Source organism: Pelagibacterium xiamenense (assembly GCF_021166475.1).
In the GTDB taxonomy this organism is placed as follows: Bacteria; Pseudomonadota; Alphaproteobacteria; order Rhizobiales; family Devosiaceae; genus Pelagibacterium; species Pelagibacterium xiamenense.
Window position 1 is genome coordinate 166687 of sequence record NZ_JAJOYS010000004.1, and the last position, 57456, is coordinate 224142.

54 protein-coding genes and 1 tRNA gene (2 of these 55 cut by a window edge) are annotated in these 57456 nt (G+C 62.8%); 33 read left to right on the forward strand and 22 right to left on the reverse strand.

What is annotated here, in order from left to right; all coding sequences use genetic code 11:
* From katG to LSG43_RS16020, 8 genes are all read right to left on the reverse strand, one after another.
* Positions 1-590, reverse strand: partial view of a catalase/peroxidase HPI gene (gene katG, locus LSG43_RS15985; protein ID WP_231806054.1) — the start only. It extends 1609 nt beyond the left edge of the window; 590 of the gene's 2199 nt are visible here — the first part of the coding sequence; the start codon lies at positions 588-590; its stop codon lies beyond the left edge, outside the window.
* A gap of 180 nt (positions 591-770) precedes the next feature.
* Positions 771-1067 (reverse strand): hypothetical protein, encoded by a 297-nt coding sequence (locus tag LSG43_RS15990; protein WP_231806055.1) that lies wholly within the window; start codon positions 1065-1067, stop codon positions 771-773.
* 90 nt (positions 1068-1157) lie between these two features.
* Positions 1158-1682 (reverse strand): hypothetical protein, encoded by a 525-nt coding sequence (locus tag LSG43_RS15995; protein ID WP_231806057.1) that lies wholly within the window; start codon positions 1680-1682, stop codon positions 1158-1160.
* A 2-nt stretch (positions 1683-1684) separates the two neighbouring features.
* On the reverse strand, positions 1685-2074 hold the full coding sequence (locus tag LSG43_RS16000) for a hypothetical protein (RefSeq protein WP_231806059.1): 390 nt from the start codon (positions 2072-2074) through the stop codon (positions 1685-1687).
* A 122-nt stretch (positions 2075-2196) separates the two neighbouring features.
* A complete protein-coding gene (locus LSG43_RS16005) occupies positions 2197-3318 on the reverse strand; it encodes an AGE family epimerase/isomerase (RefSeq protein WP_231806061.1) in 1122 nt (373 codons plus the stop codon).
* Positions 3315-4166, reverse strand: coding sequence for an alpha-2,3-sialyltransferase (locus tag LSG43_RS16010; protein ID WP_231806063.1), 852 nt, complete (start codon positions 4164-4166; stop codon positions 3315-3317). Before LSG43_RS16010 ends, LSG43_RS16005 begins: the two co-directional genes overlap by 4 nt.
* Complete coding sequence (locus LSG43_RS16015) at positions 4150-5394, reverse strand: acylneuraminate cytidylyltransferase (protein WP_231806065.1); 1245 nt, start codon at positions 5392-5394, stop codon at positions 4150-4152. Before LSG43_RS16015 ends, LSG43_RS16010 begins: the two co-directional genes overlap by 17 nt.
* Before the next feature lie 48 nt (positions 5395-5442).
* Complete coding sequence (locus tag LSG43_RS16020; protein ID WP_231806067.1) at positions 5443-6378, reverse strand: N-acetylneuraminate synthase family protein; 936 nt, start codon at positions 6376-6378, stop codon at positions 5443-5445.
* Positions 6379-6575: 197 nt separating this feature from the next.
* Between LSG43_RS16020 and LSG43_RS16025 the strand changes: the two genes are divergently transcribed.
* A complete protein-coding gene (locus tag LSG43_RS16025) occupies positions 6576-8054 on the forward strand; it encodes a hypothetical protein (protein ID WP_231806069.1) in 1479 nt (492 codons plus the stop codon).
* 163 nt (positions 8055-8217) lie between these two features.
* On the opposite strand, the gene LSG43_RS16030 is transcribed toward LSG43_RS16025, so the two are convergent.
* Together LSG43_RS16030 and LSG43_RS16035 are read right to left on the reverse strand one after the other, a co-directional pair.
* The gene (locus LSG43_RS16030) at positions 8218-9399 is read right to left on the reverse strand and encodes a glycosyltransferase (RefSeq protein WP_231806071.1); all 1182 of its coding nucleotides are present in this window, start codon (positions 9397-9399) and stop codon (positions 8218-8220) included.
* A complete protein-coding gene (locus tag LSG43_RS16035; RefSeq protein ID WP_231806073.1) occupies positions 9389-10096 on the reverse strand; it encodes a hypothetical protein in 708 nt (235 codons plus the stop codon). Before LSG43_RS16035 ends, LSG43_RS16030 begins: the two co-directional genes overlap by 11 nt.
* Before the next feature lie 118 nt (positions 10097-10214).
* On the opposite strand from LSG43_RS16035, the gene LSG43_RS16040 reads away from it, so the two are divergent.
* Complete coding sequence (locus LSG43_RS16040; protein ID WP_231806075.1) at positions 10215-11204, forward strand: methyltransferase domain-containing protein; 990 nt, start codon at positions 10215-10217, stop codon at positions 11202-11204.
* Here the strand turns inward: LSG43_RS16040 and LSG43_RS16045 are convergent, their stop codons facing one another.
* From LSG43_RS16045 to LSG43_RS16055, 3 genes are read right to left on the reverse strand one after another with little or no spacing between them, the layout of a single operon-like run.
* Positions 11205-12443, reverse strand: coding sequence for a DUF6716 putative glycosyltransferase (locus tag LSG43_RS16045; protein WP_231806077.1), 1239 nt, complete (start codon positions 12441-12443; stop codon positions 11205-11207).
* 26 nt (positions 12444-12469) lie between these two features.
* On the reverse strand, positions 12470-13222 hold the full coding sequence (locus LSG43_RS16050) for an ABC transporter ATP-binding protein (protein WP_231806079.1): 753 nt from the start codon (positions 13220-13222) through the stop codon (positions 12470-12472).
* On the reverse strand, positions 13219-14001 hold the full coding sequence (locus LSG43_RS16055; RefSeq protein WP_231806081.1) for an ABC transporter permease: 783 nt from the start codon (positions 13999-14001) through the stop codon (positions 13219-13221). Before LSG43_RS16055 ends, LSG43_RS16050 begins: the two co-directional genes overlap by 4 nt.
* Positions 14002-14106: 105 nt before the next feature.
* Between LSG43_RS16055 and LSG43_RS16060 the strand changes: the two genes are divergently transcribed.
* From LSG43_RS16060 to LSG43_RS16070, 3 genes are all read left to right on the forward strand, one after another.
* Positions 14107-15354 carry a glycosyltransferase family 4 protein gene (locus LSG43_RS16060; RefSeq protein WP_231806083.1) on the forward strand — a complete coding sequence of 416 codons (1248 nt, stop codon included), beginning with the start codon at positions 14107-14109 and terminating at the stop codon, positions 15352-15354.
* Between the two features lie 96 nt (positions 15355-15450).
* Positions 15451-16833, forward strand: coding sequence for a sugar transferase (locus LSG43_RS16065; protein WP_231806085.1), 1383 nt, complete (start codon positions 15451-15453; stop codon positions 16831-16833).
* Positions 16834-16918: 85 nt separating this feature from the next.
* Positions 16919-17815 carry an NAD-dependent epimerase/dehydratase family protein gene (locus LSG43_RS16070; RefSeq protein WP_231806087.1) on the forward strand — a complete coding sequence of 299 codons (897 nt, stop codon included), beginning with the start codon at positions 16919-16921 and terminating at the stop codon, positions 17813-17815.
* A gap of 32 nt (positions 17816-17847) precedes the next feature.
* Here the strand turns inward: LSG43_RS16070 and LSG43_RS16075 are convergent, their stop codons facing one another.
* Positions 17848-20307 carry a beta-glucosidase gene (locus LSG43_RS16075; protein WP_231806089.1) on the reverse strand — a complete coding sequence of 820 codons (2460 nt, stop codon included), beginning with the start codon at positions 20305-20307 and terminating at the stop codon, positions 17848-17850.
* 64 nt (positions 20308-20371) lie between these two features.
* Positions 20372-20983, reverse strand: coding sequence for a TetR/AcrR family transcriptional regulator (locus LSG43_RS16080; RefSeq protein WP_231806091.1), 612 nt, complete (start codon positions 20981-20983; stop codon positions 20372-20374).
* A 109-nt stretch (positions 20984-21092) separates the two neighbouring features.
* Here LSG43_RS16080 and LSG43_RS16085 point away from each other — a divergent pair, with 109 nt between their 5' ends.
* A complete protein-coding gene (locus tag LSG43_RS16085; RefSeq protein ID WP_231806093.1) occupies positions 21093-22157 on the forward strand; it encodes an FAD-dependent oxidoreductase in 1065 nt (354 codons plus the stop codon).
* Between the two features lie 48 nt (positions 22158-22205).
* On the opposite strand, the gene LSG43_RS16090 is transcribed toward LSG43_RS16085, so the two are convergent.
* Positions 22206-23102 (reverse strand): LysR family transcriptional regulator, encoded by an 897-nt coding sequence (locus LSG43_RS16090; RefSeq protein WP_231806095.1) that lies wholly within the window; start codon positions 23100-23102, stop codon positions 22206-22208.
* A 125-nt stretch (positions 23103-23227) separates the two neighbouring features.
* Here LSG43_RS16090 and LSG43_RS16095 point away from each other — a divergent pair, with 125 nt between their 5' ends.
* The gene (locus LSG43_RS16095) at positions 23228-24262 is read left to right on the forward strand and encodes an aldo/keto reductase (RefSeq protein WP_231806097.1); all 1035 of its coding nucleotides are present in this window, start codon (positions 23228-23230) and stop codon (positions 24260-24262) included.
* A 34-nt stretch (positions 24263-24296) separates the two neighbouring features.
* Here the strand turns inward: LSG43_RS16095 and LSG43_RS16100 are convergent, their stop codons facing one another.
* Genes LSG43_RS16100 through LSG43_RS16110 form a run of 3 tightly spaced genes read right to left on the reverse strand, consistent with a single transcriptional unit; the run spans position 24297 to position 28607 of the window.
* Positions 24297-24803 (reverse strand): GAF domain-containing protein, encoded by a 507-nt coding sequence (locus LSG43_RS16100; protein WP_231806099.1) that lies wholly within the window; start codon positions 24801-24803, stop codon positions 24297-24299.
* A 59-nt stretch (positions 24804-24862) separates the two neighbouring features.
* Positions 24863-26572 (reverse strand): hydantoinase B/oxoprolinase family protein, encoded by a 1710-nt coding sequence (locus LSG43_RS16105; RefSeq protein WP_231806101.1) that lies wholly within the window; start codon positions 26570-26572, stop codon positions 24863-24865.
* Positions 26573-26576: 4 nt separating this feature from the next.
* Positions 26577-28607 carry a hydantoinase/oxoprolinase family protein gene (locus tag LSG43_RS16110; protein ID WP_231806103.1) on the reverse strand — a complete coding sequence of 677 codons (2031 nt, stop codon included), beginning with the start codon at positions 28605-28607 and terminating at the stop codon, positions 26577-26579.
* Positions 28608-28912: 305 nt separating this feature from the next.
* On the opposite strand from LSG43_RS16110, the gene LSG43_RS16115 reads away from it, so the two are divergent.
* A complete protein-coding gene (locus tag LSG43_RS16115; RefSeq protein ID WP_439652052.1) occupies positions 28913-29605 on the forward strand; it encodes a GntR family transcriptional regulator in 693 nt (230 codons plus the stop codon).
* A 14-nt stretch (positions 29606-29619) separates the two neighbouring features.
* Complete coding sequence (locus LSG43_RS16120; RefSeq protein WP_231806107.1) at positions 29620-30720, forward strand: M24 family metallopeptidase; 1101 nt, start codon at positions 29620-29622, stop codon at positions 30718-30720.
* A gap of 98 nt (positions 30721-30818) precedes the next feature.
* On the opposite strand, the gene LSG43_RS16125 is transcribed toward LSG43_RS16120, so the two are convergent.
* Both LSG43_RS16125 and LSG43_RS16130 read right to left on the reverse strand, forming a co-directional pair.
* A complete protein-coding gene (locus LSG43_RS16125) occupies positions 30819-31751 on the reverse strand; it encodes a dihydrodipicolinate synthase family protein (RefSeq protein ID WP_231806109.1) in 933 nt (310 codons plus the stop codon).
* A gap of 183 nt (positions 31752-31934) precedes the next feature.
* Positions 31935-32651 (reverse strand): GntR family transcriptional regulator, encoded by a 717-nt coding sequence (locus LSG43_RS16130; RefSeq protein WP_231806111.1) that lies wholly within the window; start codon positions 32649-32651, stop codon positions 31935-31937.
* Between the two features lie 319 nt (positions 32652-32970).
* On the opposite strand from LSG43_RS16130, the gene LSG43_RS16135 reads away from it, so the two are divergent.
* From LSG43_RS16135 to LSG43_RS16175, 9 genes are all read left to right on the forward strand, one after another.
* Positions 32971-34215, forward strand: coding sequence for a metal-dependent hydrolase family protein (locus tag LSG43_RS16135; RefSeq protein WP_231806113.1), 1245 nt, complete (start codon positions 32971-32973; stop codon positions 34213-34215).
* Positions 34212-34796, forward strand: a complete 585-nt coding sequence (locus tag LSG43_RS16140) for a hypothetical protein (protein ID WP_231806115.1) — start codon at positions 34212-34214, stop codon at positions 34794-34796. Before LSG43_RS16135 ends, LSG43_RS16140 begins: the two co-directional genes overlap by 4 nt.
* 29 nt (positions 34797-34825) lie before the next feature.
* Positions 34826-35818 (forward strand): sugar ABC transporter substrate-binding protein, encoded by a 993-nt coding sequence (locus LSG43_RS16145; protein ID WP_231806117.1) that lies wholly within the window; start codon positions 34826-34828, stop codon positions 35816-35818.
* Between the two features lie 67 nt (positions 35819-35885).
* Positions 35886-37421 (forward strand): sugar ABC transporter ATP-binding protein, encoded by a 1536-nt coding sequence (locus LSG43_RS16150; RefSeq protein WP_231806119.1) that lies wholly within the window; start codon positions 35886-35888, stop codon positions 37419-37421.
* The gene (locus tag LSG43_RS16155; RefSeq protein WP_231806121.1) at positions 37418-38392 is read left to right on the forward strand and encodes an ABC transporter permease; all 975 of its coding nucleotides are present in this window, start codon (positions 37418-37420) and stop codon (positions 38390-38392) included. Before LSG43_RS16150 ends, LSG43_RS16155 begins: the two co-directional genes overlap by 4 nt.
* A gap of 101 nt (positions 38393-38493) precedes the next feature.
* On the forward strand, positions 38494-40563 hold the full coding sequence (locus LSG43_RS16160; RefSeq protein ID WP_231806123.1) for a hydantoinase/oxoprolinase family protein: 2070 nt from the start codon (positions 38494-38496) through the stop codon (positions 40561-40563).
* A gap of 3 nt (positions 40564-40566) precedes the next feature.
* Positions 40567-42234 (forward strand): hydantoinase B/oxoprolinase family protein, encoded by a 1668-nt coding sequence (locus tag LSG43_RS16165; RefSeq protein WP_231806125.1) that lies wholly within the window; start codon positions 40567-40569, stop codon positions 42232-42234.
* 75 nt (positions 42235-42309) lie between these two features.
* Entirely contained in the window at positions 42310-43596 is a 1287-nt protein-coding gene (locus LSG43_RS16170; RefSeq protein ID WP_231806127.1) for an ArgE/DapE family deacylase, read from the forward strand.
* Positions 43597-43878: 282 nt separating this feature from the next.
* A complete protein-coding gene (locus LSG43_RS16175) occupies positions 43879-44607 on the forward strand; it encodes a class I SAM-dependent methyltransferase (protein WP_231806129.1) in 729 nt (242 codons plus the stop codon).
* Positions 44608-44774: 167 nt separating this feature from the next.
* Here LSG43_RS16175 and LSG43_RS16180 read toward each other — a convergent pair.
* Positions 44775-44864 (reverse strand) — tRNA-Ser (locus LSG43_RS16180).
* A gap of 129 nt (positions 44865-44993) precedes the next feature.
* On the opposite strand from LSG43_RS16180, the gene LSG43_RS16185 reads away from it, so the two are divergent.
* The 15 genes from LSG43_RS16185 to LSG43_RS16255 all read left to right on the forward strand — a co-directional run.
* The gene (locus LSG43_RS16185; protein ID WP_231806131.1) at positions 44994-45428 is read left to right on the forward strand and encodes a gamma-glutamylcyclotransferase family protein; all 435 of its coding nucleotides are present in this window, start codon (positions 44994-44996) and stop codon (positions 45426-45428) included.
* A complete protein-coding gene (locus tag LSG43_RS16190; RefSeq protein ID WP_231806133.1) occupies positions 45421-46122 on the forward strand; it encodes an MBL fold metallo-hydrolase in 702 nt (233 codons plus the stop codon). Before LSG43_RS16185 ends, LSG43_RS16190 begins: the two co-directional genes overlap by 8 nt.
* 238 nt (positions 46123-46360) lie before the next feature.
* Positions 46361-47008 (forward strand): 50S ribosomal protein L21, encoded by a 648-nt coding sequence (locus tag LSG43_RS16195; protein WP_231806135.1) that lies wholly within the window; start codon positions 46361-46363, stop codon positions 47006-47008.
* Between the two features lie 31 nt (positions 47009-47039).
* Complete coding sequence (rpmA, locus tag LSG43_RS16200) at positions 47040-47306, forward strand: 50S ribosomal protein L27 (RefSeq protein WP_231806137.1); 267 nt, start codon at positions 47040-47042, stop codon at positions 47304-47306.
* Positions 47307-47479: 173 nt separating this feature from the next.
* Positions 47480-48001, forward strand: coding sequence for a GNAT family N-acetyltransferase (locus tag LSG43_RS16205; RefSeq protein ID WP_231806139.1), 522 nt, complete (start codon positions 47480-47482; stop codon positions 47999-48001).
* A gap of 8 nt (positions 48002-48009) precedes the next feature.
* Complete coding sequence (locus tag LSG43_RS16210) at positions 48010-48603, forward strand: GNAT family N-acetyltransferase (RefSeq protein WP_231806141.1); 594 nt, start codon at positions 48010-48012, stop codon at positions 48601-48603.
* A gap of 16 nt (positions 48604-48619) precedes the next feature.
* Positions 48620-49663 carry a GTPase ObgE gene (gene obgE / locus LSG43_RS16215; RefSeq protein ID WP_231806143.1) on the forward strand — a complete coding sequence of 348 codons (1044 nt, stop codon included), beginning with the start codon at positions 48620-48622 and terminating at the stop codon, positions 49661-49663.
* The gene (gene proB / locus LSG43_RS16220) at positions 49663-50802 is read left to right on the forward strand and encodes a glutamate 5-kinase (RefSeq protein ID WP_231806145.1); all 1140 of its coding nucleotides are present in this window, start codon (positions 49663-49665) and stop codon (positions 50800-50802) included. Before obgE ends, proB begins: the two co-directional genes overlap by 1 nt.
* Positions 50803-50827: 25 nt before the next feature.
* Positions 50828-52108 (forward strand): glutamate-5-semialdehyde dehydrogenase, encoded by a 1281-nt coding sequence (locus tag LSG43_RS16225; RefSeq protein WP_231806147.1) that lies wholly within the window; start codon positions 50828-50830, stop codon positions 52106-52108.
* Positions 52105-52749, forward strand: coding sequence for a nicotinate-nucleotide adenylyltransferase (locus LSG43_RS16230; protein ID WP_255714697.1), 645 nt, complete (start codon positions 52105-52107; stop codon positions 52747-52749). Before LSG43_RS16225 ends, LSG43_RS16230 begins: the two co-directional genes overlap by 4 nt.
* Before the next feature lie 164 nt (positions 52750-52913).
* Positions 52914-53309 (forward strand): ribosome silencing factor, encoded by a 396-nt coding sequence (gene rsfS, locus LSG43_RS16235; protein ID WP_231806149.1) that lies wholly within the window; start codon positions 52914-52916, stop codon positions 53307-53309.
* An 18-nt stretch (positions 53310-53327) separates the two neighbouring features.
* Positions 53328-53813: a 23S rRNA (pseudouridine(1915)-N(3))-methyltransferase RlmH gene (gene rlmH, locus LSG43_RS16240; RefSeq protein WP_231806151.1), complete on the forward strand. Its 486-nt coding sequence runs from the start codon at positions 53328-53330 to the stop codon at positions 53811-53813.
* 153 nt (positions 53814-53966) lie between these two features.
* Entirely contained in the window at positions 53967-55301 is a 1335-nt protein-coding gene (locus LSG43_RS16245) for a murein hydrolase activator EnvC family protein (RefSeq protein ID WP_231806153.1), read from the forward strand.
* The gene (locus tag LSG43_RS16250) at positions 55301-56665 is read left to right on the forward strand and encodes a S41 family peptidase (protein WP_231806155.1); all 1365 of its coding nucleotides are present in this window, start codon (positions 55301-55303) and stop codon (positions 56663-56665) included. The genes LSG43_RS16245 and LSG43_RS16250 overlap by 1 nt, the downstream gene beginning before the upstream one ends.
* A gap of 81 nt (positions 56666-56746) precedes the next feature.
* Positions 56747-57456: the 5' portion of a divergent polysaccharide deacetylase family protein gene (locus LSG43_RS16255; RefSeq protein ID WP_231806158.1), read on the forward strand. Its footprint extends 457 nt past the window's final position; only the first 710 of its 1167 coding nucleotides appear in the window; its start codon is at positions 56747-56749; the stop codon falls past the right edge of the window.

The following is a 57456-nucleotide window of genomic DNA, read 5'->3' on the forward strand; positions in this document are numbered from 1 at the left end:
CGCGAATCGCCCAGCCAGGTGCCTTCCGGTCCCCAGTACAGTTCCTCGGGTTCCCACACATCGGCGCGGCCGCCGGCGAACCCGAACGTCTTGAAGCCCATCGATTCGAGCGCGACGTTGCCCGCGAGAACCATGAGATCGGCCCAGGAAATCTTCTGCCCGTATTTCTGCTTGATCGGCCACAGCAGCCGGCGGGCCTTGTCGAGGTTGGCGTTATCCGGCCAGGAATTGAGCGGCGCGAACCGCTGCTGGCCCATGCCGGCGCCGCCGCGGCCATCGGTGATACGGTACGTGCCGGCGCTGTGCCAGGCCATGCGGATCATCAACCCGCCATAGTGACCGAAATCGGCCGGCCACCAGTCCTTCGAATCCGTCATCAGCGCTTCGAGATCCGCGATCACCGCGTCGATATCGAGGGATTTGAATGCCTCGGCATAATCGAAATCCCGCCCCAACGGGTCGGACTTGGCCGTATGCCGGTGCAGCACAGAGACATCGAGTTGCTCGGGCCACCAATCGCGATTGCGCGGCCCGCGGTGCCCGCCGCTGACCGGACAGGCCGACTGCTTGTCTTGGGTCATCTCATTCATCTTGATCTCCGATCTTGCGCTGTGAGGAAACGTTTACCGTGCCTCATAGGCAATCCAGTACGATAATGTCTAATCGTATTGAGTGACCACGACGATAAGTTTTTCTTTTCGTCGCTGACACGCGGCCCGGTCACTGTTCGCCGGCAGACCAGCACGAGCCGATGGAAGGCCGGTCTCTTTTCATCCGCCGAAATAAAAGCGCGCCCATGCCAATGCCGTGAGCGCGGCCAAAACAATGGCCAGAAGGCGGCCGCCCCGATCACCGGCCGTGAACGCCAGCCGAGCCTGGCAAGCCAACGCGACGCCAAGCACCGCAAAGGCGAGGCCGACCTTGAAGCTCTCGCGCGGATCCCCCGGCAGCACGGCGCCGGGATCCTCCTCCAACACCCAAGAAAACTCATTGCGGGTGAGGAGCAACAACGACAGGAGGCAGATGAGCCAGACACAATAGGTCGCGATCTTCAGCGTCATCTGCATCGGGCCAAGTGTCTCATGATGTGATGGGTTCGCCATAGCCCAGGTTCGTATGCAACCTCGCAAGCACCGCGTCCCGATGTCATTTCGCGCCTATCTGTTCGGCAGCCCCTGGGCTTCGCGGGTATCCCGAATATATTGCCGGTTGGCGTCAACCTCCACGATCAAGCCTTCAAGCCCGGATCGAACCGCGGCGAGTTCGGACGCATGGTCGATTTTCGACGTGAACGGATTGTCATGGGCGGCGTCCCATTCGAGTGCCCACTCCATGGCAGCGATCCATTCGTCGGGATCGCCCGCGATATACTCGTTGACAGGCCGGCCCACCGACTCGCTCAGCGCCGAAAAGAGCGCATGATCACCGGTACCCTTCTCCTCGCCAAGGGCGGCAATCATGAAACGATACCGCAACTGGCCGGCATACATCCAGTTTGCCGCCTCCAATCCGTTCCCTTCCCCGAGGAGCCGTGCGGACAGCATGTAAAGCGTCGCGGGATGAGCAGATGGAGCGGTTTCGATCAGTTGATCTGTCGATACCGCGTCGAAATCCTCGGCAGGTTGGGCCGCGGCGGCGGCGGCCAGAAACACCGCGATCGCGAACGCGAGCACCCATTTCATGATTAATCCTCCGCAGGCGGAACGATGACCTTGATGGACGCACCGGCCTCGAGCTGCGCAAGCAAATCCTCCGGAGTGCTGATCCTCTTGTCCTCGCCGCCGACAAACAATGCCAGATTGCCCGAGGTTATCGCTTCACTGAGCCGCGCCGAAAACACGAGCTGATCGCCAACGTAGAATTCGGCCGTTTCACCTATGTGCTCCCCGGAAAACACGGCGAATGCCTGGGTGCTGCTGGGATCGAGCTTGACGTAAACGACGTCGGAGCGGGACCCGTCCGTTCCCTCTGGCAAGCTGGCCTCGGCAACGGTCAAAAACACCTCCATCGCCATCAGCGGTGCGTTAAAGCAGCAAATGGAAATCGACAGAAGCACACGGAAACAAAAACCCATCCCGACGATCTCCAATGATCAACCGCAAAGCACCAAGCCCCCTTCTGACTGAGGCTACTTTGCTCCTCGAAAAGAAATCAAGGCATGGGGAGGAACGGACGCCCGTATACCGCAGGAGGTGGTCACCCCCTCTCCGCATACGTCGTTAGCGCCGAATAGACATGATAGAAGCTCGAGGACGGCATATAGGTCGAGATCAGCCGGCCTTCGGCATTGAACTGATCGTACCACCCGCCCCGGATCGGCGTATCGAGATAGTTGGCATAAAACCGTCCATAGACCGCGTCCGGCGTGAACGCCGCAGGCAGCGTCTCACCCATCCGCGCGAGAATCCGCGTCGCCTTCAGAAGCTCGGTCTGCGGCCACATCCGGCGCGCGGGCGAAATTGCCGCACCGTCGAGCGCGAACCGGTCAAGCAAGAACTCCCCCCGGGCATCCAGCCCAAAACCGATCGCGCGATCGAAAAGCGCGCGCAGATCCACCCCGCATGGTTTGCCTACGACGCGCTCGTATTCGGAAAGGAGGAACACCCATTCGACCATATGCCCGGGCTCGATCACCTGCTCGCCCCGTGCGACCGGCTGCCAGTCAGCATCGAAATACTCAAAGACGAGGCCAGTCGCCTTATCCAGGAAAACGGTGCGGAAGAGATCGAGGCATGTCTCGGCCATGTCTAGAAACGCCGGCTCCCCGCCCAACTCATAAAAGCCCAGCGTCGCTTCGAACATATGCATATGGGGGTTCTGCCGCCGCGGCAGGCGTCCCTCAGGAGTCTCGAGCCAACCGCGGTGTGCGGCCTGGAGCGTCAGCGCCTTTTTCCAGCGCGGCAACCATTCGGCGACGATCGCCTCTTCCCCTGCAGCCTTAAGCTGCGCCATCGCCAGCAGCACGAATGCCAGGTCGTAAAGATCCTGCGTCCGGTCGGTCACCAACCCGTCGCGGTCGAGCAGCGCGTGGAAGGAGCCCGTAGCCGGATCGTAGGCGTACTGCGTCAAAAACGCGAAGGCAGCGCGCGCTTCGTGCCGGAAATCGCCATGTCCTGCCGCGCTCGCCGAGGCAAAGACCAACGCCTGCCGCGCCTGGACGCGCATGCGTTTGATCATGTCGGGCAACGGCCGCCCATCATGGCCGAGTCCTTCCCACACGCCGCGCCCCGGCGCATCGAACCCGTTCCGCGACCAGAACGGCAAGGCATGGCCGGTGAGCCACTCGATCGGGTCGGGATAGGACGACGTTCGGGTCATGGGGCACCTTTCTTGAACAGGCTCTTTCTCACCGCCCGCTGAAACTCGTTGGTCCGCCGCGCCAGCCGCATTGCGCCGATTGGCCAAAGACCGGCCCAGCCGACCCAATCGTTCAAAGCGTCTCGCTTGGGCTCAGCTTTAAGCCCTGAAGCGGAGACAGGCGCTAGCGGTAGAAAATCGAGCGCCACCGCCTCCGGTGCCGAGCGATAAAGTTCAACGTCGGCGCGATCCGCCAGGTAGCGCAGAATCGCAAGATCGAGCTCCGGATCGTGGAACTTGAGATTATATCCCGCCGTGCCGATCTGCTGCACGAGCGCGGCCGAATGCCCTTCGAGCCTGTGGGCGTAGCGGTCGGGCGCGGCATAAAGATCGATTCCCGCCAGAGTGATTGTTTCAGCGCCCAACGCGTGGGCGTTGATGATAGCCAGGATTCCCGTCGTCGGCGTTTTGTCATGGGCCTCGATCAGGCCCGTAATCGCCTTCTCCGCCGCCGCGTCGCGGTAACCGAGCGGCATAAACGGTAGATCGAGTGCGCGCTGGCCGCGTGCAATGACATGGCGCTGGTGGCAGCTCCAGGCTCCAACCGAATATGTCCCTTCGGCCACGAGCTTTTTGAGCGTTGCCGCATAAAAAGGGAAAATCCAACGATCGCCACCGACCTGCACGAGATCGGCGCGACGGCCCAAGTGATAGGTCTCTTCAAAAAAGAAGTTGTTGACCCGGACGATGGTCGATTCCGCATCGATCCGGGCCGGATCGAGCGCCAATAGCGACGGCCCGCTGCCCGCGACGACGAACCGTTTGCTCGGTGGCGTCCAGGGCGCCGTACGCTCAGGCCTGCTTTGCATCGTCCGCAAGAAGCCGGTCGGCCACTGCCCGTACCGCGCCGCGCCCGCCGTCATGGGGGATGATCCAGTCGACGAAAGGAACAACCGAGGCATGCGCGTCGCGCGGGCAAGCGGAAAAACCGGCCTTCCGGATCGCCGGCAGATCGTTGCGGTCGTTGCCGACGAACAAAACGTCGTCCCAGACAAGCCCCTCTCCATCAAGCCATTCGGAAAGGGCGGCGACTTTATCGTCCCGCGCCTGCAGGCACGCGATCTGAAGCTTTTCCGCCCGCCGCATGACGACGTGGTTCTTTTCCTTCGAAAGGATCAGAAGCGCGAACCGCCCGGATTTGCGCAGCATTTCAATGCCCATTCCGTCCCGCCGTGAGACCCTGACGCTTTCGACTCCGTCCTGATCGACAATCGCCGTATCGTCGGTGTGGACGCCGTCGAAATCCATGACCAGCACTTTGATCTTCGCGATATCCGCAGCGCTCAGCCCGCCGGCATCCCCGCGTTCGGCGGCAATCGCGTTGCACAGCGCCAGATCGGCCAGCGAATCGATCTCGACCGGCGGATGATCCACCGGATAAAGCGCAACTGGGCCGCAGAAGCGCCGCCCGACACGTTCGAAATCGTCAACCCGCACGCAATAGACCGCACCGTTCTCCTTGAACGCCGGGGCCAGGTCCTGGCGCCGCTGCCGCTGCCGGGTTTCATCGTGATTGACGCCCACCCCCAGCCCGTCGCTGGAAAGCCCCCAAAGGAACGAGTGATCTTCGACCACCGTGAGCGCACACGCGGCGTTCTTGTCGTTCATCGCCGTAAGGCAACCGTCGATATCGGCGCCGGTCGTAAAGGGCGACGTGCACTGCAAGAAGACGAGCCGCGCCACGTCCGGATGCTGCTCCCGGATCACTGCGAGCGCGTGCAGCCAGCCGCTTTCCGAACTCGCCGTATCGCCGGAAAGCTCGGCCGGACGGTCGATCACCCGGCCGCCGAAGCGTCTGGTTTCATTGGCAATTTCGGCATCGTCGGTGGATACATAAACCGCGCCGACCTGCGCCGCGGCGCGTGCCGCAAGCACCGAACGGGCCACGAGCGAGCGCCCGCCGATCTTGCGCAAGTTCTTGCCCGGCACCCCCTTGGACCCGCCCCGTGCGAGCAGAACGGCGATCGTTTTTTCAGCCATATCGTGCCGGCGTTCGATGAAGACGATGACGGTTCGTTGACCCGAAAATGGCGACAATGAAACAATCGTCGACCATTTCGGCGTCTATCGGTTGCGCAGCCGGACCTATTCGGCCGCCGAGAGGTTACCGTGGCGTTCGGCAACCCATTTGAGCTTGTCGCGCTGGACCTGCTCGACCGGCAGAATCTCGTCTTTCTTATAGGCGAGGGCCTTGTCGACATTGGCGATATCGCGGCACAGCCGGCGCATCCCGTCGGGTTCGAGGCTGGCGGCGTGGTCGGTGCCCTTCCAGGTGCGGTCGAGCGTGAAGTGCCGCTCGATATGGGTAAACCGCCCCTTGCCCTGGCTCTCATACATGCGCCCGACGGCAAGTGCGGCCACGTCGGCGGATATCCCCAGATGGTGGCCCGAAAACCCGATGCCCTTCACCTCCTCGCCGAACTCTTCCATCAGCCGGCCGATTTCGAATAGGCAGATATCCTCGAACGCGACCGGATAGCCCGAAGTGCACGAATAGATGACCAGATCCTTGGCGCGCCCGCGCTCCTTGTAGAAATCGACGGTCTTCTTGATTTCCTCGCGCGTGGTCATGCCGGTCGAAACGTGCAGTTCGCCCGCATAATGTTCGCACAGATAATTCTGCAGATCGTAATGCTGGTTGGTCGCCGAGGGAATCTTGAGCATCGGCGGGTTAAGCGCAGCCATCTCTTTCGCCGCGGTCAGGTCCCACACCGAGGTGGAATACATGATCCCGTTGGCCTCGCACTCGCGGATCAGCTCCTGGTGCTGATCGACGTCGAATTCGAGAAACTCGCGATGTTCGCCATAGCTATCGCCATAGGAATTTTCGGGCACCGGATGGGGCCGGTTATATTCTTCAGGGGTCAGAAGCTCCTTGTTGGTCCGCTTCTGAAACTTGGCGACGTCGGCCTTGCAGACCTTCGCGGCAACCTGGATCAGTTCCTTGGCGATATCGACATCGCCCTTGTGGTTGCAGCCGATCTCGGCGATGACTTTGACGGGTTGGGGGGTGGGGGACATGGCAGTTCCTCTTAACGGCACCTACTTTCTCATAGGCAGCATTTGTCGGCGATTAGCAGGCTCGTGGGAACTGCTACTTGATTGCGCGCACAACCGCAAGCTCGTGCTTGTGCCTCAATAGCAACAAATGCTAGCGAACCCGCACACGACATATTTGCGTTCAAGGCATTTCCGACATTCTTATAGGAGGCCACCCCATGGCCCAGATCGACGCGGAGGTTCAAGACTGGCGGGACCGCATGATCCTTCGTGGATCAACTGCGACGCGCCTTCTAAATGACCTCTTTCGGTCGCTGCCGCGTCACGGGAACGGGCGCAAAGCTCTTGTGGTGCTTGGCAGAGACAAAGGAGGATTTAATGTATACACATACTTCGCAGCCTGCTTAGCAAGGCACCTAGGCTATGACGTGACCTTTCTTCAATGCGGTGGCGGCACAGATGTATGCGGAGTGCGTTCCAACTCTGATGTCTGGCATCCGCCCGCGTTTTGTGAGTCATGCATGGCATATCGCCGCTCCTTCGATTTTGAAGGTTTCGAAGTTCTGCAGCGAAACATCGATGAGGTGCCAGTTTCCTACGACGCCTATTCCGAAGAAGAAATATCTTTAGACGTAGACCCCTTCGTCCAAAGAGTTACTTTCGGGCGCCCTCCTTCTTTCGTTGATACCCGTATTCGCGACATGTATCGCGATGCAGCCAGACGATATTATTCGACGTTTTCCAGCGTTTTTCGGGAGGGCGATTTCGACCTCTGCCTTATAATGAACGGACTTGGTTTTCCAGAAGCGACCCTTGCCAGAGTGTGTGAACACCAAAATACCAAGACACTTTACTTCGATCCAGGAGCGCTTCGAAACACCGTATTCCTAAGCAGCCAGCCAACCCCACATTTCAGGCTCGATTCATTATTTTCCTCCTACATTGAGACCATTGAAATTGATGCAGCCGTAGAACGCGGCCGCGAAATACTCTTAGACCGACTAAGCAGACAATTCAGCCCTGAGGGAAAGCAGAAGTTGCTGACGATTGCAGGACACGCCCCGCCGCATCGGCATGCAATCATGTTCCTGCCGCTATTCCATGACTTAGTGTCGATGGGAAAAGGCCCAATTAACGTATTTGAATCTGTGAAGGAAGTCGCCGAAATCGCGGAGAAAAGGACGTTCCACCTTTATTTAAGATCGCATCCTGACGAGGTCTTATTTCCCAAATCGGCTTTCACAGCGGACAATCTGGTGGATGCCCTTGGACTTGAAAGTTCTCCATTTCTCCATGTAATACCGCCCCAAGACCGGTCCAATGCATATTTTCTTGCCAGTCGAAGCGAACTGAATATCGTTTATAATGGAACACTAGGCATCGAGCTCGCGGCTCTAGGCTACCCGACAATGAATATCGCAAAATCTCACTATACAGATAAAGGCTTCTCAAGCTATCCGGAGGCGCAAGAATCCATAGAACCGATCCTACTCCAGAAATGGGGCGTACTGCCCTCTGAGGAGGAAGTTTGCTCCGCACTTACCTATCTTCATTTTTACTACGATGTTGCAAATTTGAAGCATGATATGTTCCTGAGCGACCTGTCTACCGTCTACGTTAGGAGTCGTGATGCCGCGCTCGAACAGATTAGCCGGATATCGGCGCGTGCTGCCCACCTTCTGGAAGGTGCAACATGATCACTGATCGATTTGCTCGACAATCCTTGGACACCAGACTTATCCAGAAGATAGTTGAACTGGAGCGAGAGATGGCCCTTTTGCGCAGCGAAATCAGCGCCATCCAAAACGCAGTGGAGGCAGGTGAGGCTTCAACAAAAGCCACCAATGTTGCCGAGCGCACTCAGCTTTGCAGCGATGGCAACAATTCCGAGGCAGAGTGATCATTGATGGCCTTGGAAAAAGCGCCATAAAAACAGTTCGGGCCGATCAAACCCTGGACCTGGTCTCGTACAGAGCCATCCTCGCCAACTTGCGCTATGCGCTCTGCCTCCAGCGCCGCAAGTGCGTCTGCGGCTATTTCACGAATGTCCTTTCTGGGGAAGTCAAGGCATTTGACTTTGGGCCCGAGCCCAAGGGACGACGTTCCGACCTCGGGCGAAACCAGACAAAGCTTATCAAATAGCAGCGCTTCCCATACGCTCAATGGCAAGGGGTCCGACAGCGATGGCAGGAGAAAGGCATCGAAGGCGGGGAGCAGGTGCATTATGTGCCTGTAATCGAGCCTACCCCACCATATGACGTTGGCCGGTAGAGCCTCGGGAACACTGCCCATGCGGGCGCTGCTTTTTGGCCCAATCCAGTGAAACGTAACCGCTCCAGGGCTAACTGTTTCTAACGTTTCTGCCAAACGGATCAGACGATCAACCCCTTTGCGCGGCTGAAATGACCCCACAGTAACAATATTATAGCCCACCGGACGTGCTCGGACGGGCACAGAGGTCACAGGAAGGCGACCGAGTGAATTATACACAGGCGCCGTACACACCCAATTCCAGGACCGTTCATACTCGTCACGCAACTCTACTGTAAGCGGTACAATCGTCATTTTGCGGAGCAAATCAATAGAGGGCTGCCCCCCTTCTGATATAATTCGATCGAAGACATACTTACCCTCATGAAGATACACAAATATATGTCCTCGCCTGAAAGCGGTCGCCACCTCTATGGCCTTTTTTATTCGATACGAGAGCAGGGGCGACACTGAATTTACAATCACGACTTTGGCGTTCGCGATTTCGGCATAGAGCCGACGCCAATACTTTACATCATCAACGTATATAACAGACAGTAACCTATCATCCCGCCCCAGCTTTACTGCCCCGCGCAGTACGTCTAAAATTATTCGAATCGGTATAGTATGGCCTGCGGAATAGTTAAATCGCTCCGTTATGACGACAATATCCGAGTCCGCCAGCGGCGTTCCGGGCATTAAATATTCTATAATACCGGCTACTTGATGAAAAACCCTTCTCGCACCAGGCACCCGCTTAACAACCGATGCCACCCACTTTTTAAGTCGCATCTTCACCCTCGACGATATCAATGTGAACGCTCGTAATACCAAATCTCGCTAGCATGTCGCCAAACTGGCGCCAGGCCGGTGGAGCGCATAGCACCTTCACAGAAAACTCGTAGGCCCTCGATAAATGAAGAAGGTAATTTAGATCGTCTTGCAGACTATGAGCGCCGATTTCGTAGCCGGTCAGGTTGGAATGCCCTAGATCCAACTCCTCCATAGCTGCCTGATCTGCATATCGAATGTCTCCCGTGTAAAAGTCGATGCCGGTCACGACGAATTCACGCTCTCCAGCAACCAGCCTATGGTGGAGAGCCTGCAGTCCCGTTGTTGGCAGCTTCACGGTCGATCCGCGCATATAAATCGACGCAAAAAACTCGTCGATTACAAGGTCTTTCCAAAAATTACGGATATTAATATTGTTAAGAAACGTAATTGCCCCAAGATTGTGCGGCGCAATTGGCGTGTTTATATTCTTTACGGTAAATTTTTTCCCATCAATACAATGATAAATATTCGCAATCAACGACTCATCTGTAACGGAAAAAAATAGATCGTCGACCTCAGTGCCAAACGCATCCGTTATATAAAAATGGTTCATCCTAGATATCGATCCAATTGGACCAAATCTATCCTCGATTTTATTCAGGCTCCATCTTTTTGAGGACGGGCCATTTCCAACAATAAGTGCCGCGGGGCTCATGCAGTCGAGACTTCCTTGTGGTGCATTATCATCGTAGCTTTTGCCGGTAGCGCTGTCGCTTGACCCGCAGCCCTTTCTATGGAACTTCACCTCATGATGGAACCACCGATTTGTCTCAATGAATGACTCCACTAAAGGGGAGGGAACTCACTTGATAGCGAAATTGCGTCGTTGGGCCCGCGACGTTCGTGCAAATGCCAAGACTGCCGCACTTCAAGCACAGAAGTGTTCCGAAAGCCTACGCGCCCTCGAAGCTCGCCTTGTAGAGACAAACGTGATCGTGTCCAGGCAGTCCTCCAAACTCGAGTATGCGACCGACCGTGTCGACTATATCGCTAATCGGATCGACAATCGACGGAGCAATTCATCGTCGCCAATAGCGACACACGATGAGATGTCTAGCGCCATTACATCAGTGTGGAACGACTATGATGACGAAGAATATCGAAAGGATCAGTCTCACTATAGAGGCGTGGGACGCTGGGCGGACGACAAGGCATGGCAAGAGATTGGCCAAGCGTCCCGCCGAAGAATTGAAATTATACGTAGAATTTTAGATCGAAGCGAACTCCATGATATTAATGTTCTCGAATGGGGGCCTGGGGGTGGCGCTAATCTTTTTGCATTTCGGGACATAGCTAGTCGCTACTATGGAATCGACATCTCTCAAAAGAACCTAGACGAATCCACCCGAATGATCAAAGAGGCGGGAAGGAGCGAAATCTTCAATCCTGTGCTGTTGGAAGGCCATCCGGAATCGATAAGGGATGCGGTACCGCATAAGATCGATGTATTTTTGACAACTTCTGTGTTTCAGCATTTTCCTAGCCAACAGTACGGGCTTGATGTGCTCAAAACCATTCGAGCGGTAGCATCTGACGACGCCTTCGGATTCATTCATATCCGGTTCGACGATGGACGCGAGAAATTTAAGGGCATTGAGCATATTCGGGATTACAAGAAACGACATATTACGGCGAACTCCTATCCGTTGGAGGAGTTCTGGGGCCATTTAAGTAATGCCGGATTTACCCCTCTAGCGGTGTGCGACATTAGAGCTGCAAATAACTCGGCTGTGTTTTACGCTCGCTGCGCACCCGTGAGCTAATCACACAAACCGTAATATCTGCGCAATTTTACGGGCAGTTGGTCGCAGGAAGCTTGGTGTAAAGCGATTTCCTGCGCGCAATAAAGCCCGGACGGTTGGCCCAGTGCCTTGGGCCAGCAAGTCGGCGTAGTTTTCGGGAGGTCTCAACCGTAAGATAGTTTCGGCAAACACCAGTGCCGAAGCAAAATATGCGGTCCTTCTCACCGCGGCACCGGGGTGCGCGCCGCTGGCGACGAGTTGGCTGGCCCGCTCCACAATCCGCGCATTCGGCGCTTGCGCGTACCCCAGAAAATACGCCGCGACCCAATCGGGATCGGGCGCGCCGATCTCGTCCGCCTCCAACTGGTCGAACGTGCGCAACAACCCACTGTCGACAAAGACCTGGTTGCCGTAGCGTTCGTGTACACCCATGTCGAGGACGAGCGCCGTCCTGACGCCTGCGGCGACCGATTCGAGGCAGGCGGTCGATGAGACGGTAATGAGCAGGTCGGTATCCGCGAGCGCCTGGGCAATCGGGGTGTAGCCGATCTCGAAATTTTCCGGAAATGCCATACCCCGAAGCACGTCTTCGGGGTGGTGCTTCATGCGGTGAATTGTATCCTCGCCCTTCTTGTGCCGGGGCTTGAGAATGACTTTGCGATCCGGGTGGCGCCGTGCGTACGCGATCAGCCGGTCATAAAGATAGCGACGTTCAGCGCGGTCGGCAGGGATCGTGGGTTGGTCAGCAAAGAGAACCGTTTTTACTGGACCCTGCTTCGGCGTTGCAGCATGCGCAGGCAGGAATGGCAAGCCGTTGAGCATGAGGTTACCTGTCGGCAGGCCTAGCCGTGCCGCCACCGCACAGAACCTGTCGTAGTCCTCGCGCGAATTGACCGAGACGATGTCGGCGCCGCAACGGTCGAGATAACCCGCGATCTGCTTTTCGATAACGATGCCGACCCAGCAACCGACAGTCACCGGACCACCCTCCGGGGCCGCCCGGTGGAGCTGGTAGATGATTTGCCTGGTAAAAGGACCGGCGAGCGCGGAGACCGCGACGTCGCTGGCAAGGCACCGTTCGATCATGCGCTCCCAGGTTGTGTATTCGACCGCCTCCACGCCCACCGCCGCGATCTGTTCTTTCGAAAGCGCATTGCGCACGTCGGGCACGAGAACCGCGCAGTCGAACCCCGCCTTCCGGAATTCCGGCATCAGGCTGGCGCACCACTTGAGCTGGGAATCGAACGCCGCGACGAACACCGCCTTTTTTGTGCGGACCGGATCGCTCATTTCCGCGTCTCCATCCACTTCTTGTATTCGGCGTAAATCTCGCTCACCGGCCCCATCGCTTTCACCTCGCCTCGATCGAGCCAGAGCAGCGTTTCGGTCCAATCCTCGAGGATACGTTGGGAGTGGCTGGCCATGACGAGGATGGAAGAGGAGGCGATAAGTTCGGACTGGAGCTTCGATACCGTCTTGTTGACCGAGGCATCGGCCGCGCTGATCCATTCGTCCATCACGAGGATGTCGCCGCGCACCAGCCGCATCAGGCTCATCACCAGCCGCGAGCGCATGCCGGCGGAATAGGATCGGACGGGAAGTTCGAAATACCCCCCGAGCCCCGAGAGCTCCTTGACCTCTTCGACATGCCCGGCGATTTTCGACTGCGGTGTGCCCATGTAGAGACATTTGAGTTCGGCGTTGCGGCGGCCCGAAAGGTCGGGCTTGATGCCTGAGCCGAGCGCGAATTGCGGGCTGATCCGCCCCTCGATGGTGATCGAACCGCTCTGGACAGCGAGGGCGCCTGCGCACACTTTCAAAAGCGTCGATTTGCCCGAGCCGTTAATGCCGATAAGCCCGACGCGGTCACCCGTCTTGAGCGAGAGCGAGATGTTCCTCAAGGCCGTAATTTCGAGGTACCGCTTGCCGACCAGAATTTGCGCGCCGACAGCGCCCTGCTCGGACGCCTTTTCCGAATTTCCCGTCTTGCGCATGAAATAGCTGACCGAGGCGTTCTCGATCTCGATCCGGGCGGTCATTTGATGTTCCTCACAAAGCTGTGCGAACGCGCATAGGTGACAGAACCGACCGTGCACAGCGCCAGCGAAATCAATATGCTCCCGACCCAGGCGGACGCCTCAAGGGGCATGATGCCGAAGACCTGCCTGCACATACCCATGTAATAGGATACGGGATTGTAATCCGAAAGGAAGGCGCGCACGCCCCCACGCTCGGAAGCGACCCAGAAGATCGGCGAGGCGAAGAAGACGAACCGGGTCGCTGTGCGGATCAGGCTCGCAAGATCGGGAAAAAAGATCGTGAGGATGTTCACCAGATAACCGATCGCGAGCGAGGTGGGAATGATGATTGCAAGGAAAGGGATGAAGAGCGCGAGTTCAAGGCCGAATTTCACAGGGCTCAGAACCAGCATGGCGGCGAGCAGGAGCGCAAGGTTGATGCTGTATTCGAACAGCCTGTCGATCAAAAGCTTGCCGAAGAGGCCCGCGAGGGTGAGGTTGTTGTGGATGGCGAATTCGAGCTTTTTCTGGATGACGTCGGTGCTTCCGTTGACCGAATCCTGAATGAAGCCCCAAAGCGTGAACCCCGAGAGCACATAGAGGAAGAAGTCGGTCAGCGACATGGTGTCCGAGTGCCGAAAGACCAACGCCAGCATCGCAGTGAAGATCAGCGTCGAGGCCGGAATCCACAGCAAACCCAGCCGCGCGCCCTGATATTGGGACTTGGCTTCGAGATAGCTGATGTGCATAAACCGCACGAATGTCGAAAGAAATGGCCGTATGCGGCGCCACAGAATCATTGATGTCCAACTGCCGATAGTCTGTTCGCGGCGTGGTTTAGCCTATCGCGCGGCAAACGCAAACTCTCGCGCGCCAATGCCAGTGCCAGAGATTGACGCTGCGACATGATCGTCTGGCTGATCCGCGATCTCGAACCCATCCCCTCCGAGCCCGGAAACCGGCGCCTGATGCGCATGGGTATGCTTGCGCAGGCGCTTGCCGGTGCGGGGCATACGACCCGCTGGATTACCTCGAGTTTCGATCATTACCAGAAGCGGCAGCGCGCTCCGCGCGCGCAGGAGATCGTGCCGCAGCCTGGTCTGACGATCACCGTGCTGCCCGGCCCGGGCTACCGCAAGAACCTCAGCCTCGGCCGTATCCGGCACAATCGTGTCTTTGCCAAGGCGTTCGCGCGATTTGCCAAAACCACCTCCGAACGCCCCGATATCATCGTGACCGATATCCCGACGACCGAAGCCGCCGCCAGTGCTGTTGCCTTTGGCAAGACGAACGGCATCCCCACGGTCCTTTCGATCCGCGATCTATGGCCGGATTTCTTTACCGATCATCTGCCCGCCCTCCTGCGTCCCCTCGCGCGGCTGGCCCTCGTTCCGCTTGAGAGGCAGGCGCGGTTTGCCTGCGCCAACGCGACGTCGCTCGTCGGCATTTCGCCGGCCTATCTCGAATGGGGCCGGAAAAAGGGCGCGCGCGCGCCAGCGCCGACCGACCGGATTTTTCCGCTCGGTTATGCGCCCCGCCCCGCCCCCCAGAACGCGGTCGCCCGCTCCATCCTCGATCGGATTGGTGTCCGGCCCGACGCCAGGGTTGTCGCGTTTATCGGATCGTGGGGCCACACCTACGACCTGCCGCTCGTGCTCGAAACCGCGCGAACCCTCTCGGACCGCAGCGATATCCAGTTCGTCATCGCCGGCGACGGCCCGCAGGCCAGCGCCCTTGTGCCGCATTTCGCCGAACTCCCGAACGTCCGCCTGCCCGGCTGGCTCGACGCCGACGACATCGCCATCGTCCTGCGCCGCGCCGATATCGGGCTCTTGCCCTACCGTGCCGATGCACCCCAGGGGCTGCCCAACAAGGCGTTCGAATATCTTGCCTACGGCGCCTACCAGATCGCGACGATCGCCGGAGAGCTCGAGCCGTTCTACAGGGAAACCGCAGCCGGACGCGCCTTGGCGCAGCCGGACGCCGAAGCGCTTGCTGCGGCCATCGTCTCCGCTCTGTCGGACCCGGAAATCACCTCGTCACGAGCGACGAGGGTCGCCTATTTCGGCAACCACTTCGACGCCGGACGCGTTTATAGCCAAATGGTGGACCACATCGTGGCAATGGCGGCATCCGGGCCGTCAAACCGCTAGGATCGGCAGAAAACCGGCAAATCTGCTTGCGCTTGTGGTTTTCCCGGCCTATCGAACGGATGCGGCAAAACTGACCCTGGCGAAGGAAGCCGATCGTTGAGCACACCGGAGCGCAAGTCCACCGAGGCCTCCCCTGCCCGGCCGCTGCCCAACCGGCACAGGCCCGCGCGCAATGGCGCCAGCCGCCGCAGGGGACCCGAGGTCTACCGGCTCGATCTTCTCAACGTTGTCGAGCGCGGCGCCAGTGTCCGCCGTCACAGGTTTCTCACAGATCTCCGCCGCCTTCTCGTACCGGCAGCCGTTTCAGGCGCCGTTCAGTGCGCGATCTATGCGAGTTTCATTCTGCGGGCCAACCGCAGCGACTGGCATAACCTCGCCATTGTCTGCGCCGTACTTTTTGTCATGCCCTTCGTGGTCGCGGGTGTCCTTGCGATGCTGCGGCGCAAGGATTTCCCTTTCACCGCATCGGCATTCATCACACTGATCGTTTATAATTTCGGCGTCGTCGCACTGTCCGCGCTGCGTGTGCCGGTGAGTTACACCGGCCTGCTCTGGGCCGCACCGTTTGCAATCGTCGGCATGGTGCTCGCGGCGGCCCGGCTGCGGCGCGCGCATCACGAGCGTATTGCGATCCTCGATTTCCCAGGCGTCAAAGACGCCTGCGCCCTGCTCGGCGGCAAGATCACCGTCATCAAGGACAAAGCCACCGATATCGCGGATTTCGACCGCATCCTGATCGACGGTGCGACCCATCACAGCGCCGAATGGACCGCCTTTCTGACCCGCGCCTACATGCGGGGCGCCGAGGTCAGCCCGTGGATCAGCGTGCTCGAACAAAAGCAGGGCCGGGTCAACATCGACCATTTCGATCTCACCCACCTCGCCTATTCCCCAAGCCAGATCTATTACGCCAAGGCCAAGCGCCTGCTCGATCTGCTGCTGATCGTGGTGACACTGCCCATCGTTGCGCCTGTAGGCGCGCTGGTCTGGCTCTATATCCGCCTCGTTGACGGCGGCCCCAGCCTGTTCATCCAGACCCGGCGCGGCTATGGCGGGCGGAATTTCCGCATGCTCAAGTTCCGCACGATGCGCAAGGGCACCCATGGCGGCGCCACCGGCAGCGAGGACAAGCGCATCCTCCCCGGCTGCCGCTTCCTGCGCCGCTTCCGCATCGACGAACTTCCCCAGCTCATCAACATCTGGCGCGGTGAAATGAGCTGGATCGGCCCCCGCCCCGTTTCGCTCGAAATCGCCCGCGAATGCGAACGCCTCACCGCAGTCTATACCAATCGCTACCTCGTATTGCCCGGCATTACCGGCTGGGCGCAGGTCACCTATGGCTATGCGGGTTCAAGCCAGGAAGAGCTCGAAAAACTCGGCTACGACCTCTACTATCTCAAAAACATCTCGCTCGATCTCGATCTCGAGATCACCTTGCGGACGATTCAGACGCTGCTGACCCGAAAAGGCGCGCGCTGACCGCCCCGGATCTCCCCCGCCCCTTGCCCGAACCACCCCTGCCCCGCTACAAACATATTAGTCACATCGAGGGAGGACCACACGCATGCCCAAGCGCATTATATTCACCGGCGGCAGCGGCAAGGCGGGGCGGCACGTGATGCCCTATCTGCTCGAACGCGGCTATGAGGTGCTCAATCTCGACCTCAAGCCGCTCGATCATCCCGGCGTCAACACCATCCAGGTCGACCTGACCGACGCCGGGCAGGTCTTTAACGCGCTCTCGATGCATTTCGATTTCGACGGGCTGACAACCGGCAGCGGTCCCGCGCCCGTCGACGCGGTCGTCCATTTCGCCGCCATCCCGCGTATTCTGATCAAGCCCGACAACGCCACTTTCACCGAAAACGTCGCCTCGACCTACAACGTCATCGAAGCGGCGATGAAGCTCGGCGTCAGAAAGGTCGTCATCGCCTCGAGCGAAACCACCTATGGCGTGTGCTTTGCCGAAGGCGACAAGGATTTCGCGCAATTCCCCCTCGAGGAAGACTACGACGTCGACCCCATGGACTCCTACGGCCTCTCCAAGGTCTGCAACGAAAAGACCGCCCGCGCCTTTGCCATGCGGTTCGGGGCCGATATCTACGCGCTCAGGATCGGCAACGTCATCGAGCCGCACGAATACGAGCGCTTCCCCGGCTTCATCGCCAACCCCGCCTCGCGCAAGCGCAACGCCTGGAGCTATATCGACGCGCGCGACCTCGGCCAGATCGTCGATCTGTGCATCAAGAAGGACGGGCTGGGCTTCGAGGTCTTCAACGCCGTCAACGACGAGATCACCGCCACCGAACCCACCGCGCAATTCCTCGCCAAGTGGGCTCCGAACACGCCCATCGCCCGTGAGCTCGATACCTTCGAAGCGCCGATCTCGAACCGGAAAATCCGCGAGGTTCTCGGCTTTTCCGAAGCGCACAACTGGCGGCAATACGTGAAGCTCGACTAGCCGGGGGCGCGGGAGCGTGTCCCGGCACCCCCCTAGGCCGGCAAGGTCAGCCCCGTCGCCCGCTCGATCTTCGCCTCGAGCGGCAGCTCCTCCGACGACGTCCCGAGCCTCAGGCTGAAGACCCCCGGCTCGACCGTCCAGCACCCCTCTTCGGGATCGAAAAACGCAAACGCCCGCGCGTCGAGCCGCAGCGCCATGACCTCGCTCGCCCCCGGCCCCAGTGTCGTCTTGCCGAACGCCTTCAGTTCCTTCTCGGGCCGCGGCAGCGCGGCCTCATGGTCGTGCACGTAAAGCTGCACGACGCACGACCCGGCCCGGTGCCCTGTATTGGTCACCCGCACCGAGACCTCGACAACGCCCTCGGCCTCGAACCGCCCATCCTCGACGACGAAGTCGGAGAGCGAAAAATCCGTGTAGCTGAGCCCGAACCCGAACGGAAACAGCGGCGCGATCCCGTGCTTGTCGTAGTGCCTGTAGCCGACAAACACCCCCTCGCGGTAGTGCACTTCCCCGTCCTGCCCGGGATAGACCATCGGGTCCTGGCTGTGCGCGGGATTGTCGCTCCATGTGACCGGGAAACTCTGCGGCAGCCGCCCGCCAGGGTCCGCATGCCCGAAAAGCACGTCGGCAATCGCGTTGCCCGCTTCCTGTCCCGGATACCAGGCTTGGAGAACCGCCGCCACCTCGCCGATCCACGGCATTTCCACCGGCCCGCCGGTCTGCAGAACCACGACGGTTTTGCGATTGGCCGCGGCCACCGCGGCGACGAGGTCGTTCTGCGCCCCCGGCAGCGCGATGGCGTCGAGGTCCGAGCCCTCGGTGTCCCATTGCCCGTTGCGGCCGATGAAGACCAGCGCGACATCGGCATCGGCCGCCACACCGGCAGCCTCCGCGATGGCCTCGGGCCCGAGCGGCAGCCCGATCCCCAGGTGGAACGCGGCAATCCCCAGGCTGGCATAATCCTTGGTCGCATATTCGACCACGACCTCATGGGCCCGGCCCGCTTCGAGCTTCGCCTCCCCGACGACCTCGTCGCACCCTTCCTCGAAATAGGTGCGGCCCTTCTCCCAATCGCTCCACGCATCCGCGACGAGCACGCCGTCGACATAAACCTTGGCGAACCCGGCGCTATAGACCCCGACCCGGTACGTCCCGGAAACCTCCGGCGTGAACGATCCCGAAATCCGCGCCGAAAAGCTGAGCGGGTCGACCTTGCCCTCGGCGATCCGTCCGATCCAGAACGCCTGCGCCTCATCGAGTGTTTCGCTAAAGACCGGGTCCCCCGAAAGCGTACGGTTGGCAAAATACTGGACGCTGTAGTCACCTTTGGCCGTCGGCTCGAACCGGTGGTTGGTGCACCCTTGCGCGTAGGAGAGCCGCCCCTCGCCCGCAGCCGCCACCAGCCCCTCCCACGGGCTCACCGCATAGTGCGGGTTGAGCTGCGCGCTGCCGCCGCCCATGATCTGCGCGGTTTTGGCATTGGGACCGATCACGGCGATCCGGTTTTTGCCGAACAGCGGCAGCACGCCGACATTTTTCAAAAGCACCGCCGCCTCGGCGCCCGCCCGGCGGATGAGCGCCCGGTGCTCGGGCCGGTCCTCGGCCTTTTCCGCGTGCGGCGCGAAATCCGCGATCGCGCCGGTGCGGTCCATCACCGTGAGCATCGCGCGCACGCGGTCCCGGATCGTCTCGCGCGACACCGTTCCGGCCTCGACAGCGGCAATGAGCTTCTCGCCCCGGTCGCGCGTCGGCCCGGGCATTTCGAGATCGAGCCCGGCATTGACCGTCTCCGCCGTCGAATGCGAGCCGAACCAGTCCGACATCACGATCCCCGAAAAGCCCCACTGCTTGCGCAAAACCTCTTCGAGAAGCCAGGGATGCTCGGATGCGAAGGTGCCGTTGAGTTTGTTATAGGCCGTCATCACCCCCCAGGTACCGGCCTTCTTGACCGCCCATTCGAAGGGCACGAGATAAACCTCGCGCAGGCTGCGCTCGTCGATGACCGAGGAGATCGTCGTCCGCTCGATCTCCGATTCATTGCCGGCAAAATGCTTGATCGTCGCCCCGACGCCCTTTTCCTGCAGGCCCTTGATATAGGCCACCGCCAATTCCGCGGCGAGGAGCGGGTCTTCCGAATAGCACTCGAAATTGCGCCCGTTGGTCACCGAGCGGTGGATGTTGACCGTCGGCGCCAGGAGCATATGCGCACCCTTGGATTTCACCTCATCGGCGAGCGCCGCCCCGATCTGCTCGACAAGGTCGGTGTTCCAGCTCGCACCCAGCGCGATCCCCACCGGAAAGCTCGCCGACTTCACGCCCCCGATCAAAGACCCGCCCCCGCGCGCGCCATTGGGCCCGTCGGTCACCCGCAGCTTGCCGACCCCCACCCGCTCGACCGCCGCCACCGACCAGAAATCCTCCCCCGACAGCAGGCTCACCTGCTCCTCCAGCGTCATCTCATCGATCAGCGCTTCGATCTCTGTGGGTCGCATGGTGGGCTCCTCCGCAACATAATTCTCGTTACGGTGAGCTATAACAGGTCCCCCACCCGGCCCGCTACCGCATGCGTGTGCCGTCGAGAAATATGCTCACCGCCGCGGCGACCTGCGTCTCGATGGCGCCGGCGTCGAGCCGGCTCCCGGGAACGAACATCACGCGATGCTGGAGATCGCCCTTGACCATTTCCAGAAAGACGATGGCGGCACGGTCCGGATCCTCCACCGCGAGCGCCCCGCGTGATGTCGCGCGTTTGAGATAGGCTGCGACCGCCGGATAGGCGCGGCTTGGCCCGGCTTCGTAAAACGCCTGCCCCAGTTCTGGAAATCGGTGAATTTCGGCCAGGATCAGCCTGTAGCTCGCCAGCATGTCGGGCGCCGTGATGAGCGTCAGAAACTGCCGGCCAAGCGCGGCAAGGACGGCTTCGGGCGGCCCGTCTTTCTCAGCGATCGATCCCAGCGGCGCCAGCGCCGTTTCGAACAGGCGCCGCATGGCGGCAACGAACAGCGCGTCCTTGTCCCCGAAAAGCGCGTAGATATCGCGCCGCGACCCCCCGGTCCGCGCAATGATCGCCGAAAGCGTCGTCGCCTCGAACCCGTGCGCCAGAAACAACGCGGCTGCCGCGTCGAGAATTTCGGCCTGTCTTTGTGTCTTGTTTTTGCGAGCCGCCACGTGAACTCCGCTTGACATTGGTACCGATAAGTACCACTTGTTCGTCTGAATTGGTACCCATCAGTACCATATCAGGCCTTCGGGTCCCCGAACAAGGAAAAGCCAAGCCATGACATCCAGAATTCTGATCGTGGGCGCGGGGCCGACCGGATTGACCGCGGCGCTCGAATTGGCCCGTTACGGCATTGCCGCCGACATCATCGAGCGGCACGACGCACCTTCACCGCTCTCGCGCGCGGTCGGCATCATGCCCTCGAGCATGGAGATCTTCGCCGCATCCGGGGTCGACGCGGCGATCCGCAAGGCCGCGCTCGAGGTTTCTGAAGTCGGGATCTTCTTTGAGCGCAAGAAGTTCGTTTCCCTGCGCATGAACGCCGACCCCGATCCGCGCGTGCGCCTGCTCAGTCTCCCGCAGGACCGCACGGAAGCCATCCTGCGCGACGCGCTGGCCGAACGCGGTGTCACCGTGCGCTACGGGGCAGCGCTCGAGGCGCTCCACCCGGGTGAAGCGAACGTGCGCGCAACGATCGACGGCCAGAGCCAGACCTATGATTTCGTGCTCGGCGCCGATGGCGTACGCAGTACGGTGCGCGATTGTCTCGGCTTGCCGTTCGACGGCTTCGATCTGCCCGAAACCTGGTCCATCGCCGATATCGAGGTCGAGGGCTGGCCCGGCACGGGTGCCTTCAGCGTCCATCTGCGCGCCTCGGGCGAAGCGGTTTTCGTCATCCCCATGGAAGCCCACCGCTACCGCCTCGTCGCCAACGCCCCCGATGCGCTTGCCGTGCTGCCCGATCCTGTCAACGTGACGCGCACGCACCGAACCGGACAGTTCAGGATCGGCATACGCCAGCTCGAACACTATCAAATCGGCCGCGTTTTCCTCGCGGGCGATGCTGCGCACACCCACTCACCCGTCGGCGGTCGCGGCATGAATCTGGGCATCTCCGACGCCTCCGAATGGGCCCGGCGCCTGGTGCAAGACGATCTTGAGGGCTATAGCGCCGCGCGCCACGCAGCCGGGCGCACAATCATCGGTTTCAGCGAATCCGCGCGCAAGGCGGTCCTCACCCCGAACCGCCCGAGGCGCGCCCTGACGCTGGCCGCGCTGCGCATCGTCAACGCCCTGCCAGCGCTCAACCGCAAGATGGTCCGCCGCATGCTGTTGAGTTGACGCCCTGCCAGCGCGCGCCGCGCTGCCAACCGAGCGATGCGGGTGCCCTCACCAGACCCGCCCATGCTCGGCCAGAAAATCGAGCAGCGCGCGCACCCGTGCCGGCAGCGGGCCGCCCTGCCCCAGATAGACCGCGTGGAACGCCTCGCTCTGCCCGGCCGACGCCGCCTCGAGCACCGGAACGAGCCGCCCCGCTGCAATGTCATCCCGCACGGCGAACCCCGCGAGCCGCGCCAGCCCCACGCCTCCAAGCGCCAGGTGCCGTAGCGCTTCGCCGTCGCTCGCCTGCACGCGCGCGCCCGCCGCGACCGCGTCGCCGGTCCCGAACCGCCACCCTTCGATCGCGCGGACATAGTCGAAGCCCAGCCGGATATGCCCCTCGAGTGCATCCGGCGTCGCGGGCGACCCGTACCGCGCGAGATAGCTCGGAGCGCCGACGACCATCAGCGGCGTTTCCCCCAGCTTGCGCGCGATGAGCGTCGAACTCTTGAGCGGTCCCGCGCGCACCGCCACATCGGTGCGCTCGGACACCAGGTCGACCACCGCATCGGTCTGGACGATGTCGAGGCTCACCTGCGGGTGGCGCTCTAGAAACCGCGGCAGGATGGCCGCGAGCACGTGATGGCCGTAGGACGCGCTCGTGCTGATCCGCACCCGCCCGATCGCCTGTTCGCCCGCGCGCGCATTGCATTCGGCCTCCTCGATATCGGCGAGGATACGCTGCGCGCGCTCGTAAAACCCGCACCCCTCGGGGGTAAGTTGCAATCCCCGCGTCGAGCGGTTGAAGAGCCGCGTTCCAAGCCGGGCCTCGAGGCGTCCAACGAGCTTGCTCACCGCCGAGGGCGTCATCCGGCACGCCCGCGCGGCCGCTGAAAATCCGCCCGTCTCCACGGCGCGCACGAAGACCTCCATCTCCCCGGCACGATTGACGTCGATACGGCCCATCTTTGAATTGATCTCATAGCTGTTGTTATAATAGGCACTCTATATCATAGCCGGACCCGACACTACCTTCATCCGCACGCCGCGCCGTTCCCGGCGCGACCCTCGCGTTTTTGAAGGACAGTCTTATGGAATACCGCACCCTCGGCGCCTCCGGGCTCAAGGTTCCCGCCCTCAGCTTCGGCGCCGGCACCTTCGGCGGTTCAGGCCCGCTCTTTTCCAACTGGGGCACAACCGACATCGCCGAAGCCACGCGCCTCGTCGACATCTGCCTTGAAGCCGGCGTCACCCTGTTCGACACCGCAGACGTCTATTCCGACGGCGCCTCCGAAGAGGTTCTGGGCGCCGCCATAAAGGGCCGCCGCAACGATCTTCTGATCTCCACCAAGACCGGACTGCCCATGGGCGATGGCCCCAACGACGCCGGCACCTCCCGCCACCGGCTCGTCCAATCGGTCGAGGCTGCTCTCAAACGCCTCGGCACAGATCATATCGACATCCTCCAGCTCCATGCCTTCGACGCCGCGACGCCGCTGGAAGAAGTGCTCTCGACCCTCGACATGCTCGTTCGCGCTGGCAAGATCCGCTATGTGGGCGTTTCGAACTTCTCAGGCTGGCAGATCATGAAATCCCTCGCGACCGCCGACCGCCACGGGTGGCCGCGCTATGTCGCCAACCAGGTCTATTATTCCCTTCTCGGCCGCGACTACGAATGGGATCTGATGCCGCTGGGCATCGACCAGGGCCTCGGCGCGCTGGTCTGGAGCCCGCTCGGCTGGGGCCGCCTGACCGGCAAGATCCGCCGCGGCGCTCCGATGCCCGAAAAGAGCCGCCTGCACGCCACCGCCGAATTCGGCCCGCCGGTCGAGGACGAACACCTCTTCCGCATCGTCGACGTCCTCGACGCCATCGCCGGGGAAACCGGAAAGACCATTCCCCAGATCGCGCTCAACTGGCTCTTGGCCCGCCCGACCGTCTCCTCGGTCATCATCGGTGCCCGCGACGAAACCCAACTCCGCCAGAACCTCGGCGCCATCGGCTGGTGCCTGACGCAAGAACAGATCGAGCGCCTGGACGCAGCCAGCACCGTCACCGCACCCTATCCGCACTTTCCTTACCGGCGTCAGGAGGGCTTTGCCCGGCTCAATCCCCCGGTGGCGTAGTATTTACCGCCCGCCACCGCCGCGACGAGGTCAGTCAGGCGTCCAGCATGTAAAGGAGCAGCGCCGTTGCCACCGGCAGGCGCATCGCTTCGCAGGCGCGGATGATGTCGCTGTCAAAGTGACCCGGCCCGGCAAGACAGTTCAGCGTTCCGATCACAGCGTTGCGCAGAACCAGGGGGATGTTCACGATCGATTCGCAGCCAAGCGCCCGTATCTGCTCATGATCGGCCATGACCGCGGCCAGGCTGGCGTAATCGTTGGCAAGAAAGGTCTGCTTGCGATCGATGACCTGCGCGCTCCACGGCGTTTCATTGGGCGGCTTGCGCCCCGAGGTGGCGTACGCATCGGGCATCGAGGAATAAAGCCGCAGGAACGAGCCGTCGGTCGTGTCGCGTTGCGTGACGGTCACGAGCTTGAGCCCGCATTCGTCTCGCAACTGGTCCGCGACAGCCTCCAGAAGCGCCAAGGGCGTACTGTTCGCGTCGGCAAGAATATCGGCAAATCGCGCGTCGAACGCAGACCGCGAGTGTGCGTTGGGCATGCGCCCTCCCGTTTGTCGTAAGGGAGCGGGGCAGGTGGCCCTGCCCCGCAAGGTTTTGATCAAGAAGCGCGCGCCACGCTGGCGGCCTCGTCGATGCGGCCGTCTTTCACGACGACGCCGTAATCCGCCGCAGCAGCCTCCGGCGAGAGATAGCCCCGATCCAGATCGCGCTGGATGTCCTCGAACGGCCGCGCAAGAGGATCGCCGAAGCCGCCGCCCCCGCCTGTCCGGGTGATGACCAGCGTCCCTTTGGGCAGCACGCGGGCCCTCATCTTGAGCGGGTTTTCCTCGGTGCCGTCCGGAAGGATCAGGGTGTTTTCGGGACCGCGCGCATCCTTGCCGCCCTGAAGGCCCCAGGCAGGCGTCTTGGAGCGCTCGAACCAGAGCGCGCCGCCGGCATCGTCCATGATCCGATAGCTGCGGATCACGCCGTTGCCGCCGCGCCAGCGGCCCGCGCCGCCACTGTCGGGGCGTATGGAAAATTCCTCGATCCGGACCGGGAACTTGGTTTCGTAAACCTCGGCGGGCAGATTGCGGAACCCGCCATTGACCAGATTGATGAGCGCGCTTTCGCCATCGGCCCCGTTCGAGCCGCCCCAGCCCCCTGCGGTCGCTTCGACCGAAAGCCACTGCTTCTTGCGCGGGTCCACCCCGAAAAAGGAGGCGACCATCGAGTCGCCGTAATGCGCGGCGGTCGCCCGTTCGGGCATGGCCTCGGACAGGCAGGCGATCATCAGATCGGCCAACAGCCCCAGCCCGGTGAAATACCACGCGCAGGCGTAGGGCTCGCTTGCATTGAACATGCAATCGTCCGGGATCTTGACACTCATTGTCGAGAACGAGCCCCCGGTGATCGCGCGGTCCGGGCTGATCATCGTTTTGTAGGCGAGCCGCAGGAGCGACTGGGTCTGCACCGCGCCGCAATTGATCGAACCGGCGACAGGCGGCGAGGACCCCTCGAGGTCGATGGTCATGGTTTCGCCGCTGATCGTCAGGGTCAGGCAGACCTTGACCGGCTCATCGGACTGACCGTCATTGTCCAGATAGCCGTGACGCGACCATGTCCCATCGTTGAGCGCTGCGATCGCCGCCCGGTCGAGCGCGCGGGATTGCTCGAAAATGTTGAGACAGCTCGCGCGGTAGGTTTCCCGTCCGATCCGGTCCAGCAGCTGACCGAGCCGGCGTTCACCGGTTCGGATTGCACTGATCTGGGCGCGGAAATCGCCGAGAATGGCGGCCCTCATGCGCGTGTTGCGCTGAATCAGATCGATCCAGTCGGCAAGTTCCTCTCCACCCTTGACCACGCGGGTCGGACCGAGCCGCCAGCCTTCCTGGAAGATCGAGCTCGACCCCATCGGCATACCCGGGTCCATCGCCCCGACATCCGACCAGTGCGCCCGCGCCGCGCCGAAACCGACAAGCACGCCCTCATGAAACAGGGGCCCGACGGCGGTGAAGTCGTTCAGGTGCGTACCCTGAAGGTAGCTGTCATTCATGAGGAAGATATCGCCGGGTCCGATATCGTCGCCATATTTATCCAGCACCAGATGCACGCAGGCATCGATGGCGCCGACAAAGAGCGGAACGCCCGTGGACTGGCCAAGCATGTTGCCCTCGGCATCGAGAATGGCCACGGCGCTGTCCCGGCCTTCGTAAATGACCGGGGAATATGCCGAGCGCCAGAGCGCCGCGTTCATGTCCTGCGCGCAGGAAATCACGAAGTTGCGCACAACCTCGGTCGTGATCGGATCGCTTTTTACCGTGCTCATGGGATCACTCCGTCTCGATCTTGGTCATGGAAAGGTGGCCGCCGGTGATAACCTCGACGCGCCAGCCGGGAGGAACGAGCGTTGTGGTCGTCTCCTCCTCGATAATCGCGGGACCCTCTATGATGTCGCCAAGCGCATAGGCCTCGCGGCGGACGACGGCGGTGACGCGTTCCGTTCCATCGAAATACACCATGCGCTCATGGCGTTCGCGATCTTCGCGATCCTTCGGACTGGGAAGGCCCGGCCGCTTCAGCCGGCCGAGCGCGGCGACGCGCAGGTTCGCTACCTCGACGCCCGCTGTACGGCTCGAATGGCCGTATTGAGCCTGATAGGCCGCATCGAACCGGTCTCTTACCGCCTGAAGGTCGACGGTGCCCGTGCCCGCGGGAATTGTCAGGACGTATTCCTGACCCTCGTACCGCAGGTCGACAGCGCGTTCGAAGCTGATGTCGCCCTCCGACATGCCCTCGTGCTTGAGGTGTTCCCGGCCCTGCGCCTCAAGTCCCTCGAAGGCCTGCGTCAGCGCATCGGGCGAGGCGGCGGCCCACTCCCCGTACCAGGTCATCTTGAAGTCATGGCGCATGTCGGTCTGCAGCATCCCGAAGGCCGAGAAGGCGCCGGGATGAACCGGTATGATCACTTCGCTGATGTCGAGCTGTTCGGCCAGCGCGGCGGCCTGGCTCGGTCCCGCCCCGCCATAGGCCAGCAATGCGAAGTCCCGCGGGTCGATGCCGCGCTGCACCGTGATGGTACGGATCGCATCGGCCATCTTGGCGTTGATGATATCGATGATCCCTTGCGCGAAGGCGGCAGGTTCGATCCCGAACCTGTCCCCCAGCGACTTGACCGCGGCCATGGCGGCATCGTCGTCGAGCGTCATCTCGCCGCCGGAAAAGTTGGAGCTGTCCAGGCGCTTGAGCACAAGATTGGCGTCGGACACCGTCGGTTCGGTTCCGCCCCGGCCGTAGCAGGCCGGCCCCGGCACCGAGCCGGCGGATTGCGGACCGACACGCAGCGCGTTCGCCTCCTCCCACGCGATCGAGCCGCCGCCCGCGCCGATGACGTGGATATCCACGACCGACATCTGGACCGGCAATCCCTCCAGCGTCGTCTCATTGGAGATCGAGGGCAGTCCGTCGACGATCAGGCTCGCATCGAACGAGGTGCCGCCCATATCGACGCAGATGAGGTTCCGCCGTCCGGTCTGTTCAGCCAGTGACCGCCCGCCGATCGTGCCCCCGACAGGACCGGACAAAAGCGTCTGCAGCGGGCTGCCCGCTGCCGCATCGGCGGTCATCGCGCCACCGTTCGACTCCATGACATGCACACGTCCGCCATCGGGCAGCGTATCGCGCATCTGCTCGACCAACGTCGTGAGGTAGCGGCGGACGACGGGCGCCGTAAAAGCATCCATTGCGGTGGTGGATATCCGGTCGAACTCCCGCCACTCGGGCGAAACCCGGTGCGAGAGGGCGATATCGATATCTGGGAGGCGTTCGCGCAGATACGCCTCGGCGGCAAGCTCATGCTCCGGATTGCGGAAGCCGAAGAGGAAGCAGATGGCAATCGCATCATATCCTTTTCGGGCAACAGCCTCGACCACGGCGTCGAGCTGACTGAGGACGATCGGCGTTTCGATCGTGCCGTCGGCGGCGATCCTCTCGCGCACCGTGAAGGTGTCTTCAACGGCAACGAGCGGTTCGGGCTTGCGCCAGCGGATCGAGAAGATCTCGCCCCGGTCGTTCCCCTGGATGGTATAGACGTCGCGGAACTTCTCTGTCGTCACCAGGGCAACCTTTGCCCCCGCGCGCGTGAGGACCGAGTTGAGCCCGACAGTGGTGCCATGGACGAAAAAGTCGATGTGCTCGTTCGCGCCCAGCCCCTTTTTTACGCCCTCCAGAACGGCGAGCGCAGGGTTGCTCGGCGTCGAGAGCACCTTGAGGGCACGCACGGCGCCCGTCTCGCTGTTCTGAAAAACGACATCGGTAAAGGTTCCGCCAATATCGGCCGAGACCCGGTATCCGGTTGAAGACATCTAGCTGCCTCTCCTTTGGTTACGAAATGCCCCGGTTCGCCGGGATCATTCATCTGGTTGCGTATGCGTGCGCGTGATTGGAAATGCCCCCCGTGCACGTTGCCAATCCCCGGTTTCCCGAGGCGTTGCCGCATCGCTTCACAGGAAGGCTAAGTTGCATGCACACTTTATGCAAGACAATAATGCAAACTTTATGCTAACACTCAGACAAGCGGATACCGTTGGCATGGCAATGAGGAGGGTCATTCATGTCCAGGACTGGCAACGCGGCGAAAGAAGCGCCGGTACGGCGCGAGCGCGGGGCGATCACCGTCTACCACACGCTGCGCGAGGAGATTCTGACGCTCCAGCGCGAGCCCGGTACGGGACTGGACGAGGTGGGAATCGCCAAGGAGTTCAACCTCTCGCGGACCCCGGTCCGCGAGGCGCTGTTCATGCTCTCGGGCGAGGGTCTGGTGCGCGTTCTGCCCAACCGGTCCTCGATCGTCGCACCGCTGACGATGCACCGTCTGAACGATCTGCTCGACACCTGGCTGATCCTGACCCGCGCGGTGTGTGTCGACGCGGCGCACCGGCGAACGTCACAGGACATCTCCGAGCTCAATGAGCGCCTGACCGCCTTCGAGGCGTCGATCGGCACAACCGACTTGCTCGGCGTTGCCCGGGCGCTTTTGCACCTCCAGCGCGGATATGGCGAGGTCGCACGGAATTTCTTCCTCGGACGGTATTACCCGCAATGCCTCGATGCGGGGCGGCGCACGCTGCTCCTTCACTACTTCCCTTACGCTGCCCCTGCCGACCTCGCAGCGCAGGGCGAAAGCCATCGGGAGATGATCGCGGCGATCGAAGCGAACGACGCTTCCGCGTGCAACCGGATAGCGGGCGAGATGCTCGCCGCCATCCTCGGGGTCATCAAATCCTCGCTGGACCCGTCCATCGCCGATGAGGTGGACCTGGCCACCTCGCCGCTCTCCCACCCCCCTTCACCCCGCAAATGAAAGTTGCCCCGCGCATGGATTACGCCAATCGGATCGCCAAGCTCACCACCCTGCTCAACGCCAACGACTGCCCGGCCATCGCCTTCGTACCGGGCCCGAACTTTTTCTACCTGACCGGCGTCGACCTGGCGTTGATGGAGCGTCCGACGATCCTTCTTGTGACCGCCGGAGGCGACATTCATGCTGTGATACCGGCCCTGGAACGCGACCGCTGGGCGGCCGAGATGCCGGCGGCCCAAACGATCTACTGGCAGGATTCGGACGGCTACGCCGACGCCCTCGCCGAGCTCGCACGGCAGGTCGGGATCACCAACCTGGCCGTCGAAGGCAATCGCATGCGCCAATTCGAAGCCGCGGCGCTCAGCGCCGCCTTCGGAACCGCCGTCACCGACGGCACCGCGATCCTCGCTCCGCTTCGGCTCCTTAAGGAACCTGGTGAAATCGAGGCCATTCAGCACGCCGTCGATATCAGCGAGGCCGCGCTGACCGCGACGCTCGATACCGTGCGCGCGGGAATGAGCGAGACCGAGATCCGGGCCAAATTGCAAATCGAAATGCTCGAGCGCGGAGCGGACGGGGCCGGGTTCGATCTGATCGTTCTGGCCGGCGGGGCCGCAGCGGACTGTCACGGCGTGCCGTCCTCAACGCGCATCCTGAAGCCCGGCGACGCGCTGCTTTTCGATTTCGGCGCCAAGGTGAACGGATACAGCGCCGATATAACTCGCACCTTTTTCTGCGAAACGGTGCCCGAAGCGCACCGCCGGCTTTATGAAACCGTCGAGCAAGCCAACCGCGTCGGACGCGAAATGGTCGCTCCCGGTGTCGCGATCCACGATCTCGACCATGCCGTGCAGTCGGTCCTTCGCGATGCGGGATTTGCCGAAAACATCCGGCACAAGGTCGGCCACGGGCTGGGCCTCGATATCCACGAGGCGCCGCAGCTCATGGTGGGCAATCACGATACGCTGGAAGCAGGCATGGTCATCACGATCGAGCCGGGACTTTACGATCCGGAGGTGATCGGCGTGCGGATCGAGGACGACGTTCTGGTCACCCGGACCGGTGCCCGCTCGCTCACAACCCTGCCGCGCGGCATTCAGGTGATCGGCGGATGAAACACGGGCCCGGCATTCTCGCAATTACGCCGGGCGAAGCAATCGCCCGGTCGACGGGGAGCCCGGGGCCCTTGTCGACCGGACACGGTCTTGTCGAACTAAGCGGCCCAGGCGGCGTACCAGGCCTTGAACTGCGCATACTGCTTTTCGACGAAGTGGCGCTGGGCGTCGGTCAGCGCGTCGCTTTCGTTGAAATGCAGGCGGTATTCCTCTTCGCCGTTGAGCACCAGCAGGTACTTGTAGAACAGCACCAGGTCGGCCCCCTCGTCGAAGGTCGAGAGCACCATCAGCGCATCCTCCAGCTCACGGGCCTTGGCCCGCGCGTCAACATCGCCGGCGGCGGCCTTCTGGGAGAGGGCAACAAGGTGCAGGACTTCTTTGGGCAGCGCATTGCCGATACCGGTAATGGCCCCGCCCGCTCCACAATTGACGAAGCCGTGGAAGACGTTGGTGTCGACGCCGACCATGAGCGTCAACTCATCGCTGTGCGAGGTGATATGTTCGGCCGCATAGCTCATGTCCCGCGCGCCGCCGAATTCCTTGAACCCGACGAGGTTGGGGTAGGTCTCGCGCAGTGCGAAAAAGAGATCGGCGCGCGTGGCAAAGCCATAGTAGGGGCTGTTGTAGATCACCGCGGGCAATCCCCCCGATGCCTCCAGGATCGCCGAGAAATGCGCCTTCTGCGCCACCGGCGAGGTTCCGCGCGAAAGCACGCGCGGAATGACCATGAGGCCCTGCGCCCCGACTTCGACCGCGTGAGCAGCATGGGCCACGGCCGATTTCGTGTTGATCGCACCCGTGCCGACAATGGTGGGGACGCCGGCTTCAACCAGGACGCGCACCCCTTCCATGCGTTCTTCGTCGGTAAGCAGAGGCCAGTCGCCCATCGACCCGCAATAGACGACCGCGGACATGCCCGCGTCGATCAGTTCCCTGCCCTTGCGCGCCAGCGCCGCATAGTCGGGCGTCCGGTCCGGCGTGCAGGGAGTCATCAGAGCGGGAATGCAGCCGCTGAAAATGTTCGTTGTCATGGTGGGTCCTTCTCGCATCACGGCGCACGTACCGCCGCGCCAAAACAGGTATTGGATAGCGGCTGGATACAGATTTGTCGACCCGTTGTCGACAATCAATATACACAAGTCGCATATCGGCCCCGGCGACCGGCCGATGCCGGCGGCGCTTCCCCTGGGTCGAACGGCCGGATCGGGGGCCGCTTAAAGCGCGATGCTCCTGGTCGTACGCCAGTCCGCTGCGATGTAGGACTGGATCTGTTGAACGATCTGGTCCGCATGGGCAATCGCCAACGCGTCGGCGCGCACGACGTCCCCGGCCGCGATGGCATCGATCATGTCTTCGTGCTCGGTGACGTACCGTCGGGGCAGTTCGTCATTGAAGGAGGAGTAGTAGAGCCGCAGGATCCGCCGGCCTTCGTCCAGCAGACGCGAAAAAAGATCGATGTAGTATCGGTTCCCTCCCGCCTCGGCGATGGCGACGTGGAAATCGCGGTTGGTCGCGATCATCAAGAGCGGATCGCGCGCCTCGACGCTGGCTGCGAATGCGCTCTGGAATTCCCGTATCCTCTCGAGGTCGGCAGCGGTGCGGTTGACCGCCGCCTCGCGCGTCGTAACGCGATACATGAGCGTCAGCGCATCGAAGAAATCCGACAGGTGCAGAAAGTCGATCGGCGCGACGATCGTGGCCCTGTTCGTAAGCGTCGTGATCAGATTATCGGCCGCAAGACGCACAAGCGCCTCGCGGATCGGCGTCCGCGACATCTCGAACCGTTCGGACAATTGCGCTTCATCGAGGGGGCTCCCGGGCGGCAATGTCAGATCGATGATCTCGCGCCGCAACGTCTCATAGACAGTCGTTACGCCGGAGCCGCGTTTGCGCTTGTCTCCACCATCGGCCGACACCGAACCCTTCGTCATGCGAACCTCTTCAAGTTTTGTTGCCTCAACCTACCCCAATCTGCGCGCGAAACAACTGAAGTTCACTTTGTATTTTTTTTGTCGACAACGTGGACGCACGTTGGTATCCAAGTGACGTGGCGCCAGCAAGAGGGGGTCGGCATGCACATCGGAACCGTTGGGACAAAGAGATTCGGCGCGCCCCTCGCGCAGGCCATGGTGCGTGACGGCCAGCACGGCAAGCCCGGTGCGCCCTTTTTCATCGCGCCCTCAGTCAAGTTGCTGGCGATTGCGCATCGCCCTGCCGGCGCAGCGCGCCGCATAGCCCGATAAGGACGATATGACCCTGATAGCCTTTACAAATGCACGTCTGCCCGATCTTGAAGCGGAGACCCTCACCGAGCCGACCGCGGTGACCGTCGACGGCGGCAGGATCGTCGGAGTGGGCCGACCGGTCCCCGCAGATGCGCGCGTGATCGATCTTGCCGGTCAGACGCTTATGCCGGGCCTGATCGACAGTCACTTCCACGTCGTCGCACACTCGCTGAACCTTTGGGCCAATGCCATCGCGCCCGATTCCCTCGCCGCCTTTCGGGCCGCCGCGGTAATGGAGGAACTGCTCGACCGCGGCTTCACGACAGTACGTGATCTTGGCGGGGCCGACCTGGGCCTCGTGCGCGCGGTTGAGGACGGCTATATCGACGGACCCGACCTCGTCATCTGTGGCAAGGGCCTGTCCATGACCGGTGGGCACACCGATTTGCGCGAGCGCACCGACGTGCGCCCCGATGCACTCGGCTGGCGGCTGGGCAATATGGGCGTCCTCGTGGACGGCGTCGACAACGTGCGCGCGACCTGCCGCAAGATGCTCAAGGAAGGCGCCCGTTTCATCAAGGTCATGGCCAATGGCGGCGTGTCCTCCCCCAACGACCCCATCGACTCGATCCAGTATTCCGACGATGAGATCCGCGCGATGGTCGAGGAAGCGCGCAACGCCAACACCTACGTCTCGGCCCATGTTTATCACGATGCCGCCATCCGCCGCTGCGTCGAGCTCGGGGTCCATTCGCTCGAACACTGCAACCTGATAACGCCCGAGACGGCCCGCCGGGCGGCGGATGCGGGCTGCATCGCCGTCCCGACGCTCGTCGCCTACGAGGGTCTCAAGCTTGAAGGCGCCGCGCTGGGGCTGGGCGCATCGGAACAGGCAAAGATCGACGTGGTGCGCGACCGTGGCCTTGAAAGCCTCGCCATCATGCGCGATGCCGGCCTTCCCATGGCATTCGGCACCGACCTTCTGGGCGAGTTGCGAAAATATGGCGGCATGGAATTCGACCTGCTCGCAAAAGTGCTCACGCCCGCCCAGATCATCGAGAGCGCTACGATAGTGGGCGCGCGGCTCTGCGGTCTTGAGGGCAAAATCGGCGTCATCGCGGAGGGCGCGCGCGCCGATATGATCGTCGTCGACGGCGACCCGTTTGCCGACGTCACGATACTTGGAAAACCCGAAAAGCACCTGACCCGCGTCATCAAGGGGGGCCGCATCGCCCGCGAGACCGACCACGCCGGAGGCAAAAGCGCATGACGGCGCAGCCCTACGATATGGCCCAGGTCGCCAAGGCGCTCGCACGGCCCAACTCCGCCGTTCCGCTCTTTGCCTATGTGCGCGAGGGCCTCATTCGCGACGTGGGTTGCGGGCTGATGACCGCCTCCATCTACGATCTCGAGGCCATGCGCAGCCGTCGCGTGTTCACCGACAACGACCAGGCCTACCAGATCGGCAATTTCAAGCGGCTCGACCGCAACCGGTACTACGAAACGGTGATCGAAGCGGCCCAGCCGTTTTCCACGACCCGTATCGAACAGATCGCCGAAGTGTTCTTCGACTGGGAACACATAGAGGCGCTCGGCTATGGCTCAAACCTGAACCTGCCGGCAATCGCCGATGGCAAAGTCATCGGAACCATCAACCTTCTCGAGAAGACCGGGCATTACACGCCCGAGCGTGTCGCACGCGCCATGGCGTGGCAGCCGCTGGCAACGCTGTGCTTTCTGCTGCTCATGTCCGGCGATCCCGAGACTGCCGATTTCCTTGGCCGCCCTCACGCGAGCGGGGCGGTCATCGAAGGCGCGCACGACCAACTAGGCGCGCGTCCACTGACCTGAATTTCATATGTCCAAAGGGAGTCTAGACTATGAAGACCATTGCAAAACTCGCCCTTGCCGCGACGGCTATGAGCCCGTTTGCCGCCATGGCACAGGACGATTCGATCTCCATCGCCTATCTGGCATCCTCGAGCCAGAACGGGTTTAACCAGGCCATCTTCGACGGCATCCAGCGCGCCGCCGAACAGTACGACAACGTATCGGTTGAAATCTTCGACGGCGAGTTTTCCGCGCCGGTGCAGTTCAGCCAGGTCGAAGATCTCGTCGCCGCGCAGCGCTTCGACGGCATGATCGTGACGCCGAACGACACCGTCGGCATCGCAACGGCGCTCGAAGACGCCGCCGCCGCGGGCGTCAAGGTCGCCGCGACCCTGTTCCCGATCGGCCCCGATCTCACCAACATGGAGCCGCAGGTTGAAGGCCTCGTCACCACGGTCGCGTCCGACCCCTCCATCGGCGCCCGGCGCCAGGCCGAGGAAGTCGTGGCCTATTGCGAGGACAAGGATCCCTGTAAAGTCGTCGTGCTGATCGGCCAGCTGGTCTTCCCGTTCGACAACCTGCGCTACGAGACCTTCCAGAGCGTGCTCGGCGAACACGACAACATTGAAATCGTGGCAACGGGCGAAGGCAACTACAGCCCGGAAACCTCGATGACCGCGATGCAGGACATTCTGCAGTCCAACCGGGATGTCGATGTGGTGCTCTCCAACGCCGACCAGCACCTGATGGGCGCCGAAATCGCCATTCAGGATGCCGGGCTCGATCTTGAGAGCATCTACCTGATCGGCGCCGGTCTGAACCAGATCGCCGTCGACGCGATCCGCTCGGGCATGTGGGATGCATCGCTGGCCCAGTTCCCGCGCTCGATGGGCGAGGCTGCGCTGCATTCGATGGTGGCCGCGATCAAGGGCGAAGAGGTGGAAACCTGGATCGACGAATCCAAGCTCGGCGATTCCCCGGCCGTCGTGACCCAGGAATGGCTCGAGGAAAACCCCGAATTCGAAGCCGAATGGCAGGGTTGATCCAACATTGAGCGCGCGCCGGCGCCCCCCGGGGTGCCGGCGCGCTTTCCGAACCGAAAGGATGGCCATGACCGAACCCGAAATCGCCGTTCGCGTACGGGGCGTCGCCAAAAGCTTCGGCGGCACCCGCATCCTGAACGACATCACCATCGATTTCATCAAGGGCGCGGTGCACGCGCTGGTCGGCGAGAACGGCGCGGGTAAATCCAGCGTCGGCAAGATCATCGGCGGATATTATTCTGCCGACGAGGGCACGGTGGAAATCGACGGCGAGGCGGTCACCCGTTTTTCGCCGCGCGACGCGCTCCAGCGCGGCATCGCGATGATCCACCAGGAGCTGCAGCTCGTTCCGGAACTGACAGTGCTCCAGAACGTGTTCCTCGGCCAGGAAACCAATCGCGGCGGAGTGCTGGTCGGGGGCGACCTCGGCCGGTTCCGGACGCTCGAGGAAACCTGCGAATTCGGCCTCGACCCGCACGCGAAAGTCGCCTCCCTGCGCATTGCCGAACGCCAGAAGGTCGAAATCATGCGCGCCGTGGCGCGCGACGCCAGCGTCATCATCATGGACGAGCCGACCTCGTCGCTGACCGAGGACGAAGCCGATCGCCTCCATGCCTTGATCGCGCGGCTCAAATCGCGCGGCACCACGGTCATTTATGTGAGCCACTTCCTCGACCACATCCTCGCCAATTGCGACCGCGTGACGATCATGCGCGACGGGGCGGTGATCCGCACCGCCCCTGTCGAAGGCGAGACCAAGCAGTCCCTGGTCGATTCGATGCTGGGACAGGCTTCCGAGATCATCTGGCCGGACCTTCCCGCGCCGCCCGCGCACGATGTCACGCCCATCGCGCAAATGCACGACGTTGCGACGACGGCCGGACTGCGCGATATCAACGTTTCGATCCGCCCCGGCGAAATCGTGGGGCTCATCGGCCTTGTCGGTTCCGGGCGAACCGAAGTCGGCCGGGCCCTGTTTGGAGCCGATCGCATCCTGCGGGGCAACTACACCATCGATGGCGTTCCCCGGAACAACCTCGCCATCCATGAGGCGGTAAAAAGCGGCATCGCGCTTGTTCCCGAAGACCGGCGCAAGGAGGGTCTGGTTCTGACCCAGACCACCCGCCCCAACGTAAGCCTCGCATCGCTCGACCGGATCAGCCGCCTGGGCGTTCTCAACGCCCGGACCGAGCGCGACCGCGTCAGCGCCATGATCAGGCACTTCGGCATCGTTCCGGCCAGGGTCGACGGCGAAGTCGCCTTCTATTCGGGCGGCAATCAGCAAAAAGTGCTTTTGTCCAAATGGGCTGTCGACAAGCCCCGATTGCTGATCCTCGACGAGCCCAGCCGGGGCGTCGACATCGGCGCGCGTCAGCGCATCCATGAATTCATCGTGGAGATGGCGGCAGCCGGCGTCGGCATACTGCTTATTTCCTCGGAAATCGAAGAAGTCATCAACCTCTCCCACCGCGGATACCTCATGAGCGAAGGCCGTATCTTCGAAGAGGTCAATTGCCGCGAGCTTACCGTGCAGGACGCGCTGAACCGCATCTTTCGCGAACAGGGCCAGGACGCACACCCACACGAAGGGGTCACCGCATGAGCGCAACAAATACCTCAGACAAGCCAGTGTTCCGCATCGACTGGATTTCCATCGGCAACTTCGCCCGCCAGTACGGCGTGCTCGTCATCATTGGCGCGCTTCTGATCGGGCTGAGTTTTGCGTCCGAGAACTTCTTCACCGCGCGCAACCTGCTCAATATCCTCAACCAGAGCGCCCCCCTCGCCATCATCGCCTGCGCGCTGACGCTGGTGATCATCGGGGGCGGGTTCGATCTCTCCACCGGCGCCATATTCGGCGTCGCCTCGGTCGCGGCGGGCTGGCTGGCGGTCAATGTCGACCCCTATCTCGCCATTCTTGCCGGACCGGTCATCGGCATAATGCTGGGCGGGATAAACGGACTGATCATCACCGGGTTTGGCGTTCACTCGTTTCTCGTCACCCTGGCGACGAGTCTCGTCTACCGGGGCGTCGCGATCCTGATTACCGGAGGCTCGCTCATTCCCGTCCGTATTGCCGAGTTCTCCTGGCTGGGCCGCGAGCGCATCGGAATTGTCAACGTTGCGGTGATCGTCCTGCTTCTCTTCATGGCGCTGATGACGTTCCTGCTCAACCAGACGACCTTCGGCCGCAAGGTCTTTGCGGTGGGCGGCAACGAAGAAGCTGCGATCCTCTCGGGCATTCGCACCAAACTGGTCAAGATCATGACCTTCTGCCTGTCAGGAGGCGCCGCCGGGCTGGCGGGCGTGATCAGCGTGTCGCGCATCTCCATGGCCGAACCCCAGGCCGGCGTCGGCATGGAGCTCGAAGCCATTGCCGCGGTGATCCTCGGTGGCACCTCGATTATGGGCGGCTCGGGAGCCGTGTGGCGCTCGGTCTCGGGCGTCCTTCTGATCGCCCTGATCGGAAACGGCTTCAACATCCTGAACGTGAACCCGTTCTTCAAGGATCTCACAACCGGCGTGATCATCGTCATCGCCGTGGCTCTGGCCGCCTCCGCACGAAGACGCTGAGGCCGCAACCAAGGCCCGAAACCCGGGCACGTCGAACACTTTTTATCCGGCGACCGGCGGATTGACGCCAGTCGCCCTCCCCGCCCTGCCAGGAGACTGCGATGGCTGACACAATCACGCGTGTTTCGACCGACGTCGGCGGCACCTTCACCGACCTCGTCTATTTCGAAACCGATACGGCAACCGGCACCCAGACGGTGCGCACCGCAAAATCGGACACCACGCCGCCCAATTTCGAGCAAGGGGTGCTCAATGTCCTCGACCGCGCGCAGGTGGACATCGGCGCGATCGACATGTTCGCCCACGGCACCACCGTGGTCATCAACGCACTGACCGAACGCAAGGGCGCCAAGGTCGGGCTGATCACCACCAAAGGTTTCCGGGATTCCATCGAGATCGGCCGGGGCAACCGCCCCGACTTTTTCAACCTGCGGTACCAGAAGCCGGCCCCGTTCGTGGAGCGCTACCTCCGCCATGAGATCGAGGGACGCATGGACTATCGCGGGAACGAAGTGACCCCGCTCAATCTCGATACCCTGGACGAAACGCTCGATGCGTTCCGCGCCGATGGCGTCGAGGCCGTCGCGATCTGTCTGCTGCACGCCTACGCCAACACCGCCCACGAGGTCAAACTCGCCGAGGAGGTGCGCAAACGGTGGCCCGAGGTCGCCGTCGTGGCGTCCCATCAGATCACCCGCGAATGGCGCGAATACGAGCGGACCAACACGACGATCCTTTCGGCCTATGTGCAGCCCAAGGCCCAGCGGTATCTCGAGAAACTCGAAACCGGTCTGTCCGACAAGGGCTATCGCGGACAGCTTTTCATCATGCAGTCCAATTGCGGCGTCGACTCGCTCGAGGCGACGAAGGCCGTGCCGATCACCATGGTGGAGAGCGGCCCGGCGTCGGGCTTCTGGGGCGCGGCCGAACTGGGCCGGATCATCGGCGAACCCGACGTTCTGGCGCTCGATATCGGCGGCACGACGGCCAAGTGCTCGCTGATCCTGAACGGGCAGGCCACCGTAAAGACCGATTACTGGATCGAGCGCGACAAACGGTCCGCCGGCTATCCGATCATGGTTCCCGTCGTCGATCTGGTCGAAATCGGCAATGGCGGCGGATCGATCGCATGGGTCGACGACTTCGGCAAGTTGCATGTCGGTCCCCATTCTGCCGGCGCCGCCCCCGGCCCGGCCGCCTATGGGCGTGGCGGGACCGACGCCACCACCACCGACGCGAACCTCGCGCTTGGCCGCATCAACAAGGACTATTTCTGCGGCGGCACGGTCGAGGCCGATATGGACGCGCTCACGGGCGCTTTCGAACGCCTTTCGGGCAAGCTCGGTGTTTCGCCCATCGAGGCCGCGCGCGGCATCGTGCGCATCGCCAACTCCAACATGGTCAATGCGCTGAAGCTGGTTTCGGTGAACCGCGGCTTCGACCCGCGCGACTTCACGCTCGTGGCCTTCGGCGGTGGAGGGCCAATGCACGCCGTTGCGCTCGGGCAGGAACTGGGCGTGAAAAAGGTCGTCATTCCGCGCGGCGCACCGGTCTTTTCGGCCTGGGGCATGATGATGTCCGATCTGCGCCGCGATTATTTCGCAACCCGGCTTCAGGACGCGGACGACGCCGCAGCGCTCGATACGCTTCTCCACCACACCATGGAACTGGCCCGCGACGAATTCGCCGCCGAGGGTGTCGGCCGCGACGCCGTCAAGCTCGTACCGCAGATCCGCTGCCGGTATCAGAACCAGGAGTTCGGCGTCGAGATCCCCATTCCTCCCGGCCCGGTGACGGCGGAGACGGTCCAGAAGATGATCGCCGATTTCCACGTCGCCTATGAGCGCGAATACACCTATACGCTCGACGCCGCAGTCGAGGTGACCGGCATCCACCTCATCGCCTCGAGCGAGGTGGGCAAGCTCGACATCGTCCCGCTCCCCACAACCGGTGCCACCGTCGAAGATGCGATAAAGGGCAAACGCACGGTCGATTACGCGACCGACGGCGTGCACGAGGCGGTCATTTACGACGGCGACAAGCTCGAGCCGGAGATGTCCTTCCCCGGTCCGGCGATCATCGAGGATTCCGGGACCACGGTCGTCGTCCATCCGGGCAACCGCGTGAGCATCGACGCGTATGGCAACACTCATATCCACATCCGGGGCTAAGACATGAACAAGCACAGCCAGATCGCACACGACCCCGTCACGTTCGACATCATCCAGAACGCGCTTGAAGCGGTCGCCGACGAGATGTTCGTCGCCCAGCGCAAGGCCTCGATGAGCGCCATCATCTACGAGGTGCTCGACCTGTCGACCTCGATCCTCGACGCCAAAGGCGAAATCGCCGCCTCCGGCGCCGGTATTCCCGCCTTCATCGGCGTGCTCGACAAGGCCATCCACGGCATTCTCAAGAAATTCCCGCTCGAGACGATCAAACCCGGCGACGTCTTTGCCTCCAACGACCCCTATTATGGCGGCGTCACGCACCTGAACGACATGGTTCTTGCGTCCCCGGTGTTTTCCGACGGCAGGCTTGTGTCCTGGGTGGCGAACATCGCGCATTGGAACGACGTGGGCGGCATGGTTCCGGGCTCCATGTCATCGGATGCGACCGAGATCTTTCAAGAAGGGGTCCGGATACCCGCGGTGAAGCTCTTTGAGGAAGGGCGCGAAAACACAGCCGTGTTCGATATCCTCTATACCAACACGCGCCTGCCCGAATACCTCCGGGGTGACCTCTGGGCCGGCATTGCCGGGCTGCGCATCGGCGAGCGTCGCATCCATGAGCTGATCGCAAAATACGGCACCGAAACGTTCGAAGCGGCGGTAACCGACTACATGACGCTGGGCGAAACCCGCGCCCGTGCCGCGTTGAAAACGCTTCCCCACGGCACCTACACGTTCGAGGAAGAGCAGGACACAGGTCAGATCCACCGCGTCAGCCTGACCATCACCGCGGACGATTTCATTGTCGACCTCACCGACAACCCGGCGCAGTCGGGGTCGTCCAACTCCTCGCGCGAAGGCACGGAAATCGCCGTTCAGCTGGCGTTCAAGGCGTTCACCGACCCCGAGGCACCCGGCAATGGCGGCTTTTTCCGCCCCCTCAGCGTCAAGACGCAGCCGGGCACGATCTTCCACGTCAAGGAGCCGGGCGCCCTCGGCTACTATTCGGAGGTCGAAATCCGCCTCTTCGACATGCTCCTGCGCGCGCTCGCGCATCATTTTCCCGGCGTGGTCCCGGCAGGCAATTTCGCCTCGATCTGCGGCACCGTTGTCGGCGGCCCCCATCCCGAGACCGGACGGCACTATACGATCGTCGAGCCGCAGGTCGGCGGCTGGGGCGCCTGGGAGGGCCATGATGGTCCGTCCGGGCAGTTCTCGGGCTTCCACGGCGAAACCTTCAACTGCCCTGCCGAAGTGGCCGAGGCGCGTTACGGGCTCTGTGTCGATCAGGTGGCGTTGAACGCGGAGCCGGGCGGCGAGGGCCAGTGGCGCGGCGGCAAGGGCATCGACGTGCACTATCGCGTTCTTGCCGATCACAACTTCCTGTCCCTGGGCTATACGCGCTCGCGGATCCCGCCCTGGGGTATCGAGGGCGGCCTCGACGGCTCGACGAACTATGTCGAAGTGCGGCGCCGCGACGGAGGTTCGGAACGCTTCTCGTTCGCCACAAATGTCGAGGTGAACAAGGGAGACGTGATCCGCGTCGTGACGGGCAATGGCGGCGGCTGCGGCGATCCCGGCAAGCGCTCCCCCGAAAGCATCGCCCGCGACATCAAGAACGGATACCTCACGCCCGAGCGCGCCCGTGAGGTTTATGGATACGAGGGCTGACCCCGCGCGGGCCCGCCCCATGCGCTCCGGGACCCCTCCCGGAGCGTCCCCAACCCGATGGTGAGACGAACGCACATGGCACCGGACAGAACCGAACTGGCCGCCGAGCTCGACTCGGCACTCACGACGCTGCACGGCGCCCAGACCGACTGGCTCGCCCGGCTGGTTTCGTTCGACAGCGTTCGCGGCAACGTTGCGCCCTGTCAGGAATGGCTCGCCCGGGAATTCGCCGGTCGCGGCTGGAGCGTCGACAGCTTCACCATCGACGATGTCGATATCGCCGGAAAACCCGGCTACTCGCCGGTCGTGGATACCGACTACACCGACGCCCGGATTGTCGTCGCCACCCATGATGTCGAGCAGCCCGCCGGGCGCAGCCTGATCCTTCAGGGCCATATCGATGTCGTTCCCCCCGGTGCACCCGAACTCTGGCCCCACCCGCCCTTCGAGCCCCAGGTGAAGGATGGCTGGATGTCCGGTCGCGGCACCAACGACATGAAGGTCGGGGTGGCCGAAATGGTCTTCGCCCTCGATGCGCTGCGCGCGGTGGGCTACGTGCCCGATGCGCGGGTCCACATCCAGACGGTCTGCGAAGAGGAATGCACCGGCAACGGCGCGCTCGCCACGCTCGAGCGCGGCTACCGCGCGGACGCGGCCCTCATACCCGAAAGCCTCAATGGCCAGCTGTTGCGCGCCGAGTTGGGCTCGGTATGGTTCCGCGTGCGCATCCTGGGCGCCCCCGGCCATGTGCTTGCGACCGCCGGCCCGGGCGCCAATGCGATTCTCGCCGGATACGACTACGCCGGGGACCTCGCCAATCTCACTGCCGAGATCAACAACGAGGCACGCGACCACCCCTGGTTCGGCCATATCGAAAACCCGGTGAAATTCAGCCTCGGCAAGATCCGCGGCGGCGACTGGCTCGGCTCCGTCCCGTCATGGTGCGAGATCGAATGCCGCATGTCCGTGCTGCCGGGCACATCGCTTTTCGAGATGCGCGAGCGCGTCAGCGCGTGCATCGCCGGAACCGCAAAGCGCCTGGGCGGAGCGTTCGACCCCGTCATCGACTGGATTGGCTTCCAGGCCGACGGGCATGTCTTCCTCCCCGGCAGCGACGCCGAGGCGACCCTAGCCAGCGTGCACGAATACGTGACCGGCCACCCCCTCGAGACCTTCAGCCAGACCGCGACGTCGGACACCCGGCAGTACGACCTCTATTACGGCATCCCGACCCTGTGCTACGGCGGCCATGGCGAAGGAAGCCATTCGCCATCCGAGCGCACCAACCTCGCCTCGATGCAGGAGACGACAAAGATCATCGCGCTCTTCATCGCCGACTGGTGCGGCCTGCGCCCGGTCTGACGACAGCCTCGATCGCGGAACGCCACGCGCGTAAACTGATCGCTCTCTTCATTGAACATAAAAGACGATATTGACGCCTGCTGACCCGGGGAATACCCTTCATCCATGGTTGAAAAGGATACCCACATTGTCGCCCGTTTGGCCGGCATCCCAGTAGGCGGGATGCCGGGACATCGGCCGCAATAAACGATCTTAGCGGACGGTACCTTGGCCTCGCCCCTCGTGGACGAGGCTTTCCGCATGAGCATTGTGCCTCGTCCATCGTCATAGATGGAGTTTATCATGGCACAGAATATCTACGACAATCCCGAGTTCTTCGCCGGCTACAGCCAGTTGCCTCGCCAGGTGTACGGCCTGGACGGCGCGCCCGAATGGCCCGCCATCCAGGCAATGTTGCCAGAGGTGGCGGGGAAGCGCGTTCTTGACCTCGGATGTGGCTTCGGCTGGGCTTCCCGATGGATGCGCGAGCAAGGCGCAGCCTCGGTCCTGGGCCTTGATCTTTCCGAGAACATGATCCGCCGGGCGAAAGCGGATACTGTCGATCCTGAAATCGAGTACCGCATTGCGGATTTGGAAAACCTCGAATTACCGCCAGCTGCTTTCGATCTCGCCTACAGCGCCCTGACGTTTCACTACATCAGGGATTTTGAGCGTCTTGTACAAACGCTTCACAAATCCTTGGCGCCAAGCGGAAGACTGGTTTTCACTATCGAGCATCCGATCTTCATGGCCGCCACCCATCCACATTGGATTACCGATGAGGATGGACGCAATACATGGCCCGTCAACCGTTACTCCGATGAAGGCGAACGCCGTACGGATTGGTTTGCGAAAGGTGTATTGAAGTATCACAGGAAGATCAGCACCACGCTGAACGCGCTGATCAGGACCGGCTTCGCTGTTCTTGCCGTTGAGGAGTTTGCTCCATCGGCAGAGCAGATCAGAGCGAAACCCGAACTGAAGGAGGAAATTGAGAGGCCGATGATGCTTCTCATATCCGCAGCGCGCTAACCCGCCTGCTTTCGCGCTTCTGGATCGCCCGCAGGAGAGCGGCGGGCGGTACAGCCAGCAATTGAACCAACGTGCGGCCGAGGCCGACATGCGCCTCTACGACGCAATCGAGGGCATGCTGAGAAGCTCGGCCCATCAGGGCCTCACAGGCGCGGCCGTGCGGGAAATGGCGGAGAGGGAGGGATTCGAACCCTCGGAACGCTCGCGCGCTCAACGGTTTTCGAGACCGCCCCGTTCGACCACTCCGGCACCTCTCCGTCTTGGGCGTCAAGGCACGCGGTTGCGCGCCCCGGCCGGTCGTTTGGGTGGGCGCCTTATGACATAGCCCGATTGCCCCCGCAACACCTTGTTTGAACGCAGGCCCACCGCTTGGTAAAGTTTTTTCCATGAGCCCGGAACCGCCCGCCCTGCCGCTGTTCGTCTATGGCACGCTGCGCGATGCGCACGTGCTCGCCGCCGTCATCGGCCGCCATCCGGCCCCCGCCGAAATATCCCCGGCCAGCGCGCCGGACTTTCGCGCGGTCTACTATCCCGGCCACACCTTCCCCGCCATCGTCCTCGCCCCGGGCGTATCGGCCCCCGGCCTCCTCCTTTACGGCCTCACCGAACCCGAAACGGCGCTCCTCGACGCCTATGAGGGCGACGACTACGTCCGCGCGCGCCTCACCGTCACGGCCGAAGGCGGTGCCCGCACCGCCTGGGCCTATCTCCCCACCGCCGCCATTCCCGCCGGCGCGCCCGGCTGGACGCTCGAGCGCTGGAACGAAATCCACCGTCCGCGCATACTGGATAAAGACCGAGAGGAGGACGCCAATGTATGACCGCGACACCGTTGAAACCGCAGCCGGCGCGCTGACCATCATCCCCATCCACCACGCGACACTCGCCTTGGAGTGGAACGGCAAGACCGTCTTCTGCGACCCCGTCGGTGCCATCGACCGCTACAAGCACTTTGCCGAACCCGACCTGATCGTCCTCACCCATCACCACCAGGATCATTTCGATTTGCACACCCTGGACGCACTCGTGGGCGACGATGTGCGGCTTGTCGCCCCACAGGTCGTCTACGATCAGCTGCCATCCGACATCGCGGGCAAGACCACGCTCCTGGCCAATGGCGATACCGCGGAGATCGCCGGCATCGGCATGCGCGCCATCCCCATGTACAACACCACCCCCGACCGGCTGAAATACCACGAGAAGGGCGTCGGCAACGGCTATCTGTTCGATTTCGCCGGCACCACGGTCTATCTCGCCTCCGATACCGAGCCCACCGAGGACATGCGGCATCTGGGCAGGGTCGACGTGGCCTTCTTCCCCATGAACCTGCCCTTCACCATGACCCCCGATCAGGTCGTCGAATGCATCGGCAGGGTCAAGCCCGCAATCGCCTACCCCTTCCACTACCGTTTCCCGTTCGACAAACCCGGCTTCGCGCCGGAAACGCTCAAGGCCATGCTGCCGCCCGAGAGCGAAACGAGGATCCAGGTGCACGACTGGTACAGGGACGTCTGAAGGCAACGCCGGAACCCTTGACTCCCGCCCCGTTTGCCACCATAACCCCACCATCTCGCGCATGGACCCGTTCCGTGCGCGTATCTGTTATTGGAAATTCGCAGTCAGAGGCCGCCCGCCGGACACTCGATCCGGCAGTTGAAAGAAGCCCGCGGGACTTGAATTCGGGGCACCCCGCGGCGCCATAAGGCGCGAGAAAAGCAAAAGGCCCGGGACCATCCCGGGAAAAGGAAAGAATATGTTTGCAGTCATCAAGACCGGTGGCAAGCAGTACAAGGTTGCGGCCAACGACCTCGTGCGCGTCGAAAAGCTCGCTGGCGAAGCCGGTGACACCGTCACCTTCGAAAACGTCCTGATGGTCGGCGAGAACGCCGACGTCACCCTCGGTTCCCCGCTGGTTGACGGCGCGCTGGTGGCCGGTGAGGTCGTCGAGCAGTTCCGCGACAAGAAGGTCATCGTTTTCAAGAAGAAGCGCCGCCAGGGCTACCGCCGCAAGAACGGCCACCGCCAGGAACTGACGCTGGTGCGCATCACCGAAATTCTGACCGGCGGCGCCAAGCCCTCGGGCAAGAAGGCCGCTGCGCCCAAGAAGGCCGCCCCCAAGAAAGCGGAAACCAAGGCTGAAGACGCTCCGGCCAAGGCCGAAACGAAGGCCGAGGCGCCCGCCGCCGACTTCAAGGACGACGTCAAGCTCATCGGCGGCGTCGGCCCCGCACTGGAAAAGAAGCTCGCCGACCTCGGCGTCACGAGCCTCGCCCAGATCGCCGAATGGACCAAGGACGACATCGAGCGCATCGACGGTGAATTGAACTTCAAGGGCCGCATCGAGCGCGACGACTGGATTGGTCAGGCCAAGAACCTGATCGCCGGCAAGCCCGCGCAGTAACCGGCCGAACCTATTTAAGAGGACTTGAAAAATGGCACATAAAAAAGCAGGCGGTTCGTCCCGCAACGGTCGCGATACAGCCGGCCGCCGTCTCGGCGTCAAGAAGTTCGGTGGCGAAGCTGTCGTCGCCGGCAACATCATCGTGCGCCAGCGCGGCACCAAGTGGCACCCGGGCACCAATGTCGGCCTCGGCAAGGACCACACGATTTTCGCGCTCGTCGATGGCAAGGTGACCTTCCAGACCAAGTCTGGCGGCAAGAGCTTCGTCTCCGTCGAGCCGGCAAAGGCCGCCGAATAACGGTAGGTCTCTGGAGCGTTTCCAAAAAAGGTGGATACCGGCTTTTCGGTTCGGAAACGTGACCATTAGATGCGGACGCTGCCGGAGACCTTCTCCCCGGCGCTTCGCTCCGATAGAGTTGCAGGGGAGCCGGTCGCCGGCTCCCCTTTTTCGTACGAGCCGGACTGCCCGTGATGGATGCAAAAGCCGACATAACGCCAATCGTCTCGGACCGCCTCGTCCTGCGCCCGCCGGTGCTTGACGATGCGCCCGACATCACGCGGCTGGCCAACAACGAAAAGCTGCACGCGGTCCTTGCGCGGGTCCCCTATCCCTACACCGAGGCCGACGCCGTCGATTTCATCACCAATGTCGTTTCCGCGCCCAATGAGCGCATCTACGCCATAACGCTGGCTCGCACCGGCGCGCTTGTCGGCGTCATCGGCCTGACCTTTGCCGATGGCAAGCCGCCCGAACTGGGTTACTGGCTCGGCGAGCCCTATTGGGGAAACGGGTATGCAACCGAGGCGGTAAACGCCATCCTGGGCGCCGTCACCGCATCCGAGCCTGTGATCGCGGCCCGCGTCATCGCGACCAACCGCGCCTCGTGCGCCGTGCTCGAAAAGGCCGGCTTCGTCCTCACCGGCGAAGCGATCGACGATTGCGGTCCCCACAAAGGCGTCATGGTCGCGGACTACCGTTACGAGGCGGGATAGCTCAACCGATGCGCGCGCAGCCCGAAATCGTCACCGACCGCCTCACCCTGCACCGCCCGCGCCTGCGCGACGCGCCGCGCATCGCCGCGCTTTTGAACAATTACGAGGTGACGAAAAACCTCGCCCGCGTGCCCTACCCATACACCATGAACATGGCCGTCGACTGGCTCCTGCGCCAGCGCAAGGAGTGGAGCCCCGAATCCGTGACCTTCGGCATCTACACCGAGCGCGCCGGGCTCATCGGGTTTTGCGGCACCCACCGCGAGGGCCAGGATGCCGAAATCGGCTACTGGCTGGGCGAGCCCTATTGGGGCATGGGCTACATGACCGAGGCGGTCGAAGCGGTCATCGCGTGGTACTTCGACAATTCCGGCGCCAACCGGCTGATTTCCGGCGTCTTCCATTTCAACGCCGCCTCCCTCGCCATTCAGAACAAGTTCGGCTTCGTCCAGACCGGTATCGGCAAAAGAATCTGCCTTGCCCAGGGCACCGAGATCGACCATATCGAAACGCTCGTCACCCGCGATACGTTCTACGCCGCCCTCGCGGCGCGCCAGACCGCGCCGCTGCCCGCCACCCGGCGCGGCGAAAGCGGCCTTTAAGTTCAGTGAGTTAAAAATGAAGTTCCTCGACCAGGCCAAAGTTTATGTGCGCTCCGGCAACGGCGGCGCCGGCGCGGTCGCGTTCCGGCGCGAGAAATATGTCGAATTCGGCGGCCCCAATGGCGGTGACGGCGGGCGCGGCGGCGACGTCATCGTCGAATGCGTCGACGGGCTCAATACGCTGATCGACTATCGCTACCAGCAGCACTTCAAGGCCGGCACCGGCACCCACGGCATGGGCTCGAACCGCACCGGCCCCGACGGCAAGGACGTGATCCTGAAGGTCCCGGTCGGCACGCAGATTCTCGAAGAGGACAACGAAACCCTGATCGCCGACTTCACCGAAGTCGGCCAGCGCGCCGTTCTGCTCAAGGGTGGCAATGGCGGCTTCGGCAACGCGCATTTCAAATCCTCGACCAATCAGGCCCCCCGCCGCGCCAATCCCGGCCAGGAGGGGGTCGAAAAGTGGATCTGGCTGCGATTGAAGCTGATCGCGGATGCCGGGCTCGTCGGCCTGCCCAATGCCGGCAAGTCGACTTTCCTCTCCGCCGTCACCGCCGCTAAGCCCAAGATCGCGGACTATCCCTTCACGACCCTGCATCCGGGCCTCGGCGTCGTGCGCATCGGCGCGCGCGAATTCGTTCTCGCCGATATCCCGGGTTTGATCGAAGGCGCCTCAGAAGGCGCCGGGCTGGGCGACCGGTTCCTGGGCCATGTCGAGCGTTGCGGCGCCTTGATCCACCTTGTCGACGCCACCGCCGAGGACATCGTCGGCGCCTACCGCACGGTCCGGCACGAGCTCGAAGCCTATGGCCACGATCTTGAGACCAAGGAGGAAATCCTCGCGCTCAACAAGATCGACGCCGTGCCCCCCGAAGAGCTGGCCGAAAAGAAGGCCGCGCTCGAAAAGGCCTCCGGCAGCGCGGTCCTGACCATTTCCGGCGCCACGGGGCAAAACGTCGACGCGGTGCTGTTTGGCGTCCTCGAAATCCTTGACCACAACGCCGACAACGCCACCCGCGATGCCAAGGCCGAGCCCGCCGAAAAATGGGAACCGTGATGGACGCCGCGGCCACAACCCCGAATGCGCTCGCCGGCTTTAAGCGCCTGACGATCAAGATCGGGTCGGCGCTGCTCGTCGACGGCGCCACCGGGAAACTGCGCAAGGACTGGCTCGCGGGGCTGGCCGAAGACATCGCCGCGCTCAAATCCGGGGGCTGCGAGCTCGTCATCGTCTCCTCGGGCGCCATCTCGCTCGGCCGCCGCCTTCTGGGCCTCACCGGCAAGGCGCTGACACTCGAACAAAGCCAGGCCGCCGCGAGCGCGGGCCAGATCGCACTCTCCCAGGCGTGGACCGAACACCTCGGCCACCACGGTATCGTCACCGGGCAGATCCTTTTGACCCCCAACATCACCGAGGAGCGGCGCTACTTTTTGAACGCCCGCACCACGGTCAATACGCTTTTGGGGCTCGGCGCGGTCCCGATCATCAACGAGAACGATTCCGTCGCCACCGCCGAGATCCGCTATGGCGACAACGACCGGCTCTCCGCCCGCGTCGCCACCATGATCGAGGCCGACGCGCTGGTGCTCCTTTCGGACGTCGACGGGCTCTATACCGCCCCGCCCGCGCGCGACCCCGCCGCCAGGCACATCCCGGAAGTCGCCGAGATCACCGCCGAGATCGAGGCCATGGCCGGCGGCGCGGCGAGCCACCTGTCGCGCGGCGGCATGACCACCAAGCTCGAGGCGGGAAAGATCGCGACCAAGGCCGGCACCGCCATGCTCATTGCGCTCGGCACCCGCGACCACCCTCTTGAGGCGCTCACGGCCGGCTCCCGCCACACCCTGTTTTTGCCCGCGCCCACCACCACCGCGGCGCGCAAGCGCTGGATCATGGGAACGCTCGATATCGCGGGCCACATCACCATCGACGATGGCGCCGTCCGCGCCCTCAAACAGGGCCGCTCGCTCCTGCCCATCGGCGTTCTCAAGGTGACCGGCAATTTCGCCCGCGGCGACACCGTCGCGATCCTCGACCTCGAGGGCCGCGAGATCGCCCGCGGCCTCGCCGGGCTCGACCGCGAGATGGCCGACCGCGTAAAGGGTCAGAAATCGGACCTCATCCGCGATCTTCTTGGCCCCGACACGCGCACCGAGCTTGTGCACAGGGACAATCTTGTGCTTTTGACAGCGTAATTTATTTGGGGAGGTCCGCGGAAACATGAGCGCCATCGCACAAGATCGTCCTGTCGCCGAGATCATGGCCGAGATCGGCCGCAAGGCGCGCGCCGCCGCGTCCGTGCTCGCGCACACCGCGAGCGCGAAAAAGGACGTTGCGCTCAAAGCCGCCGCCAGGGCCATCGACGCCAACCGCGAGACGATCCTCGCCGCCAACGCCCGCGATCTCGAGGCCGCGAAAGCCAATGGCATGAGCGCCGCCTTCCAGGACCGGCTGACCCTCACCGACGCCAGGATCGACGGCATCATCGAGGCGCTCGAAACCGTCGCAGCCCTCCCCGACCCCGTCGGCACCGTCCTCGCGCAATGGGAGCGCCCCAACGGGCTCAACATTTCCCGCGTCCGCACGCCTTTAGGCGTCATCGGCGTCATCTTCGAATCGCGCCCCAACGTAACCGCCGACGCCGGCGCGCTCTGCCTTAAGGCCGGCAACGCGGTGATCCTGCGCGGCGGTTCGGACAGCGTCCATTCCTCCCGCGCCATCCATGCCTGTCTCGTAGATGGGCTCAGGGCTGCGGATATCCCCGAGGACGCCATCCAGATCGTTCCCACCACCGACCGCGCCGCCGTGGGCGAAATGCTCAAGGGCCTCGAGGGCAATATCGACGTCATCGTCCCGCGCGGCGGCAAGGGCCTTGTCGGGCGCGTCCAGGCCGAAGCCCGCGTCCCCGTCTTCGCGCACCTCGAAGGCATCGTGCACGTCTACGTCGATAAAAGCGCCGATCTTAAGACCGCCGTGAGCGTCATCGCCAATGCCAAGATGCGCCGTACCGGCATTTGCGGCGCCGCCGAAACGCTCCTGATTCATCGTGATGTCATCGACACCCACGTGGACCCGATCCTCGATGCCCTCATCGAGCGGGGCTGCGAGATCCGTGCCGACGAAACCATCCGCGCAAAACGCCCCGATTCCAAGGCCGCGACAGAAGAAGACTGGCGCACCGAATACGAGGACGCGATCATTTCGGTGAAGGCTGTCGATTCCATCGATTGTGCCATTGTCCACATCGAAAAATACTCCTCCCACCACACAGAAGCGGTCATCGCCGAGGACCCGGACGCCGCCGAAAAATTCTTCAATGAAGTCGATTCCGCGATCCTCATGCACAACGCCTCGACCCAGTTCGCCGATGGCGGCGAGTTCGGCTTCGGCGGCGAAATCGGCATCGCCACGGGCAAGATGCACGCCCGCGGCCCGGTCGGCGTCGAGCAATTGACGAGCTTCAAATACCTCGTACGCGGCAACGGGCAGACCCGTCCTTGACCACCGCGACGCCCCGTATTCCCGGCATCACAGAGCTGCCGCCCTCGGCCCCCGGCATGACCATCGGGCTCTTCGGCGGCAGCTTCAATCCGGCCCATGACGGGCACCGGCTCGTCTCGCGCGAGAGTATGAAACGCCTCGGCCTCGACGCCCTCTGGTGGCTCGTGACCCCGGGCAACCCGTTGAAAGACCACACCGAACTTGCCCCGCTCGAGACCCGCGTCCGCGCCGCCCGCGCCCTCGTCGACCACCCCCGCGTGTCGATCACCGGCTTTGAGGCCGAGCACGGTTTCCGCTACACCTACGACACGCTGAAATTCCTCACCACCACCATGCGGGACCGCAAGTTCGTCTGGATCATGGGCGCCGATTCGCTTTCGAACTTTCACCGCTGGGACCGCTGGGAAGAGATCTTCGAACTGCTCCCCATCGCCGTCTACGTCCGCCCCGGCTCCACCCGCCGCGCGCCCTTCTCGCGCGCCGCAATCCGCTACCGGAGCGCCCGCATCGACGAGACCGACGCCCGCCTCCTGCCCCATTTGAAGGCCCCCGCGTGGGTCTTTTTGAACGGCCTCATGAGCTCGCTATCCTCAACGGAAATCAGACAAAATGGGGCCCGTCGCAAATCCGACATCAAGTAATGCTGCACTCAAATTGCGCCCCTGCCCTTGGCAAACCGAAGGTCGAGGCGCATATTGAAAAGGCTCCAATCCGATGGTCGGTTTGGTAGCTGTGAGAGAGCAAAGGAAGAGAAAACCGTCTTCATGACCCATGGTTCTTCGCACCGGGCGGAGGGTTCGCTTTAATGGCGCCAACGCCCAGCACCACAGCGGCACGCGCCGCGAATGCTCAAAAGGCCGACATTAAGATCCCCCTGCGTGATCTTGTCCTCTCAACCCTTGAGGACGCCAAGGCCGAAGATACGATCGCCATCGACATCACTGGAAAATCGTCCCTGTCGGACCACATGGTCGTGACATCGGGCCGTTCCGCGCGTCACGTCTCCGCCATCGCCGACCAGCTGGTGAAGGCGCTCAAAGACGCCGGATACGAAAAGCCCCGCATCGAAGGCCTGCCGGCCGCCGATTGGGTGCTGGTGGATGCCTCCGATGTGATCGTGCACATTTTCCGCCCCGAAGTTCGCGAGTTCTACAACATCGAAAAGATGTGGGCCGCGGAATTCGGCGCAGACGCGCATTGATCCCGACCTAGAACCGGGATGCGCGTAGCTCTTGTTGCTGTCGGGCGCATGAAGGATGGGCCCGAGCGAGGGCTCGTGTCGCGCTATCTCGACCGCGCCGCAGCCACCGGCAAGCCCCTCGGGCTTACCGGCTTTTCGGTGGTCGAACTTGCCGAATCCCGCGCCTCGAGCGCCGGCGCCCGCAAGGCCGAGGAAGCCCGCGCCCTCCGCGCCGCGCTCCCCGAAAAATCCGTCGTAATCGCCCTCGACGAACGCGGAAAATCCCTTTCGAGCGATGACTTCGCCGGCCGGATCGAGGCCTGGCGCGACATGGGCCGCGCCGACCTCGTCGTCCTCATCGGCGGCGCCGACGGCCTCGCCCCCGAGATCCGCGAAAGAGCCGATCTCGTCCTCTCGTTTTCCCCCATGACCTGGCCGCACCAGATCGTCCGCGTCATGGCCGCCGAACAACTCTACCGCGCCACCACGATCCTTGCCGGCCACCCCTACCACCGGGGGGATTGACAGCGCCGTGCATACCCTCCCGATCCCCCATCAAAGTGCACAAAACCGCCATGCGCTCTGGTATTGTGTCCACTGATTCGGAGGTTCGCTATTCCTGGTATTGAGCGGCATAAGAGCGGCTTTGACAGCCCTGGCGCAAAACGGGCGGCACGGGTGGCTCTGGCCTGCGCCCTTCTTGCTGCGGCAATGCTGCCCGCAGCCGCACAGGAGCAACCTGGCGAGGCGCTGCCAAACCCCGAGGACATCGCCAACAGCGACCTCGACACGGCCACGCAGAGCGCCAACGCCAATCTCCAGGAAGTTCAGGCCGAGATCGACCTAAACGCCGGGCGCATTGAGGAAATCCGCGCCGAGATCGAAGCGCTCGACGGAGATGCGGCGCGCCTGAGTGCCGAGCTCGTCGCCGCCGGCCGCCGTGTCGATCTCGCCGCCGAGGACGTCCGCGTCATCGAGGAACGCCTCGAAGCGCTCTTTGCCGAAGAGCGCGGGATCCGCGCCCGGCTCGACGGCCACGACCGCTCGATCTCCGGCCTCCTCGCATCCCTCCAGCGCATTTCCGCCAACCCACCCCCGGCGATGATCGTCAACCCCTCCGACGCCGTCGGCTCGGCCCGCGCCGCCATGCTCCTGGGCTCGGTACTGCCCCAGCTCCAGGACAGCGCCGCCGAGGTCACCGAGGACCTTGAAGCCCTCCAGGCGCTCAAGTCGGACGTCGAGGCCGAAGCGCAAGAACTGTCCGCCAACCTTCAGACCCTGCGCGAGGAGCGCCTGCGCATCTCCACCATCATCCAGGCCCGCACCCGCGGCATGGAATGGCTTTCCGAAGACCTGCTGGTCGAGCAGGCCGAAGCCCAGGCCCTGGCCGATCGCGCGACCTCTCTCGAACAATTGATCGCCGGGCTCGAAACCCGCATCGCCGCCGTAACGGCCGCCGATGCCGCCACCCGCGCCGCCAATGCGGGGCAGACCGTCCCCCCGCTCGACGTGGAAACCCTGCGGATCGCCTTCTCGGACGCGACCCGCACCGAGCCGGCCGTTCCCCTTGTTTCCGCTCGCGGATTCCTCGCCCAGCCGGTCTCTGGCGAAAGCTTCCTGCCCTACGGCGCCGCCGACGGCTATGGCGGCACGGCTCAGGGCATCGCCATTGCGGCGGAACCGGGGGACGAGGTCGTCACCCCCGCCGATGGCTGGGTGGTCTACAAGGGCCCCTTCCTCAATTATGGCCAAATCATCATACTCAATGCCGGGCAGGACTATATGATCGTTCTGGCCGGCCTGAACCGTATAGACGTCGACGAGGGACAATTCGTTAGAATGGGGCAATCCCTCGGGACGATGGGCGAAAGCCCGATCGGGCACCTGCTCGCAGCCAACCCCGACCTGACCGGCCCCACGCTCTATGTTGAACTCAGAGAGGGCGGCATTCCCATCGACCCGGAAGGCTGGTGGCGCGCCGAACCTTTAATAGCAGAAAGTGGAACCAGCTGATGGTAGTTATTCCCCGCCGCGTCATCGCCCTGAGTCTGGCCGTGATCTCGGCGTTCGCCCCCCTCGCAATCTCGGCGCAGGATACCCAGACCGATGCGGCCCGGACCCAGGCCGACGAGCAGGAACTCTACCGCCAGCTCGAGCTTTTCGGTCTCGTCTTCGACCGCATCCGCGCCGAATACGTCGAGGCGCCTGACGATATCGAACTCATCCGCGCCGCCATCGACGGCATGCTGACCTCGCTCGATCCCCATTCGGCCTATCTCAGTCCCGAAAGCTTCGCCGACGTGCAGGAAGACACCTCGGGTACTTTTGGCGGTCTGGGCATCGAAGTCACCATGGAAGAAGGCCTGGTCAAGGTCGTCACTCCCTATGACGACAGCCCCGCCTCCCGCGCCGGCATCCTCGCCAACGACCTGATCGTCGAAATTGACGGCCAGCAGGTGATGGGCATGACGCTCGACGAAGCGGTCGAGTTGATGCGCGGCGAAATCGGCACCGACATCGATATTCTGGTTTCCCGCGAGGGCGCCGACGATCTCATCGAGATGACGCTGACCCGCGACATCATCGAGGTGTCCGCCGTACGCTGGAGCAACGAGCGCGAGGTTCCGATCATCCGCCTGTCGCGCTTTTCCGGCCAGGCCTATTCCGGCCTCGAGGACGCCGTGCGCGAAATCTTCGAGGAAAATGGCGGCAACGCCCCCAAGGGCATTATCCTCGACCTGCGGAACAACCCCGGCGGGCTCGTCGATCAGGCCCATTTCGTCGCCGATGCGTTTCTGTCGCAAGGCAGCGTGGTCCTGACCCGCGGCCGCGTCGACTCCCAGAGTGCCCGCTATGACGCCCGCCCCGACGACCTCGACGCGATGCTTGAGGATGTGCCGGTGATCGTTTTGATCAACGGCGGCTCGGCCTCCGCCGCCGAAATCGTCGCCGGCGCGCTGCAGGACCACGGCCGCGCGACCCTCGTGGGCACGCGGTCTTTCGGCAAGGGCTCGGTCCAGTCGATCATCCCGCTGGGGATCGACGGCGCCATGCGCCTGACCACCGCGCGCTACTACACCCCGAACAACCGTTCGATCCAGGCGCTCGGCATCAACCCGGATATCGAGATCTTCCAGGACGTGCCCGAGGAATTCCAGGGCCGCGACGAGATCATCGGCGAAGCAGGGCTGGCCGGGCATATCGACGGCGAGGCCGAAGAGGAGGCCTCGGTCGGTTCGTCGGTCTACGTGCCCGCCGACCGGGCCGAGGACAACCAGCTCCAGTATGCGGTCGACCTGATCCTCGGCGAAGCGGAGAACGAGAAGTTTCCGCCCAACCCCGAGGTGACCTTCGCCCAGACGCAAGCCGGCGAATAGTGCTATAGGATGGATGCTGCGGCATGTCGTTGATTCGGCCATGCCGCAGCACCCGCGAACCGGCCGCAGCGATTTGGGGCAATGACCGACGAGCTGAGCGCTCCCCTTGGCAACAAAAGGCGCAAGCGTCAGAATGCGCGCCCAGGCGACGGCGGCTGGCGCCGATGGCCCTGGGCCCGGATCGGCCTGGCCCTACTTGGGCTCGGCATGGTCTTTGTCGCGGGCTGGGTGATTGTCATAGACGACCCCACGGGCGGCCGCCCGATCGCCGAGGCGCCGGTTTCCAATCAGGGCCAGCCCAACCCCGTCGCGGTCGAAGTCGGCACCCAGGAGCCTGCCGGAAGCGATCCGGTCGGGCTGCCGGCGACCGGACCCGGTGGACCCTCGATCATTACCCTCGGTGAGGACGGCACCATCACGACGAGCGAGGACCGGGCCGCCGCCGAATATGGCGCACTGCCCGGGCTCGTCGAAAGCACACAGCTTGGCCTTCTGCCCCGCATCGGCGCCGACGGGCTCACCCCCTTCGAGGCCTACGCCCGCCCTTCGCTCAGCCCCAACGCCGCCGGGGGGCGCGCATTGATTGGCGTCGTCATGACCGGGCTCGGGCTCAACGAAACCTCGACCCGCGACGCCATCGAAATGCTCCCGGGCACTGTAACGCTGGCTTTCGCACCCTACGGCCAGGCCCTTGTGGACCTCACCGCCCAGGCGCGCGCCGCGGGGCACGAGCTCATGCTCGAAGTCCCGCTCGAACCCTTCGACTACCCCCAGAACGACCCGGGCCCGCA

What these genes read in the sequence shown, in the direction of transcription:
- LSG43_RS15990 (WP_231806055.1), bottom strand. Translation starts at nt 1,067, where the DNA reads ATGCAGATGACGCTGAAGATCGCGACCTATTGTGTCTGGCTCATCTGC.
- LSG43_RS15995 (WP_231806057.1), bottom strand. Translation starts at nt 1,682, where the DNA reads ATGAAATGGGTGCTCGCGTTCGCGATCGCGGTGTTTCTGGCCGCCGCC.
- LSG43_RS16000 (WP_231806059.1), bottom strand. Translation starts at nt 2,074, where the DNA reads ATGGGTTTTTGTTTCCGTGTGCTTCTGTCGATTTCCATTTGCTGCTTT.
- LSG43_RS16005 (WP_231806061.1), bottom strand. Translation starts at nt 3,318, where the DNA reads ATGACCCGAACGTCGTCCTATCCCGACCCGATCGAGTGGCTCACCGGC.
- LSG43_RS16010 (WP_231806063.1), bottom strand. Translation starts at nt 4,166, where the DNA reads ATGCAAAGCAGGCCTGAGCGTACGGCGCCCTGGACGCCACCGAGCAAA.
- LSG43_RS16020 (WP_231806067.1), bottom strand. Translation starts at nt 6,378, where the DNA reads ATGTCCCCCACCCCCCAACCCGTCAAAGTCATCGCCGAGATCGGCTGC.
- LSG43_RS16025 (WP_231806069.1), top strand. Translation starts at nt 6,576, where the DNA reads ATGGCCCAGATCGACGCGGAGGTTCAAGACTGGCGGGACCGCATGATC.
- LSG43_RS16030 (WP_231806071.1), bottom strand. Translation starts at nt 9,399, where the DNA reads ATGCGACTTAAAAAGTGGGTGGCATCGGTTGTTAAGCGGGTGCCTGGT.
- LSG43_RS16035 (WP_231806073.1), bottom strand. Translation starts at nt 10,096, where the DNA reads ATGAGCCCCGCGGCACTTATTGTTGGAAATGGCCCGTCCTCAAAAAGA.
- LSG43_RS16040 (WP_231806075.1), top strand. Translation starts at nt 10,215, where the DNA reads ATGAATGACTCCACTAAAGGGGAGGGAACTCACTTGATAGCGAAATTG.
- LSG43_RS16050 (WP_231806079.1), bottom strand. Translation starts at nt 13,222, where the DNA reads ATGACCGCCCGGATCGAGATCGAGAACGCCTCGGTCAGCTATTTCATG.
- LSG43_RS16055 (WP_231806081.1), bottom strand. Translation starts at nt 14,001, where the DNA reads ATGATTCTGTGGCGCCGCATACGGCCATTTCTTTCGACATTCGTGCGG.
- LSG43_RS16060 (WP_231806083.1), top strand. Translation starts at nt 14,107, where the DNA reads ATGATCGTCTGGCTGATCCGCGATCTCGAACCCATCCCCTCCGAGCCC.
- LSG43_RS16070 (WP_231806087.1), top strand. Translation starts at nt 16,919, where the DNA reads ATGCCCAAGCGCATTATATTCACCGGCGGCAGCGGCAAGGCGGGGCGG.
- LSG43_RS16075 (WP_231806089.1), bottom strand. Translation starts at nt 20,307, where the DNA reads ATGCGACCCACAGAGATCGAAGCGCTGATCGATGAGATGACGCTGGAG.
- LSG43_RS16085 (WP_231806093.1), top strand. Translation starts at nt 21,093, where the DNA reads ATGACATCCAGAATTCTGATCGTGGGCGCGGGGCCGACCGGATTGACC.
- LSG43_RS16090 (WP_231806095.1), bottom strand. Translation starts at nt 23,102, where the DNA reads ATGGGCCGTATCGACGTCAATCGTGCCGGGGAGATGGAGGTCTTCGTG.
- LSG43_RS16095 (WP_231806097.1), top strand. Translation starts at nt 23,228, where the DNA reads ATGGAATACCGCACCCTCGGCGCCTCCGGGCTCAAGGTTCCCGCCCTC.
- LSG43_RS16100 (WP_231806099.1), bottom strand. Translation starts at nt 24,803, where the DNA reads ATGCCCAACGCACACTCGCGGTCTGCGTTCGACGCGCGATTTGCCGAT.
- LSG43_RS16105 (WP_231806101.1), bottom strand. Translation starts at nt 26,572, where the DNA reads ATGAGCACGGTAAAAAGCGATCCGATCACGACCGAGGTTGTGCGCAAC.
- LSG43_RS16110 (WP_231806103.1), bottom strand. Translation starts at nt 28,607, where the DNA reads ATGTCTTCAACCGGATACCGGGTCTCGGCCGATATTGGCGGAACCTTT.
- LSG43_RS16120 (WP_231806107.1), top strand. Translation starts at nt 29,620, where the DNA reads ATGGATTACGCCAATCGGATCGCCAAGCTCACCACCCTGCTCAACGCC.
- LSG43_RS16125 (WP_231806109.1), bottom strand. Translation starts at nt 31,751, where the DNA reads ATGACAACGAACATTTTCAGCGGCTGCATTCCCGCTCTGATGACTCCC.
- LSG43_RS16130 (WP_231806111.1), bottom strand. Translation starts at nt 32,651, where the DNA reads ATGACGAAGGGTTCGGTGTCGGCCGATGGTGGAGACAAGCGCAAACGC.
- LSG43_RS16135 (WP_231806113.1), top strand. Translation starts at nt 32,971, where the DNA reads ATGACCCTGATAGCCTTTACAAATGCACGTCTGCCCGATCTTGAAGCG.
- LSG43_RS16140 (WP_231806115.1), top strand. Translation starts at nt 34,212, where the DNA reads ATGACGGCGCAGCCCTACGATATGGCCCAGGTCGCCAAGGCGCTCGCA.
- LSG43_RS16145 (WP_231806117.1), top strand. Translation starts at nt 34,826, where the DNA reads ATGAAGACCATTGCAAAACTCGCCCTTGCCGCGACGGCTATGAGCCCG.
- LSG43_RS16150 (WP_231806119.1), top strand. Translation starts at nt 35,886, where the DNA reads ATGACCGAACCCGAAATCGCCGTTCGCGTACGGGGCGTCGCCAAAAGC.
- LSG43_RS16155 (WP_231806121.1), top strand. Translation starts at nt 37,418, where the DNA reads ATGAGCGCAACAAATACCTCAGACAAGCCAGTGTTCCGCATCGACTGG.
- LSG43_RS16160 (WP_231806123.1), top strand. Translation starts at nt 38,494, where the DNA reads ATGGCTGACACAATCACGCGTGTTTCGACCGACGTCGGCGGCACCTTC.
- LSG43_RS16165 (WP_231806125.1), top strand. Translation starts at nt 40,567, where the DNA reads ATGAACAAGCACAGCCAGATCGCACACGACCCCGTCACGTTCGACATC.
- LSG43_RS16170 (WP_231806127.1), top strand. Translation starts at nt 42,310, where the DNA reads ATGGCACCGGACAGAACCGAACTGGCCGCCGAGCTCGACTCGGCACTC.
- LSG43_RS16175 (WP_231806129.1), top strand. Translation starts at nt 43,879, where the DNA reads ATGGCACAGAATATCTACGACAATCCCGAGTTCTTCGCCGGCTACAGC.
- LSG43_RS16185 (WP_231806131.1), top strand. Translation starts at nt 44,994, where the DNA reads ATGAGCCCGGAACCGCCCGCCCTGCCGCTGTTCGTCTATGGCACGCTG.
- LSG43_RS16190 (WP_231806133.1), top strand. Translation starts at nt 45,421, where the DNA reads ATGTATGACCGCGACACCGTTGAAACCGCAGCCGGCGCGCTGACCATC.
- LSG43_RS16195 (WP_231806135.1), top strand. Translation starts at nt 46,361, where the DNA reads ATGTTTGCAGTCATCAAGACCGGTGGCAAGCAGTACAAGGTTGCGGCC.
- rpmA (WP_231806137.1), top strand. Translation starts at nt 47,040, where the DNA reads ATGGCACATAAAAAAGCAGGCGGTTCGTCCCGCAACGGTCGCGATACA.
- LSG43_RS16205 (WP_231806139.1), top strand. Translation starts at nt 47,480, where the DNA reads ATGGATGCAAAAGCCGACATAACGCCAATCGTCTCGGACCGCCTCGTC.
- LSG43_RS16210 (WP_231806141.1), top strand. Translation starts at nt 48,010, where the DNA reads ATGCGCGCGCAGCCCGAAATCGTCACCGACCGCCTCACCCTGCACCGC.
- obgE (WP_231806143.1), top strand. Translation starts at nt 48,620, where the DNA reads ATGAAGTTCCTCGACCAGGCCAAAGTTTATGTGCGCTCCGGCAACGGC.
- proB (WP_231806145.1), top strand. Translation starts at nt 49,663, where the DNA reads ATGGACGCCGCGGCCACAACCCCGAATGCGCTCGCCGGCTTTAAGCGC.
- LSG43_RS16225 (WP_231806147.1), top strand. Translation starts at nt 50,828, where the DNA reads ATGAGCGCCATCGCACAAGATCGTCCTGTCGCCGAGATCATGGCCGAG.
- rsfS (WP_231806149.1), top strand. Translation starts at nt 52,914, where the DNA reads ATGGCGCCAACGCCCAGCACCACAGCGGCACGCGCCGCGAATGCTCAA.
- rlmH (WP_231806151.1), top strand. Translation starts at nt 53,328, where the DNA reads ATGCGCGTAGCTCTTGTTGCTGTCGGGCGCATGAAGGATGGGCCCGAG.
- LSG43_RS16250 (WP_231806155.1), top strand. Translation starts at nt 55,301, where the DNA reads ATGGTAGTTATTCCCCGCCGCGTCATCGCCCTGAGTCTGGCCGTGATC.